Source organism: candidate division WOR-3 bacterium (assembly GCA_013177935.1).
Taxonomy (GTDB): Bacteria; Hydrothermota; Tepidihabitantia; order Tepidihabitantales; family Tepidihabitantaceae; genus Tepidihabitans.
The window spans coordinates 173,014-230,684 of sequence record JABLXZ010000004.1 but is presented as its reverse complement, the minus strand read 5'-3'; the positions used below and the strand labels follow the sequence as shown (position 1 = coordinate 230,684).

51 protein-coding genes and 5 tRNA genes (2 of these 56 only partly in view) are annotated in these 57,671 nt (G+C 53.1%); 48 read left to right on the top strand and 8 right to left on the bottom strand.

Annotation, left to right across the window (positions count from 1 at the left end):
• The 4 genes in view from HPY86_07715 to HPY86_07700 are tightly spaced (at most 13 nt apart) and all read left to right on the top strand, a layout consistent with a single transcriptional unit that may run on beyond the window.
• Positions 1 to 319, top strand: the 3' end of a protein-coding gene (locus HPY86_07715) for a hypothetical protein (GenBank protein NPV14798.1). Its footprint begins 998 nt before the window's first position; only the last 319 of its 1,317 coding nucleotides appear in the window; its start codon lies beyond the left edge, outside the window; the stop codon is at positions 317 to 319.
• Between the two features lie 2 nt (positions 320 to 321).
• A complete protein-coding gene (locus HPY86_07710) occupies positions 322 to 1,521 on the top strand; it encodes a butyryl-CoA dehydrogenase (GenBank protein NPV14797.1) in 1,200 nt (399 codons plus the stop codon).
• 13 nt (positions 1,522 to 1,534) lie between these two features.
• Positions 1,535 to 1,717, top strand: coding sequence for a hypothetical protein (locus HPY86_07705; protein NPV14796.1), 183 nt, complete (start codon positions 1,535 to 1,537; stop codon positions 1,715 to 1,717).
• Positions 1,718 to 1,729: 12 nt separating this feature from the next.
• Positions 1,730 to 2,827 (top strand): DUF362 domain-containing protein, encoded by a 1,098-nt coding sequence (locus HPY86_07700; protein ID NPV14795.1) that lies wholly within the window; start codon positions 1,730 to 1,732, stop codon positions 2,825 to 2,827.
• Between the two features lie 53 nt (positions 2,828 to 2,880).
• On the opposite strand, the gene uvrB is transcribed toward HPY86_07700, so the two are convergent.
• Positions 2,881 to 4,911, bottom strand: coding sequence for an excinuclease ABC subunit UvrB (gene uvrB, locus HPY86_07695; protein NPV14794.1), 2,031 nt, complete (start codon positions 4,909 to 4,911; stop codon positions 2,881 to 2,883).
• 152 nt (positions 4,912 to 5,063) lie between these two features.
• Between uvrB and HPY86_07690 the strand changes: the two genes are divergently transcribed.
• The 17 genes from HPY86_07690 (at position 5,064) to HPY86_07610 (ending at position 19,392) form a co-directional block, all read left to right on the top strand.
• The gene (locus HPY86_07690) at positions 5,064 to 5,759 is read left to right on the top strand and encodes a hypothetical protein (GenBank protein NPV14793.1); all 696 of its coding nucleotides are present in this window, start codon (positions 5,064 to 5,066) and stop codon (positions 5,757 to 5,759) included.
• A gap of 9 nt (positions 5,760 to 5,768) precedes the next feature.
• On the top strand, positions 5,769 to 6,254 hold the full coding sequence (locus tag HPY86_07685; protein ID NPV14792.1) for a Crp/Fnr family transcriptional regulator: 486 nt from the start codon (positions 5,769 to 5,771) through the stop codon (positions 6,252 to 6,254).
• The gene (locus HPY86_07680) at positions 6,251 to 6,940 is read left to right on the top strand and encodes a (d)CMP kinase (protein ID NPV14791.1); all 690 of its coding nucleotides are present in this window, start codon (positions 6,251 to 6,253) and stop codon (positions 6,938 to 6,940) included. Before HPY86_07685 ends, HPY86_07680 begins: the two co-directional genes overlap by 4 nt.
• A complete protein-coding gene (locus HPY86_07675) occupies positions 6,937 to 7,596 on the top strand; it encodes a 1-acyl-sn-glycerol-3-phosphate acyltransferase (protein ID NPV14790.1) in 660 nt (219 codons plus the stop codon). The genes HPY86_07680 and HPY86_07675 overlap by 4 nt, the downstream gene beginning before the upstream one ends.
• Positions 7,597 to 7,598: 2 nt before the next feature.
• A complete protein-coding gene (ispH, locus tag HPY86_07670) occupies positions 7,599 to 8,465 on the top strand; it encodes a 4-hydroxy-3-methylbut-2-enyl diphosphate reductase (protein NPV14789.1) in 867 nt (288 codons plus the stop codon).
• On the top strand, positions 8,458 to 10,146 hold the full coding sequence (gene rpsA / locus HPY86_07665; GenBank protein ID NPV14788.1) for a 30S ribosomal protein S1: 1,689 nt from the start codon (positions 8,458 to 8,460) through the stop codon (positions 10,144 to 10,146). The genes ispH and rpsA overlap by 8 nt, the downstream gene beginning before the upstream one ends.
• A gap of 3 nt (positions 10,147 to 10,149) precedes the next feature.
• Positions 10,150 to 11,370 carry a radical SAM protein gene (locus HPY86_07660; protein NPV14787.1) on the top strand — a complete coding sequence of 407 codons (1,221 nt, stop codon included), beginning with the start codon at positions 10,150 to 10,152 and terminating at the stop codon, positions 11,368 to 11,370.
• Positions 11,367 to 12,374, top strand: a complete 1,008-nt coding sequence (locus HPY86_07655; protein ID NPV14786.1) for a hypothetical protein — start codon at positions 11,367 to 11,369, stop codon at positions 12,372 to 12,374. The genes HPY86_07660 and HPY86_07655 overlap by 4 nt, the downstream gene beginning before the upstream one ends.
• 11 nt (positions 12,375 to 12,385) lie before the next feature.
• Positions 12,386 to 13,078: a UDP-3-O-(3-hydroxymyristoyl)glucosamine N-acyltransferase gene (locus tag HPY86_07650; GenBank protein ID NPV14785.1), complete on the top strand. Its 693-nt coding sequence runs from the start codon at positions 12,386 to 12,388 to the stop codon at positions 13,076 to 13,078.
• A complete protein-coding gene (locus HPY86_07645) occupies positions 13,075 to 13,908 on the top strand; it encodes a hypothetical protein (GenBank protein ID NPV14784.1) in 834 nt (277 codons plus the stop codon). Before HPY86_07650 ends, HPY86_07645 begins: the two co-directional genes overlap by 4 nt.
• The gene (fabZ, locus tag HPY86_07640) at positions 13,908 to 14,330 is read left to right on the top strand and encodes a 3-hydroxyacyl-ACP dehydratase FabZ (GenBank protein ID NPV14783.1); all 423 of its coding nucleotides are present in this window, start codon (positions 13,908 to 13,910) and stop codon (positions 14,328 to 14,330) included. The genes HPY86_07645 and fabZ overlap by 1 nt, the downstream gene beginning before the upstream one ends.
• A complete protein-coding gene (lpxA, locus tag HPY86_07635) occupies positions 14,297 to 15,082 on the top strand; it encodes an acyl-ACP--UDP-N-acetylglucosamine O-acyltransferase (protein NPV14782.1) in 786 nt (261 codons plus the stop codon). The genes fabZ and lpxA overlap by 34 nt, the downstream gene beginning before the upstream one ends.
• Positions 15,072 to 16,382 (top strand): bifunctional folylpolyglutamate synthase/dihydrofolate synthase, encoded by a 1,311-nt coding sequence (locus HPY86_07630; protein ID NPV14781.1) that lies wholly within the window; start codon positions 15,072 to 15,074, stop codon positions 16,380 to 16,382. Before lpxA ends, HPY86_07630 begins: the two co-directional genes overlap by 11 nt.
• A gap of 30 nt (positions 16,383 to 16,412) precedes the next feature.
• Complete coding sequence (locus tag HPY86_07625) at positions 16,413 to 16,634, top strand: hypothetical protein (protein ID NPV14780.1); 222 nt, start codon at positions 16,413 to 16,415, stop codon at positions 16,632 to 16,634.
• 12 nt (positions 16,635 to 16,646) lie between these two features.
• A complete protein-coding gene (locus HPY86_07620; GenBank protein NPV14779.1) occupies positions 16,647 to 16,946 on the top strand; it encodes an integration host factor subunit beta in 300 nt (99 codons plus the stop codon).
• Between the two features lie 172 nt (positions 16,947 to 17,118).
• A complete protein-coding gene (locus HPY86_07615) occupies positions 17,119 to 18,414 on the top strand; it encodes a hypothetical protein (GenBank protein NPV14778.1) in 1,296 nt (431 codons plus the stop codon).
• Positions 18,415 to 18,474: 60 nt separating this feature from the next.
• A complete protein-coding gene (locus tag HPY86_07610) occupies positions 18,475 to 19,392 on the top strand; it encodes a hypothetical protein (protein NPV14777.1) in 918 nt (305 codons plus the stop codon).
• Here HPY86_07610 and HPY86_07605 read toward each other — a convergent pair.
• The 3 genes from HPY86_07605 to HPY86_07595 are packed head-to-tail and all read right to left on the bottom strand — an operon-like array spanning position 19,385 to position 23,150.
• Positions 19,385 to 21,667 (bottom strand): S8 family serine peptidase, encoded by a 2,283-nt coding sequence (locus tag HPY86_07605; protein NPV14776.1) that lies wholly within the window; start codon positions 21,665 to 21,667, stop codon positions 19,385 to 19,387. The genes HPY86_07610 and HPY86_07605 overlap by 8 nt on opposite strands.
• Positions 21,664 to 22,737, bottom strand: a complete 1,074-nt coding sequence (locus HPY86_07600) for an alanine--glyoxylate aminotransferase family protein (protein NPV14775.1) — start codon at positions 22,735 to 22,737, stop codon at positions 21,664 to 21,666. The genes HPY86_07605 and HPY86_07600 overlap by 4 nt, the downstream gene beginning before the upstream one ends.
• A complete protein-coding gene (locus HPY86_07595; protein ID NPV14774.1) occupies positions 22,734 to 23,150 on the bottom strand; it encodes a YjbQ family protein in 417 nt (138 codons plus the stop codon). Before HPY86_07595 ends, HPY86_07600 begins: the two co-directional genes overlap by 4 nt.
• A gap of 518 nt (positions 23,151 to 23,668) precedes the next feature.
• On the opposite strand from HPY86_07595, the gene HPY86_07590 reads away from it, so the two are divergent.
• The 9 genes from HPY86_07590 (at position 23,669) to ftsY (ending at position 34,400) form a co-directional block, all read left to right on the top strand.
• Positions 23,669 to 24,211, top strand: coding sequence for a macro domain-containing protein (locus HPY86_07590; protein NPV14773.1), 543 nt, complete (start codon positions 23,669 to 23,671; stop codon positions 24,209 to 24,211).
• Entirely contained in the window at positions 24,208 to 27,135 is a 2,928-nt protein-coding gene (locus HPY86_07585) for a T9SS type A sorting domain-containing protein (protein NPV14772.1), read from the top strand. The genes HPY86_07590 and HPY86_07585 overlap by 4 nt, the downstream gene beginning before the upstream one ends.
• Positions 27,136 to 27,170: 35 nt before the next feature.
• Positions 27,171 to 27,824, top strand: a complete 654-nt coding sequence (locus tag HPY86_07580) for a glutaredoxin (protein ID NPV14771.1) — start codon at positions 27,171 to 27,173, stop codon at positions 27,822 to 27,824.
• Positions 27,825 to 27,856: 32 nt separating this feature from the next.
• On the top strand, positions 27,857 to 28,408 hold the full coding sequence (locus HPY86_07575; GenBank protein ID NPV14770.1) for a sigma-70 family RNA polymerase sigma factor: 552 nt from the start codon (positions 27,857 to 27,859) through the stop codon (positions 28,406 to 28,408).
• 38 nt (positions 28,409 to 28,446) lie between these two features.
• The gene (locus tag HPY86_07570; protein NPV14769.1) at positions 28,447 to 28,857 is read left to right on the top strand and encodes a hypothetical protein; all 411 of its coding nucleotides are present in this window, start codon (positions 28,447 to 28,449) and stop codon (positions 28,855 to 28,857) included.
• Complete coding sequence (locus HPY86_07565) at positions 28,857 to 29,333, top strand: periplasmic heavy metal sensor (GenBank protein ID NPV14768.1); 477 nt, start codon at positions 28,857 to 28,859, stop codon at positions 29,331 to 29,333. Before HPY86_07570 ends, HPY86_07565 begins: the two co-directional genes overlap by 1 nt.
• 17 nt (positions 29,334 to 29,350) lie before the next feature.
• Entirely contained in the window at positions 29,351 to 29,911 is a 561-nt protein-coding gene (locus HPY86_07560; protein ID NPV14767.1) for a Spy/CpxP family protein refolding chaperone, read from the top strand.
• A gap of 97 nt (positions 29,912 to 30,008) precedes the next feature.
• Entirely contained in the window at positions 30,009 to 33,551 is a 3,543-nt protein-coding gene (smc, locus tag HPY86_07555; GenBank protein ID NPV14766.1) for a chromosome segregation protein SMC, read from the top strand.
• On the top strand, positions 33,552 to 34,400 hold the full coding sequence (ftsY, locus tag HPY86_07550; GenBank protein ID NPV14765.1) for a signal recognition particle-docking protein FtsY: 849 nt from the start codon (positions 33,552 to 33,554) through the stop codon (positions 34,398 to 34,400).
• A 33-nt stretch (positions 34,401 to 34,433) separates the two neighbouring features.
• Here ftsY and HPY86_07545 read toward each other — a convergent pair whose 3' ends face one another.
• Positions 34,434 to 36,035 (bottom strand): hypothetical protein, encoded by a 1,602-nt coding sequence (locus tag HPY86_07545; GenBank protein ID NPV14764.1) that lies wholly within the window; start codon positions 36,033 to 36,035, stop codon positions 34,434 to 34,436.
• 1 nt (position 36,036) lies between these two features.
• Entirely contained in the window at positions 36,037 to 36,636 is a 600-nt protein-coding gene (locus HPY86_07540) for a divalent-cation tolerance protein CutA (GenBank protein ID NPV14763.1), read from the bottom strand.
• Positions 36,637 to 36,999: 363 nt separating this feature from the next.
• Between HPY86_07540 and HPY86_07535 the strand changes: the two genes are divergently transcribed.
• The 18 genes from HPY86_07535 (at position 37,000) to rpsG (ending at position 54,015) form a co-directional block, all read left to right on the top strand.
• On the top strand, positions 37,000 to 39,897 hold the full coding sequence (locus HPY86_07535; GenBank protein ID NPV14762.1) for a S8 family serine peptidase: 2,898 nt from the start codon (positions 37,000 to 37,002) through the stop codon (positions 39,895 to 39,897).
• A gap of 187 nt (positions 39,898 to 40,084) precedes the next feature.
• Positions 40,085 to 40,157: transfer RNA gene (locus tag HPY86_07530), tRNA-Thr, on the top strand.
• 10 nt (positions 40,158 to 40,167) lie between these two features.
• Positions 40,168 to 40,250: transfer RNA gene (locus tag HPY86_07525), tRNA-Tyr, on the top strand.
• A 22-nt stretch (positions 40,251 to 40,272) separates the two neighbouring features.
• Positions 40,273 to 40,343, top strand: a tRNA-Gly gene (locus HPY86_07520).
• A gap of 90 nt (positions 40,344 to 40,433) precedes the next feature.
• A tRNA-Thr gene (locus HPY86_07515) sits at positions 40,434 to 40,506 on the top strand.
• A 99-nt stretch (positions 40,507 to 40,605) separates the two neighbouring features.
• Positions 40,606 to 41,808: an elongation factor Tu gene (tuf, locus tag HPY86_07510; protein ID NPV14761.1), complete on the top strand. Its 1,203-nt coding sequence runs from the start codon at positions 40,606 to 40,608 to the stop codon at positions 41,806 to 41,808.
• A gap of 4 nt (positions 41,809 to 41,812) precedes the next feature.
• Positions 41,813 to 41,959 carry a 50S ribosomal protein L33 gene (rpmG, locus tag HPY86_07505; protein ID NPV14760.1) on the top strand — a complete coding sequence of 49 codons (147 nt, stop codon included), beginning with the start codon at positions 41,813 to 41,815 and terminating at the stop codon, positions 41,957 to 41,959.
• Positions 41,958 to 42,030, top strand: a tRNA-Trp gene (locus tag HPY86_07500). Before rpmG ends, HPY86_07500 begins: the two co-directional genes overlap by 2 nt.
• Before the next feature lie 10 nt (positions 42,031 to 42,040).
• Positions 42,041 to 42,232, top strand: coding sequence for a preprotein translocase subunit SecE (gene secE / locus HPY86_07495; protein NPV14759.1), 192 nt, complete (start codon positions 42,041 to 42,043; stop codon positions 42,230 to 42,232).
• A 17-nt stretch (positions 42,233 to 42,249) separates the two neighbouring features.
• A complete protein-coding gene (gene nusG, locus HPY86_07490; protein ID NPV14758.1) occupies positions 42,250 to 42,774 on the top strand; it encodes a transcription termination/antitermination factor NusG in 525 nt (174 codons plus the stop codon).
• A gap of 11 nt (positions 42,775 to 42,785) precedes the next feature.
• The gene (gene rplK, locus HPY86_07485) at positions 42,786 to 43,217 is read left to right on the top strand and encodes a 50S ribosomal protein L11 (protein NPV14757.1); all 432 of its coding nucleotides are present in this window, start codon (positions 42,786 to 42,788) and stop codon (positions 43,215 to 43,217) included.
• Positions 43,218 to 43,928 (top strand): 50S ribosomal protein L1, encoded by a 711-nt coding sequence (locus HPY86_07480; GenBank protein ID NPV14756.1) that lies wholly within the window; start codon positions 43,218 to 43,220, stop codon positions 43,926 to 43,928. It begins immediately after the preceding gene.
• A gap of 1 nt (position 43,929) precedes the next feature.
• On the top strand, positions 43,930 to 44,481 hold the full coding sequence (locus HPY86_07475; GenBank protein ID NPV14755.1) for a 50S ribosomal protein L10: 552 nt from the start codon (positions 43,930 to 43,932) through the stop codon (positions 44,479 to 44,481).
• Between the two features lie 126 nt (positions 44,482 to 44,607).
• Positions 44,608 to 45,003: a 50S ribosomal protein L7/L12 gene (rplL, locus tag HPY86_07470; GenBank protein ID NPV14754.1), complete on the top strand. Its 396-nt coding sequence runs from the start codon at positions 44,608 to 44,610 to the stop codon at positions 45,001 to 45,003.
• A 100-nt stretch (positions 45,004 to 45,103) separates the two neighbouring features.
• Positions 45,104 to 49,081, top strand: a complete 3,978-nt coding sequence (gene rpoB, locus HPY86_07465) for a DNA-directed RNA polymerase subunit beta (GenBank protein NPV14753.1) — start codon at positions 45,104 to 45,106, stop codon at positions 49,079 to 49,081.
• 3 nt (positions 49,082 to 49,084) lie between these two features.
• Complete coding sequence (gene rpoC / locus HPY86_07460; GenBank protein ID NPV14752.1) at positions 49,085 to 53,101, top strand: DNA-directed RNA polymerase subunit beta'; 4,017 nt, start codon at positions 49,085 to 49,087, stop codon at positions 53,099 to 53,101.
• A 24-nt stretch (positions 53,102 to 53,125) separates the two neighbouring features.
• Complete coding sequence (locus HPY86_07455) at positions 53,126 to 53,509, top strand: 30S ribosomal protein S12 (GenBank protein NPV14751.1); 384 nt, start codon at positions 53,126 to 53,128, stop codon at positions 53,507 to 53,509.
• 35 nt (positions 53,510 to 53,544) lie between these two features.
• Positions 53,545 to 54,015: a 30S ribosomal protein S7 gene (rpsG, locus tag HPY86_07450; GenBank protein NPV14750.1), complete on the top strand. Its 471-nt coding sequence runs from the start codon at positions 53,545 to 53,547 to the stop codon at positions 54,013 to 54,015.
• A gap of 38 nt (positions 54,016 to 54,053) precedes the next feature.
• Here the strand turns inward: rpsG and recJ are convergent, their stop codons facing one another.
• On the bottom strand, positions 54,054 to 55,772 hold the full coding sequence (gene recJ / locus HPY86_07445) for a single-stranded-DNA-specific exonuclease RecJ (protein NPV14749.1): 1,719 nt from the start codon (positions 55,770 to 55,772) through the stop codon (positions 54,054 to 54,056).
• A 57-nt stretch (positions 55,773 to 55,829) separates the two neighbouring features.
• Positions 55,830 to 57,671 carry the 3' portion of a tetratricopeptide repeat protein gene (locus tag HPY86_07440; GenBank protein ID NPV14748.1) on the bottom strand. It continues 21 nt past the right edge of the window, so the window shows 1,842 of its 1,863 coding nt (coding positions 22–1,863); the start codon falls outside the window, past its right edge; it ends in the stop codon at positions 55,830 to 55,832.

The window sequence follows — 57,671 nt, the reverse complement described above, 5'->3', positions numbered from 1 at the left end:
ACTTTCCTATACAGAAAAGTTGTTGAGCAAAATGAGCCAGGGGTTGTTGATAATCGATGAGTCGTTGACCTTGCCGCCGAGCGGAGCAAAGGTGATAACTCAGCCCTTTGTTAAGATGGCTGGGGCAAAAAATGCAACACTGCTCGCGCTGCTTTACTTTTTAAAAAGCACGGGTACCTTTCCGGTTGAGGCGCTTTTGAACCAAATTAAAAATGCGAGCCGGGGCGGAGCAGAAGTTGCATCCCGGCTGGAAGTTCAATTAAGTGAACTTACCAAGGAAGAAGAGCACAGAAGCGCAGAAGAGCATAAGGAGGTATAATGATAGATTTCACAATTACGGAAGAACAGCAGGCGGTTGCTACACTCGCCCGCAACTGGGCGCAAAAGGAGGTAAAGCCCAATATAAAGGAATGGGATGCCCGACATGAGTTTAACCGGGACATCCGCCGCCAGATGGCGGAACTGGGGCTCTTAGGTCTGACAATACCATCTCGTTACGGTGGTACCGGACAGGACTATATTGCGCTGGGGCTTGCCTGTGAAGAACTGGAGTATGTTGACACATCTTTACGGGTAATTCTTTCGGTGCACATCGGTCTTACCTCGCTGACACTTCTTACCTGGGGTAGTGAGGAACAGAAGCAGCGGTTCCTTGTTCCGCTGGCAAAGGGGGAGCGATTAGGGGCGTTCGGTCTCACCGAGCCGGGTGCGGGTTCGGATGTGGTCGGGTTGAAGACCTGGGCGCGTAAAGACGGGAACCGCTACATCATCAATGGCGAGAAAACCTGGATTTCGCTCGCCGATGTTGCTGATACATTTCTCATTTTTGCCTGGACCGACCTCGAAAAGCAGAAACGCCGGGACCACTCGGGAATATCGTGCTTTATTCTCGAACGGGGGATGCCAGGGCTAACAACCTCGACAATTAAAGGAAAACTGGGCGTCCGCGCCGGCAATACCGGTTCAATTGCAATGATGGATGTTGCGGTGCCTGAGGAAAATATGCTCGGCCTGCCAAATGAAGGGTTCAAAATTGCAATGTTTTCCTTGGACCAGGGACGCTACACCGTTGGTGCTGGTGCAACCGGTTTAATCCGTGCCTGTCTTGATGCTTCGGTTGAGTATGCCAAGACCCGGTACACATTTGGCAAACCGATTGCCGAGCACCAGCTGGTGAAGGAGATGATTGCTGAGATGGCAATGGATTACGAAATTGCCCGGCTTCTTTACCTCAAAGCGGGCTGGGTGAAGAATCAGGGAAGGCCCGGAACCCGGGAAACCTCAGCGGCAAAGTTTTATGCCTGCGCCGCCTCAGAAAAGGCGGCAAGTAATGCCGTACAGATTTTCGGTGCCTATGGATTTTCGGACGAGTATCCAGTGGAGCGGTTCTATCGTAACGCCAAAGGTGCCCAGATTTACGAAGGGACGCGCGAGATTCACAAACTGCTTCAAGCAGACTATGTGCTGGGATTGCGGGTTGACAAACCCTTGCGCTGTCCGTTGCCGAAGCCCGAGGTGTAAAACGGAGGTGTAAATGCCGGTCGTGTTTCTTAAATCGGGGGGAAGTGCGGTCTGTGGCGGATACACGATTAAAGAAGGTGTCGTGAAGATGGTCGATGTGACCTTTAAAGATGCGGGTGTACCTGAGGGCAAAGAGAAACAGCCTGAGGCGATTGTGTCGCTCGCCAATGTGCTTTACATAATCCCCGGGCAATAACCGCAGCACCGCTTGGACCGTGTCCTTGTCCGAAAGGTTGATGATTTAGAATCGGCGGTTGAGGAGGTATTTGACTTTCTTGGGTTTGACTTTACCGGGAAAAGGGTCTGGGTTAAACCCAATCTCCTTGCACCGCACCCGCCCGAGCGGAGCGTAACCACTAATCCAGAACTTGTTCGGCTCGCGGTACAGGAGCTGAAACGGCGCGGGGCAAGCCGGATCTGGGTGGGTGACAATCCGGCGGGTGTGCGCAAAATTCCGCTTGAAGAGTACCTAAAACCAACCGGCGTGGTGGAGGCAGCAGGGGAGTATTTTGTTAATCCCGGGCTGGAGGTCTTTAATCTGCCCCTTAAGTCGCGCTTCGTTGCCACGGTACCGGTCTCGGGTCTGCTTCGGGAAGCGGATGTGATTCTCAACCTGCCGGTGTTCAAAACGCACGGGTTAACGATAATTACCGGCGCGGTCAAAAACATCTTTGGTATCATCCCTGGGGGACACAAAACCTATCTTCATGCCGTAGCGAAGAGCGGTCTGGAGTTTGCTGAACTACTGGTTGACATCTATCAGGCGGTGCCGATTCCGATTGTCAATATTATGGATGGGATTCGGGGAATGGATGGTCCGAACGGGCCAAGTGGCGGTCGGGTCCTGAATCTTAAACTGCTGATTGCGAGTACTAACGCGGTTGCCCTTGATGCGGTGATGGTACTTCTTGCCGGCGGCAAGCCGGAGAAGATTCCAATCTGCCGGACTGCTGCGGCGCGTAACCTGGGTCCGATACTGCGGGAGAAAATAGAGATTCACGGTGATTTTCAGCCGATAAAAGGGTTTCGCTTACCACCCGTAGGGCTTGCAGCGGCTGTTAGTAAGGTGTCAACCCTTATTTATCCTCTTTTGCGCCGCACCCCGCAACTAAACCGTCGTTTTTGTACTCAATGCGGTGAATGTGTCCAAAACTGTCCGGTTCAGGCGATTAACCTCAACCCTTATCCGGTGATAAATTGTAAGAGATGTATCGCCTGTTTTTGCTGTGCGGAAATCTGTCCGGCACGGGCAATGACCATCGCCTCTTTGGCCAAAAGTCTGTTTTTACGAATGGTGAAAAGTTAACTTATAAACGCTTTCTTTGTCCCGTTCTGGGAACACAGCGTTTGCGGCGAGTATCAGCGCTTTTTTACTCTTTTTTGCCGCGCCTTTTTCCACTCTTCGTCTTCAATCCCCTGTCTAATCTGCCGAATTCGGTCGCGCAGTTGTGCTGCCTTCTCAAACTCAAGGGCAAGGGCAGCGGCTTTCATTTCCTTTTCCAAGCGCTCAAGCAGTTCCAGCGGGTTTGTTCCTTCGGCGACCAGCCACTTTTCTTCATCCAGTTTCCTTTCCTGGTTAGCATCGGCAACCGCCGTAGTCTCAAGGACCTCTTGCGCGGTCTTTTCAATTGAGCGCGGGACAATGCCGTGCCGTTTATTGAACTCAAGTTGCTTCTGACGACGCCTTTCGGTCTCAGCAAGGGCATTACGGATTGAGCGGGTGAGATTGTCGGCGTAGAGAATCACCTCACCCTGAACATTTCTTGCGGCGCGGCCCGCGGTCTGAATCAGCGAACGGGCGTCGCGGAGAAAACCCTCTTTGTCGGCATCAAGCACCGCGACAAGAGACACTTCCGGCAAATCCAGCCCTTCGCGTAACAGATTAATGCCCACCAGGACATCAAACTCACCGAGGCGCAGCCCGCGCAGAATCTGCACCCGCTCCAGGGGTTCAATTTCGGAGTGGAGATAACGGACCCGGATACCCATTTCGGTTAGATACTCTGCCAGGTCTTCAGCCATCCGTTTGGTCAGGGTTGTGACCAGCACCCGTTCCTGCTGTGCAACCCGCGTGCGGATTTCATTGATTAGGTCATCAACCTGATTTTTAGTCGGCTTGACCGTCATCTTCGGGTCTACCAGTCCGGTTGGACGGACGATAAGTTCTGCGACCCGGCCCTGGCTTACAGTGAGTTCGTAGTCGCCCGGAGTTGCTGAGGTGAAAATTGCCTGATTGATTAAGCGTTCAAACTCGTCAAATCTTAGGGGCCGGTTGTCAAGGCAGGAAGGAAGACGGAAGCCGTAATCGACCAAAACCTGTTTACGGGCTCGGTCGCCATTGTACATACCCTGAATCTGGGGAACAGTCACATGGGATTCGTCGATAAACATTAGATAGTCTGCCGGGAAGTAGTCAAGGAGACAGTAGGGTCTTTCGCCCGGTGCTTTGCCCAGAAAGTGGCGGGAGTAGTTTTCAATTCCCGGGCAGTAGCCAAATTCTCTTATCATTTCCAGGTCGAACTTGGTACGCGTCTTCAACCGCTGCGCTTCGAGTAGTTTACCCTGTGCCTCCAGTTCTGCCACCCGCTGCCGCAGCTCGTGTTCAATGGATTTTAGTGCCCGTTCAACCCGTTCTTCTCCGGTGACAAAGTGCCTTGCCGGGTAGATTACAGCCCGTTCCCGGCGTTCAATTAAATCACCGGTAAGGATGTCGAAGATGCTCAATCGTACGACGCGGTCGCCGTCGAATTCGCACCGGACACCGTAGTCACGATGGGAGGGGTGGATTTCGACGACATCACCCCGGACCCGGAAAGTTGACCTTTTCAACTCAAAGTCGTTTCGGGTGTACTGGAGTTTCACCAGTTGGTCGAGGAGCTGGTCGCGGTTTAACTCCTTGTTCAGTTCAATGGGGAAGAGTGATTCTTTAAACTCCCAGGGTTCACCGAGGTTGTAGATGCAGGAGACTGAGGCGACAACAATCACATCGCGGCGCTCGATCAAGCTGGAAGTGGCACGCAACCGCAATCTTTCAATCTCTTCGTTGATCGACGCATCCTTTTCGATGTAAAGGTCGCGCTCCGGGACATAAGCCTCAGGTTGATAGTAGTCGTAATAGGAGATGAAGTATTCAACGGCATTCTCGGGGAAGAACTGCTTGAACTCGCCGTAGAGTTGTGCCGCAAGGGTTTTGTTATGGGAAAGAACGATTGTGGGCCGGTTAAGGCGGGCGATGACATTTGCCATAACAAAGGTTTTGCCGGAGCCGGTGACCCCTAACAGGGTGGAAAAGCGGGCGCCGGACTCGATGAACTCAACGAGTCGGGCAATCGCCTCAGGCTGGTCACCGGCAGGCTTAAATGGGGCACGGAGTTTGAACCTCCCGCTCATAGCTAAATTCTATTTGCCGGCAGTGGTAGGTCAAGCCGATTTGGTTAATACCTCAGGGTCTATACAGTTTAGCCGAAGCCGCGATAACAGATAGGGCCTGACGGGATTTACTACTCTTGACTTAAGCGGGTTTTACTTTATGCTGAACCAATATGAGGACTTTTGCTGTGTTCTTATGGGCGGTTTTCGCTTTACCTGCGGCTGGGGTGATTTACCATATCGACCAGCCGGTGCCGATTTCGTTAGCCCACGGCGAGTACTATGGCGGGATACGGATGTGGGGCGAAGGTGGAGTCCTGGCGCGGTTCAGCGTTGGGCTCTTTGACCGGCTAACGATGGGGATGTCTTACAGCGTGAATCGATTGATCGGCAGCGGTGTCCCGGAAATGTCAAGACCAAGGCCGGAACTAATGGCAAGGGTTGCAATTCTGAAGGAAATGGGCTATGTGCCTGACTTGGCACTCGGATTTGAGAGTCAGGGTTATGACTATTGTGATGGCGAGCGGTTTACGGTAAAAGAAAAAGGGGTGTATCTGGCGTTAGGGAAGACGATTGAGGTAAGCCGGACCTATTGCGAATTGGGCGTGAACTGGTGGCAGGGGTTTAACGGCTTTTTGGTTGTCAATCAGTTGCTACCCGGAGATGTGGAACTTGTGGTAGAATACGACCCGGCGTTGAATGACCTGCCCGCCGAGAATCGTTGGCGGGGTGGTTGGCTAAACACCGGTATTGCCTGGACTTTTCAGGAACGGGTCCGGCTTGGTTTTGCCTTGCGGGATATTTTCGGGAATAACGAGCAAACCCGAATGAACCGGGTTTTCTGGGTTTCGATTCAGGAGCATTTTTAAGGAGGAACTATGGACCTCAATGGCTTGAAAAATTTTCTTAGGGGCATCGAGGGTTTTGAACGGCTGGATGAAGAGGAACTGGAGCGAATTGCCCGTATTGCCCGGTTAAATTCGGTAAAGGCAGGAGAGTTAATTGATGTGCAGGGTGAGCCGGCGACTAAGTTTTACATTCTGGTTTCAGGCCGGCTGGCGGTTATCCTGACACTGGATTTCGGTGTGGCGCATCAGACCTATCAAGTGCTGACTCTTGGTCCTGGGCAGATGTTTGCCTGGTCAGGATTGGTCGGTAACCCTCACTACACCGCGGGCAGTCGGGCGATTACCGATTGTAGTTATCTGGAGTTTGATGTTAAAGAATTGGAGCGATTGTTTGACGAAGACCCTCGACTGGGCTATGTGATGATGCGGCTTGTTGCCCGAACGATTGCGTCAAGGTTACGGCAGATGCAGTTGCAACTGGCGCAGCAGTACGCCCTGCGGGAGTCAGCGGAGTGAAGAAAACGGGATTCGTCATCGCGATTGATGGACCTGCTGGGTCCGGTAAATCCACGACCGCACGGTTGTGTGCCCAAAAGTTAGGTTTTTGTTATCTTGATACCGGCGCGATGTACCGGGCGATAACTTTGAAGGTGCTGAGGAGTGGGATTGATATCGGAGATGAAGATGCCCTAAAACGGTTACTTGATTCAACCAAGGTCGATGTTGTCTGGCATCGAGGTAAATTGCAGGTATTGTTAGACGGCAAGGATGTGACCGCGGCAATAAGAAGTCCAGAGGTTAGCGGGTTAGTTTCGGAAGTTAGTGCTATTGCTGCGGTACGAGCAAAAATGGTCCGGGAACAGCGTCGCCTGGCAAGAGGTAAAAATGTGGTATGCGAAGGTCGGGATATCGGCAGCGTTGTTTTTCCTAAGGCACAGTTGAAGGTTTTTCTTGATTGCGCACTTTGGGAAAGGGTGAAGCGCCGAGAACAGGAATTGAATAGTAGCGGGCGGACCAAAGTAGGAAAAGAAGCGGTAAGGAGAAATCTTTTGAAGCGGGACCGAATTGATTCCCAGCGGAGGATTTCACCCTTGCGCCGGGTACCCGATGCGGTTTTGATTGATACAACCGATTTGACAATTGAGGAACAGGTGGCGGTGGTTTGTGCTCTGGCACGGCAACGCCTTGCAGGAAGACGATGAGGTTACGGTGGCGGATTGCCTGGATCGGGACCTATCCGCTGGCAAAGTTGTTATTGGGACTACGGGTTGTGGGACGGGAGCATCTTGTTGCCGGTGGACAGATAATCGCAGCGAATCATACTTCCAATTTTGACCCTTTAATTGTGGGATGGGCAGCGGCAAGAGAGGTTTACTTCCTTGCGAAAGAGGAGCTTTTTCGGTATCGTCCTTTTGCCTGGTTAATCAAGAGATGGAATGCGCTGCCCGTGGGGAGAAAAGGAATTGACCTGGGCGCAATAAAGCGCTGTGGAGCGGTTTTGCGGCGGAATCAGACGCTGGTGTTGTTTCCTGAAGGAACAAGGAGCAGAAACGGTGAAATCCATGAGTTTAAACCCGGTGTCGGGATGCTGGCGGTTCTTAATCGGGTGCCGGTTGTTCCCACGTATATATCTGGTGTGGCGCAGTCGATTATTTCTTACTGGGTTGACCGGGATTTCGTGAGGCTGGGGTTGCGCCATAAACCCAAGTGGCGAGGAGCAATCGAGGTGCGGTTTGGTTTGCCGGTGTACCCAGATGATTATGAGGCGAGTCGGGCCGGTTACGAACGGTTAACCGCCGAGGTTTTTAAGCGGGTTCAGGCAGAGGCGCAGAAGAGCAGAGGCACGGAAGTAAAGTAGATATGTCGAGGGTGATTGTTGCTAAACCTAATGGATTTTGTTTCGGGGTGGAAAGGGCAATCAAACTGGCAAAAGGGGGATTAAAACGATTTGGGAGGGTTTATACATTCGGGCAACTGGTGCATAATCCGCAAGTGCTCGACGAACTCGCAAGCGCGGGAATAAGGGCAATACGAAGCCTGGATGAAGTGCAGGGTGGGGCGTTGGTGATAAGGGCTCATGGATGCCCACCCGAGGTTTTTGTTGAATGTGAACGAAAAGGGATTGAGGTGATTGATGCGACCTGCCCTTATGTGCGGCGGGTTCAGCAGGTTGCCCGGCGGCTGGCAGCAGAAGGTTATCAGGTTGTTGTTGTTGGGGAAAAGAACCATCCCGAGGTTAAAGCGATTCTTGCTGCTGCCGGCAATGGGGCAAGGGTGTTCGTACCGAGAATGAAAATCTCAGGCCGGGTTGGGATTGTGGCGCAGACGACAATCGGGCGGGAGCGGCTTAAGGAAGCAGTTGCCAATCTGCTTAATTTTCGCTATACTGAAATCCGGGTTTTCGACACCGTCTGTGCCGAGGTAGTGGCGCGACAGGAAGCGGCGCTGCGGCTGGCAAAGCGTGTTGATGCGATTGTGGTGGTAGGAGGTAAGAACAGCGCCAATACCCGACGGCTGGCAGAGATTGTCCGGTCCAGCGGTAAACCGGTGGTTCATCTGACTGGGGCGGCTGGATTTAATTTGAGACGCTGGGCGCGCTTTAAAAAAATCGGGATTGTTGCTGGTGCTTCAACTCCGGCCAAGGCGGTGGAAGAAATTGCCCGAATACTTAGAGATTCTGGTTGTGATAAACAACCAAGTTTAAGGAGGTCTGTCAGTAATGAGTGAAGGTATTAATAACAACAGTCAAATCCGGGTAGAGTCCTCAGATATCTACACCGAATCCTTCCCATCATATCGGGAGGGTGAGATCGTTACCGGTACGATTATTAAGAAGTTGCCCAATGCGGTACTGGTCGATATTGGGTTGAAAGCAGAAGGTATTCTGCCACTGGATGAGTTCCGCAATCCCGAAGAGGCGGTTGAGGGACAGCAGGTCCAGGTGTATATCGATGCGCTCGAAGACAAAGAGGGCTTTCCGGTCATCTCCAAGAAGAAGGCTGATTTTCAGCTGGCGTGGGAGACGATTAAGCAGAAGTCCGAACAGGGTGAGCCGGTAAATGCGGTAGTGTTGCGCCGGGTTAAAGGGGGACTGGCAGTTGATGTTTTGGGGCTGGATGCTTTTTTGCCCGGTTCACAGGTTGATATGAGGCCAGTAGCAAATCTCGATGCTCTGGTAGGTAAGGTGTTTGAGGTGAAAATTCTGTCGGTGAACTGGCATAAGAAAAACATCGTCGTATCCCGGCGGGCGTTGCTTGAGGAACGACAGGAGGCGTTGCGCCAGGAGTTGTTGTCGAAGTTGCAGGTCGGCGATGTCATCGAAGGAACGGTCAAAACGATAACCGAGTTTGGTGCGTTTATTGATATTGGCGGTGTTGATGCCTTGCTGCACATTTCAGATTTGGCATGGGTAAAAGTGGTTCATCCCAGCGAAGTGGTTCAGGTGGGCGAGAAGTTGAAAGTGAAGGTACTTTCCGCCGATATGAGTACGGGTCGGATTACGGTGGGGTTGAAGCAGTTGACGCCGCATCCCTGGGAGAAGGTGGAGGAGAAGTATCAGATTGGTTCGCGGGTAAGAGGCCGGGTGACAACGCTCGCAGAGTATGGGGCTTTTGTAGAATTAGAAAAAGGTATCGAGGGGCTAATCCACATTTCCGAAATGTCCTGGACGAAGACGATTCACCATCCCGCCCAGATACTTTCAGTTGACCAGGAGGTGGAGGCGGTTGTGTTGAACATCGACAAAGAGAACCGCCGGATTTCCCTTGGTTTGAAACAGACGATGCCCGACCCCTGGTCGCTAATTGATGAACGCTACAAGGTGGGGCAGCGGGTTACCGGTAAGGTGAAGGCGCTCAAGGATTTTGGAGCATTTGTGGAACTGGAGGAGGGTATTGAAGGTTTAATCCATAATGGCGACCTGTCCTGGACGAAAAAGGTTAAGCATCCGCGCGAGGTGGTGAAGAAGGGGCAGACGGTGGAAACGATAATCCTGGAGATCGACAAGGAGAACCGCCGCATATCCCTCGGTTTGAAGCAGACGCAGGAGGACCCGTTTTACCGACTGACCCAGGAGATGAAAGAGGGTGATATCGTCAAGGCACGGATTCTTGACATTCCCAAACCCGGAATCGTGGTTGGGTTGAACTACGGAATTGAGGGGTTTGTGCCGTTGAGCCAGTTGGCGCAAGGTGCGGGTAAGAAGGTTAAGGAAAGTTATCAGATTGGTCAGGAACTGGAGTTGAAGGTGCTGCGGGTCGATGTGAATAATCGGCGGGTGATTTTAAGTGAGAAGGCGCTGCAGCCCCGCTTTAAACAGGAAGAGGAAACCGAAGAGATTATCGAAGAAGAGTTGCCACCGGACAAATTTACCCTTGAAGACCATCTGCGCGATATCGAGGGTCTTTAATTAATGACCGCAGCGGTTATAACCGTTGGCTGTCGGCTGAATCAAGCCGAGAGTGACTGCTTGCGGGCGCGGCTTCAGCAGCAGGGTGTAAAACTGGTAACCAATCCCCGGGAGGCGGATGCGGTGTATGTCAATACCTGCACCGTTACCGGCAATGCCGACCGGAATTCGCTGGCGCTAATTCGGCGACTAAGCCGATTACAGCCCAAGCCACGGATTGTGGTCCTTGGTTGTTACGCTGAACGGGTCGGCGCTCAGTTGACCTCAATTCCCGGTGTGGACGAAGTATGGAACAACCAGCGGAAGCAAAAGGAGATTGCGGGTGTTGTGCCGATGGCGTTGCGCAGTCGAGCGCTACTTAAGGTCCAGGATGGCTGCGACAATGGGTGTAGTTACTGTGTGGTGGCACAGGTAAGAGGCAAGCCGGTTTCTTTACCGGCGGCGATGGTTCGGGAGCAGTTCCTCGAGCTTCTGAAACAGGGTTTTCAAGAGGTGGTGCTTACGGGCTTGAACCTCGGGAAGTATCAGAGTGAGGGTTATAAACTGGCAGGTTTGCTTGCTATGCTGCTGAAAATTCCGGGGCGGTTCCGAATCAGGCTGGCATCGGTTGAACCGGACTGTTTTGACGAAGAGTTCCTGGAAGTTATCCAGGATTCAAGGGTGTGTGCTCATTTTCACATTCCGTTGCAGAGTGGCGATGACCGAATTTTGGCGGCGATGGGTCGGCGCTATACCGGTGCATATTATCGACAGGTAATCGAACGACTGGAGGCGGTGAAGCCGGGAGCGAACATCGGCGCCGATGTGATAGTAGGCTTTCCCGGTGAAGACGAAGCGTCGTTTGTCCGCACGGAAGATTTCCTGCGTACGGTACCGGTCAAATATCTCCATGTCTTTCCTTATGCGCTGCGTCCTGGAACGCGGGCGGCGATCTGGGGTGATGTTGTGGACAGGTCGATAAAGCAGGAGCGGGTGCAGCGATTGCGGGACTTTTCGGAAAAAAATCGCATGGTTTATTACCGGCAATTTGACGAAACAGTACGCGAGGCGGTGCTGGAACCGGGTGGCAAGGCATTAACCGATAACTATATGAGGGTGGCTATCGTGCCAACCGGGAAAAATTACCGATGCGGGCAACTTGCCCAGATTAAATTGCGGGTCGAAGCAGATGGCCGGCTGATATCGGGCCAGTTGCTTGATACTGCAGAAAAGGAGGCGCAATGAAAGCGCAGAAGCAGAGAAGAACAGAAGTGGGGCTGCCGCGCTTTTTAGCGGCGGCGTTATTCGGCTCAATTGGATGGCTGCTGATTTTAGTTCTCGGTGCGCGGGCTGATGGTAAAGAGTTCAAGGTTGGTTATGTGAATTCGGAGCGGATTATCGCTCAGTACGAGGGTGCAAGGGCGGCAAAAAAGGAGCTGGATAAAGAGATTGCGGCTTACGAGGCAAAGGCAGAGTCGCTGCGACAGGAGTATGAACAGGCAAAAGAGGAGTATGAGTCACAGCAGCTTTCCCTTTCTGAGGAGGGAAAACGGGCAAAAATGGCAGAGGTGGAAAGCCGGAAGCGCCGCTACGACAGTTATCTCGTCCAGGTTTACGGCAAAAATGGGAAGATTGAGCAAAAGAATCAGGAGCTCCTGGCACCAATTGTTGAGCAGATTGACTCGGCGGTGCGCACGGTAGCACAACAGGAGGGGTTTGCCTTAGTGGTTGATGCGGAAAAAGCGGGGATTATTTTCGGTGAGGTGGGGCTGGATTTGACCGAACTGGTGCTTGAAGAGTTGAACCGGCGCTATGCCCCGGTACCGACAACCGGTCCGATTAAGAAGATATATGCAATTATGCCGATTTACGATGCCAACGATGAAGCACAGCGGGAGCGAATTGGAGCGCAGATTAGAGGGTTTGTCAATGCCCTGCTTGGTTCCAAGGCAAATGTCGAGGTGGTGCCGGACCGAAAGGTGGATGAGGTGGTGCAGGCGCGCGGCTATGGCAGCCAGCAGATTCAAATGGAGCAGGCGCTTGATGTCGCACGCGCCCTTGATGCCGACTACTGCATTTTCGGCGAATGTTCCAAGCGGGAGCGCCAGATAACATTTCAGCTGTCGGTGGTTGATGTACGAACCGGAGTGCTGATCAAATCGCAGGATGGCACGGCGGAGCGCAAAGAGGTGCTGCGTGAGCGGGTGAGCAGCGTTGTCCAGACGCTTTATTCAAGCATTAATCCTTAAACAGGTTAATAGTGAACGAACCGGAAAAACCGGATTCGCAAAGAGCCGAGAGTCAGATAAAGTTCGGGTCCGGTTCTTTTGTATGGATTGAACCCGGAGCAAAGGTCGCGGATAAGGTGCAACTGGCACCGTTTGTTTATATTGGTCCAGAGGTGGAGATTGGTGCTGAGACGGTGCTGGGTGCCGGGGTAATTATCTGGCGAAGGGTTAAAATTGGCTGCCGGGTCAGGATTGGTCCTGGCACGGTGATTGGCTGGGATGGTTTTGGCTATGAGAAGGATGGGGCAGTTTTCCGGAGGCTGGAGCACGACGGCTGGGTGATTGTCGAGGACGATGTTGAAATTGGTCCTAATGTTACGGTGGCACAGGCAAAGACCGGAAGAAAGACGATAATCGGACAGGGAACAAAAATTGATGCCCAGGTACACATCGCTCACAATGTGAAAATTGGGAAGAACTGTATTATTGTTGCCCAGAGCGGTATCGCAGGGAGCACAACAGTTGGCGATGGGGTGATGATTGCAGGTCAGAGCGGGATAAAGGACCATATTGCAATCGGTGCCAACAGTGTGATTTATGCGAAGTCGGCGGTGTTCCGGTCGGTTCCTGCCGGAGCAAAATACTGGGGAATACCGGCTCGTCCTTACGAGGAGATGGTCAGGTTCTGGGCAAAGTTGTGGCAAGCATTTGGCAGGGATAAGTGAGCCGATTTATCATCAGGCGAGAGGTAGAGATTGCAGGTTGGGGGGTGAAAACCAATAAAAGGGTAAAAATGAAAGTTCGACCCGGAGTTCCGGGTTCGGGAATAGTTTTTAATCGGGTCATTAAAGCCGATTGGACAAACGCCGGTGCCGGTAATGGTTACACCTATCTTACCGAAGGAAAGTGCCGGCTCTTGATGGTGGAGCATTTTCTCGCCACCTGTTACTGCCTTGGGGTTACTGACATTGAGGTTGAGGTTGAAGGTGAGGAGTTACCATTTGGCGATGGCAGCGCCCGGCAATTTGTCCGGCTTTTACAGCGGGCGGGTTTGCGCCGTCAGAATAACAGTATCAAAGTTTTAAGAGTTAACCAGCCAGTAGGTGTAAATTCGGGAGAGCGGTTTATCATTGCCCTGCCTGGTGCCGGTTTAAAAGTTCACATTTTTTTTGAGATTAAGGGTGTTGTCCCGATGCAATTTTTTTCCTGCCGGATTACACCCGGTTTTTTTATCCGGGAGATTGCGCCGGCGCGGACATTTGGAAAGACAACTGCTGGCAGACGAGTGGAAAAGTTGGTCGGTTTCAAGTTACGGCAGGTAAACGGCTGGCTTTTTCCAGCACGCTGGCGGTTTGTGAACGAGCCCTGCCGGCACAAGGTGCTCGATTTGGTCGGTGACCTGGCGCTTCTGGGGTGTCAACTTGAGGCGGAGCTTATCGCATTTAACCCCGGGCACAGATTAAACCTGGGTCTGGTCCAGAAGTTAGGAGAGTTGTTAAAGTTTGGCGAGTCAAGGATAGGTATGGGATATTTTGTCCATACAAAGGAGGGTTGATGGCAGTTGACATCAATGTCAAGGAGTATCTGCCCCATCGTGAGCCGTTTTTGTTTATCGATGGTGTGGCACGGCTTGAGGGTGATGAGATTGAGGCGTGGCGCGATGTCCGCGCCGATGAGTTTTACTTTGCCGGACACTTTCCGGGAAACCCGATTCTACCCGGTGTTTTGATGGTTGAGGCGATTGCTCAGGCGGGCATTGTGCTGGCGCTGGTAAAAGAGCCGGAAAAGAAAGGCGGGACGACCCTTTTTGCCGGGATAGAACGGGTCCGGTTTCGACGCGTGGTTCGGCCCGGAGAACGGTTGCGCATTTTGGTAAGGCTGGTTACGGCGAAAGCCGGTGTGTACAAGTTTGAAGGCAGCGTTTTCGTGGGAGGAGAGCTGGCGTGCGAGGCGGTGGTGATGGGCGCAGTCCGTTAGTGCACCCGAGTGCCCTTGTTGGTGCCGAAGTGGTGCTGGGCCCGGGGTGCGAAATTGGACCATTCTGCCGTTTCGAAGGCAAGGTGACGGTCGGTGATGGTTGCCGGTTTGGCACCGGCGTAGTTGTGGGCACCGAGCCGATGGACCGTTCTTATCAGGGCGAAGAGAGTGGAGTGGTGATTGGTAGTAACAATGTTTTTTTTGAATATGTTACGGTGCACCGTGCCTGTGGAGCAGGAAAGGCAACCTTGATTGGCGACGGCAATTACATAATGAACTATGTCCACATCGCCCATAACTGCCGGCTCGGCAACAACTGCGTTTTGACCAATGGGGTACAGTTAGGCGGTTACAGCGAGGTAAACGACGGTGCCAATCTTGGCGGATTGACCGGGGTTCATCAGTTTTGCCGGATTGGCAAACTGGCAATGGTCGGTGCCCACTCTTATGTCAATCGTGATATCCCGCCGTTTGTGCTTGCCGCAGGCAAACCCTGTCGGGTGCGCGGGTTAAATATGGTTGGTTTGCGCCGTGCCGGAATGGCACAGGAAAAGATTGAAATCCTAAGCGAGTTATTTCGGATTGTGTACCGGTCCGGGCTTAATTTGAGTCAGGCACTGAAAAGGATTGAGCAGGAGCTGCAGAGGAGTTGTGCGGGTGACGAGGTCAAAGAGTTTATTGAGTTCTGTGCCAGTTCGAAACGGGGTATTGAGTTACGCACCGGTCCTGAGGAAGTGACCTGTGACCTATAAGACAGCGCGAGCGTTTCTTGACTCACTGGTAAATTACGAAAAGAAGGCGGTGGTTCGGAACGAGTTTAAACTTGATAACATCAGGCGTCTGCTGGAACTTGCCGGTAACCCGCAGAAACAGCTCAACAATGTGGTTCTGATTGCCGGGACCAAGGGTAAAGGTTCGGTGGCTTATATGGTTGAAGCCGGTTTGCGAGGGTGCGGACTTCGGACCGGACTTTTTGTTTCACCCCATGTGATTTCGGTTCGGGAGCGGATTCAACTTGCCGGAAACATGATAACAAAAAGGGATTTTGCCCGTTTGGTAGAAAGGTTCGTGCCCCTGGTCAAGCGTCAGAGGGTAAGTTACTTTGAGCTACTCACCGCAATGGCGTTTGACTTTTTTGCCCGTGCCCGGGTTGATTATGCGGTTATTGAGGTCGGGATGGGTGGCAGGCTGGATGCGACCAATCTGTCCGAGCCAATGGTGTCGGTGATTACGAGAATCGGTTATGACCATATAAAGGTACTTGGTGGCACGCTGCGAAAAATCGCAAGGGAAAAAGCGGGTATCATGCGTGCCGGAAAACCGGTTGTGATTGGGGCGCAATTTGCTGAGGCAAGACAGGAGCTGGAGGTTCAAGCCCGTAAAATTGGCGCGATTCCATTCTGGGTCGAAGAGCGGTCACGGGTCTGGGATGAGAGTGTGGGCGAGGGCGGGATTGGTTTTTCCTGCTGGACTGAGTTGGGCGGCGGCAGGGTAAATCTCAACCTTCTGGGCCGGCACCAGATTGAGAACTGCCGGACCGCATTAACGGTGCTTGGGGTTCTGGCAAAAAGCGATGTACGGATTAGGTTTGAACCGGCGGTTCAAGGGTTGTCTAAGGTTGTGATTCCGGCGCGCTGCCAGATTGTGCGCTCAAATCCGCTGTTGATAGTTGACTCCTGTCACAATCCCGAGTCCGGACAGGCGCTTGCCAATGTGATTCGGGAGTACTTAAAGGATAAGGTGGTTTTAATCTACGGTTCACTACGGGGTAAACTGGTTAAAAAAACGATAGCGCCGCTCGCACCTTATACCGATACCGCAATTGTTGTTGCACCCGATTCACCGCGGGCGATGAACCCATCGATACTTAAAGGGGTGTTCCGGCGGCTTGGGGTTCTTGCCGAAACGGCACCAGATCTGAAGGCGGCGCTGAAACGAGCCGAGGAGCTATCGGCGGGCCGGTTGCCGATTGTTGTTGCCGGGTCGTTTTACCTTGCCGGCGCGGTACTGGCGCTTTTAAGTTCGACCAGGGTACAAAAACGGAATGCTTGACATTTTGAAGTCTCATTTTTATAATTAGTTATGCCAATCAGAGAGTTTTGTTGCAGCTCCTGTGGCAAAGTGTTTGAGGAGCTGTTATGGAATGAGGAAGAGGAAAAGGGATTAGTCTGCCCCGATTGCGGGAGTAGACAGATTTCAAGGGTTTTTTCCGTATTCGGTGTTGCCGGAGCGGAAAAGAAGGTGCAGTCCAGCAGTAAGGGCTGCAGTAGTTGTAGTTCTCATAAGTGTAGTAGTTGCTCATAGGAGGGAGCGAATATGACCATCACTAAAGCCGATATTGTTGAGAACATCTCCCGTCAGATGGCACCGAATATTACCAAGCGCGATGTCGGTAGAATTGTCCAGTTGTTTATTGAGGAGTTGTGTCGCGCACTCCAGGAGGGTAACCGGGTTGAAATCAGAGGGTTTGGTGTTCTGTCAACCAAACTACGCAAGCCCAAGGTTGCCCGAAATCCGAGAACAAAGGCGACGGTAAACATTCCACCCCGAAGGGTGCCGGTATTCAAAGCGTCGCGTCTTTTGAAGGCAAATTTGATGAAGGGTGGCGTGTCGTAAAATGATAAAAAGGAGCGTTAATGCCCTGCGGTCGGAAGCGTAAATTACGGAAAATCAAAAGGCACAAATTCAAGAAGCGTCGTAAGGCACTGCGCCACAAAAAGAAAATTCGTTAAAAACGGCTGAAACCCTTCAGCCGGGCTTTACGCGGCAGCGCGCGGAATTAAATTGTATGAACCTTGCCAGCGGGCGAAGTAATGCGGTTTTAATCTTTCTTGAACTGCTTTTGCTTTTTATCGTCGTTTCCCTGCTGCGGCTTTTTTTTGTTCCCTTTTCCATCGGCGTAACTACGGTTGTAGTTGTCTGGTTTCTTTTGGCGCTTGCCAGTTATCTGGTTGGTGAGTTTGAGTCCACCGCGCGTGCCAATTACGGGCTAACAATCCGAACCCAGGCGGCATTTGCCCTAACTTATGTCTCTTACAGTGTTGTCCATTCGGTCTGGTCCTGGTGTGAACCGCTCACGGTAAAGTTCTGGTTGTTGTTGTGGTGTTATTTAACTTTTCTGGCGCCGTTAATCGGGGTTGTACTCCGGCGGCTTGCGCCCCAAAGGGTGCTTTATGTTACCGACTTTAACCGGGATAAGGTCAACCTTTTACGGTGGTGGGGTTTTCACTGTGTCGAGACGGTCCTGATTGAGGATTTAGAGCGGTGGATGAAGGCAAATAGTGATAAGATTGGTAGAATCGACCGGGTTGATTTGATTGTTGTTGACATTACCGACCCGAAAACCGAATACCTCGTTAGCCTGGTGGCACCGCGTTACTTTGTGGACTTTGTTGGTATCCCTTCGTTTCGGATGTCCGCCTATTTTCTCGGTCCTCATCCCCGGCCCATTGGCCCATTTGTACCCTACAGCATCGGTCGCCGTTTGAAGCGGATTGTTGACCTGGTAATCTCATTACTTGTTCTGTTGATTCTCGGGCTGCCGATGCTCCTGGTTGCCCTGCTCGTCAAACTGACCAGCCCGGGTCCGGTTTTCTATAAACATCGCCGGTTAGGCAGAAATATGCGAGAGTTTTACTTGCTGAAATTCCGGACGATGTATAAAGATGCCGAACAGCGGCTTGAGGAGATTTTAAAAAACGACCCGGTGAAGCGGGCGGAGTTTGAGCAGACATTCAAGTTGAAGGACGACCCGAGGGTAACACCGCTGGGCCGCTGGTTGCGTAAATTCAGCATCGATGAACTTCCCCAGTTGCTCAATGTCCTAATTGGTCAGATGAGTCTGGTGGGACCCAGGCCCATTGTCGAGAAAGAGGTCGGCTACTACAAAGACTATTCACTGCTGTTGTTTCGGGTTCCGCCCGGCTTAACCGGGCTCTGGCAGGTTTCGGGCAGAACCGACACCGCTTATGAGGAGCGGGTGAAACTGGACACCCGCTATGTGCGGGAGTGGACGCTTACCGGCGACCTGATGATAATTCTGAAAACGGTGCCGGCGGTTCTTTCCCGGCGTGGTGCCTACTGATTTGAGGGAAAGGGGTGTTGCCCGTTCCGAAAGGTTGGGAAAAGAAGAAAAGGAGGCAAGATGATTGTTCTTGAGCCGGCAGACCTTGCGGCGCTGAGAATTGCCGAGGTCAGGGGCTTGTTTCCGGATGAGGCTGATTTAAAGCCGGCAGGATTAAACGAAGATGAGTATCGGCGCCGGCTGGAGCGGCTGGTGAAAGATGGTCTTATCCGCTCATTCCATCTCACGCTCGTGGTGCCACCTTTGTTGGGCGGTAACTGGGTGATGGGTGCCCTGCAGATTAAGAGTGATGAGCCGCGGACGCTTGCTGAGAGTATCATCAGCCGGTTGCCATTTGTTACCGAGATTTTTATCAACGCCGCATTGCCTTCGGGTGTTGGACATAATCTGGCGCTCGTTTTCTACTCGCGTGATTTTGAGAATGAGACCCGATTTATCCAGACCTTTAGTGCCAGTTCCGAGGTCGAGGTTTTTCGGGTCCAGGAGTACACATTTCCGGTCTCGATGCCGCTGACCCGCGAGGAGCGGGCGTTTGTGCAGTTTCTCTATCAGAACCCGGCGCTGCCCCGAACAGAGATTGCCCGGGCGTTTGGTCAAAGTGAAAACTGGATAAAGGCGAAACTGTCCCGTCTGTTCTGGTCGGCAAACAACCCTGCAGGTATCTTACGAATTCAACCGAGTGTTGACTGGACCGGTTGTGCCAACTTTGGCCATTTTCATTTTCTGCTTGAGACCGGACATCGGCCTGAGGTGCTAAAAAAACTGATTGAGGACAACGGCTTTGAACTGGTGCTTGGTGGCAGGGTGGTCAATCGTCGTTATATTGAGGTTGAGTCTGATGTCTGGGGTGTTGCCGACCTGTTGGCACGGGTGTCGTTTCTTGACAAAATTAACGGCGTACGGGTCGCGGGAGTTGTTCACAATCAGGAGATAATCATTAACGACCGGTGGGTAAAAAATATCGTTTCCCTTACCTGATTAAGACAATCTTTCCCCATTGGGGCGTCGTGTTCAGCCTTTTAATTTGATACAGATAAACTCCACTGGGCAGTTTTTTCCCGGAGTTGTCGGTGTAGTACCAGTAGAACTGCCGGTTGTGAGATTCGATGCGGGTAACCTGTCTGCCATCTGGTGTCCAGATATCCATTACACTCTGGGGCGGTACCATCAAAAAGGAAAACCGGCTGTTGTGTAAACCGGGATAGGGGTTGCGCTTTTCCCTTGTCTTTATTTGTTCGTGCTCTTCGGCGATGCAGATGGGCAATCCCTGGATTCCCCCCCGAATTACCAGCGCGTAAGGCTGACGCGGGGTATAGACATTTCTGCCATAGATGCGGATTTTCCAGACGCCAGCAAGGGGCCGCGCGATGCGAATCACCTCTTCAACATTTCTTTCGTCCCAGGCGGTAGGGTTGGCAATAGACTGGCTGAGGTAAAGTTGATTTCCCCGATACCGGTTTCCATCCGGGCTTATCGCCTCTAAGTTCAGGTCGTTAACCAGAGCGATTTCAGCGTTAGGCAGTGCCGCGGTGTCGGTCCAGGCAAGGGTGATAGAGAGCGGCTCGCGCCGGTCCAGGACAATTTCGTACTCATCAAACTGCCCGGTTTCCAATCCGAACGAGTCGTCAACAAAGGTTAATGCCAGTGAGTCGTCAGGTAGATGCATAATCCGGGACAGGTTGAGTCTGCCCCAGCCGATGCGGTTGTCCGGAATCGTGCCACTGCCGACATTGGTGTCGGTGGCGCAGATGGCAAAGGCGCGCATCAGTGCCGCACTGGGCGCATCAATACCCCTTTCCGGGTTGGGTCTGCCATCTGGATACCAGCCCTCTTTGAGATACTGGCGGAGCAAAGTCAGGGCACCGCTGACCGCAGGTGCGGCAAAACTGGTGCCTTCGCGGGCGCGATAGGTGTTGATGCCGGCACCGTAAACGGTGAAGATGCTGTCGGCAGGTGCCACAATGTTGGGTTTGATTCTTAAGTCCCGGGTTGGACCGGCAGAGGAAAGGGAGTAGACCAGATTGCTCATTGTGCCGTTGCCGGTACCGCCAACGGTCAGGCAGTTTTTCGCACAGGCGGGATGGCCAATCCGATACTGGGTGCCGGCGCCATTACCTGCTGCCCAGACCACAAGAAACTTCTTATCCTGCCAGGTAACCGCATCAAGGGTGGCATCGGGCAGGGTGTAATATCCGGTCTGGTCCATTGAGCCAAACGAACCGGACACCTGGCGTACCGGTTCGGGCATCCCATAACTGAGCCGGATTGAGTCGAGCATTTCGGTCATATTGTCATCAAACAGGTACTGGCCACTGGCGGTGGCGATGTCAAGAAAGTAGATGCGGGCATCGGGTGCAACACCGTCCAGGTCGCTTAAATTGCCGCAGATGGAGTCGTTACCGGCAAGGGTTCCGGCAACTGCGGACCCGTGATAGACAACCGCGCTCGGGTCACCAAAATCGGCATTGCGGAACAGTTTGTAGGCAACAATTTTGCGGTGATTGAGATAGATGCCCGGGCTTTCCAGTGGCACCCAGGGGTCACGGAACATATCGTGCTCAATGATTATCCCCGAATCAAACAGCCCGACAACCATACCCTGCCCGCGCAGTCCGGCGTTCCAGAACCGGCGAAAGTTTTGACCTGGTTCTATCGGTCCGATTGAGTCCCAGCCGGTCTGTACCACCCATTGCACATCGCGGTTGAACGGTTCGAACCGGTGCCGGCGTTCAACATAATAGACCGCATCAAGTTCGGTTAACTGGCGCGCATTCCGGCGGGAAAGATGTAAGGGCTTTTTCTCTCCGGGCCAGAGGGCAAATGACAAATTGTCAACCCGGGTTGATGGTTCGACACCGCGGCTTAACTTGTATTCGGGCAGAAAAGGTCCAATCCAGTCAACGGAAATGTCCAAAAGTTGAGGCAGGAGTTCGTCAGGTGAACGGCTGCTCAAGTTCCGGACCACAACCGTTTGATATGCGATGTAACAGACCGGCTCCAGACCAATGCGGCGCAAATGGCAGAGAAACTCCTGCCGGACCGGTTGAGAAAAGTGGACAAGCCAGTAGCGTGTGGAAAGCGGCTTATTGTCAACCGGTTCCGCTGGCAGTGTTAAAACTATGCCATTGGCAAAACGAATCTCATTTGCGCCCGCATAAGGCTCCGGTGTAAAATGGGCGGCGCTCTGAGTTTTAGTTATTCCTGGCCCAGCATATAAAAAGAGCGCCCAGCCGAGCCAAAGAAAGAGACTCACAATTTAAGGATTTCGACAATCGCCGCGGTCACCGCCTCCATATCTTTCATTGTCAGGTCACCCATATGGGCGATGCGGAAGGTTTTCTCCTTCAGGTCGCCATAACCGTTGGAGATTTGCATTCCCCGCTCACCAAGCGCGCTGTTCAAATCCTTGACGCTGATGCCCCGGGTGTTGGTCACGGTGGTCAATGTCACCGACTCATAACCCGGTTCGGGAAATACAGCAAAGTACTTCTTTGCCCACTCCCGGGTGAACTGCGCCATCTTCTGGTGGCGCTGATACCGATTTTCCATCCCTTCGGCAAGGATGGCGTCTAACTGAACATCAAGCGCCCAGAAAAGCGAAATCGCCGGCGTGGTCGGGGTCTGCTTGTCCTTTTCGTACCGCTTGAGCATCGCCTCAAAATCAAAGTAGTAACCGCGGTCCGGATTGTTCCGGCACTTCTCCATCGCCCGGGCTGAGATGATGGCAACCGCCAGACCCGGCGGCAGGGCAACACACTTCTGGCTCGAGGCGACAACCACATCCAGGCCCAGTTCGTCGATGTCAAACCAGTCGCCCATCAAACTGGAAACCGCATCAACCAGAATCAGAACATCCGGATACTTGCTGCGTACCATCCGGGCGATATCCTCAAGCGGTGAACGAACCCCGGTTGAGGTTTCGTTCTGGGTAATCGTGACCGCCTCAAAACCGCCTTTGGCAAGCGCCTGGTCAACCATCTCCGGTTTTATCGCCTTGCCCCACTCCACACGCAGCGCCTCGGGCTCTTTACCGCAAGCCTGGGAGATTTTGAACCAGCGGTCCGAGAAGGCGCCATTGACGCAGTGCAGCACCTTGCGCCGCACCACATTCCGGATGGTGCCTTCCATCAAGCCGGTGCCGGATGCGGTCCACCAGAACACATAGTTCTTGGTCTTCAAGATTTTCTGGGTTTTTTCAATGCACCGGGCGTTCAGGTCACCAAACTCCTTAGAACGGTGACCAATCATCCATTTTGCCTGTGCTTTAAGCACCTCTTCCCGGACTTCGGTTGGACCGGGGACAAAAAGTTTCTTATGGCTCATTTATCCTCCTTAAAAGTTGAGTTGCTTACGACCTGAACAAAACAGCTCCGCTGACGCGGACCATCAAACTCACAAAAAAAAATCCCCTGCCACCGACCCAGACGCAGTTTGCCGTTTTCCACCGGAATCGCCTGACTGGTACCGACCAGAACCGATTTGATATGGGCATCGGCATTGCCTTCGGTGTGCTGGTAATGGGCATCAGCCGGCACAAGTTTGGACAGGGTGCGGGTAATGTCTTCGGCAACATCCGGGTCATAACTTTCATTTACGCAGACGCCGGCGGTGGTGTGGGGCACATAGATAAAGCAGACCCCGTTTGAAACTCCGGTTTGGGCAACCGCATCCTGGACCTGACCGGTAATGTCAACAAGTTCGGTGCGGCGCTGGGTCTTAACCGTAAAGGAAATCATACCCTTACTTATATTATCCGAGATTAAGTTTCAGTCAACTTAATTTTCCTTCCCTTGATGGGATGGAACAAAAGATAGGGTGCGTATAGGAGCGGTTGCCGGAGAACTTTTGCGGGCACGATTGCGAGTTTTTCCGGAACAACAGAACAGTCTAACATCGGCACCAAAACAGAGATAAAATCGGGCATCAGGTCAAAAATGGTGGAAAAACCCACGGCTAAACCGAAAATCCATCAAAATCCCATACCATCCCTGAAACTACCCCGGGGTTGGGTATGGAAAATGCGGTCAAAACAATTTAACACACTAAATTACAGAAACTTATCCCATCACACCCCAAATTTTGCTGTATACTTTAAAGTATAATTTTCCAGGTGTGTTTCAATTGGACACCAAGGAGTTTGCCGGTAAAGTGGTCAGAAGCCGGTATTGGGGAAATGCCGGTTTATTGACAGCGGGTACAGTTCCATTTTATAATAGAACTGTCTAATTTTTGCTTGGATTAAAAAAGGGTTGTTATGCAAATTAAGATTGGCAATGTGGAACTGGAGTGTGTGCGGGGGGATATTACAAAGCAGGAGGGGTTTGAAGCGGTGGTGAATGCGGCGAATGCTCGACTGGCACCGGGTGGCGGTGTTGCCGGCGCGATTCATCGGGCAGCAGGTCCGGGACTTTACGAGGAGTGTAAGCCGCTGGCGCCGATTAAACCTGGTGATGCGGTGATTACCGGTGGGCACAATTTGCCCAATAAATATGTGATTCACTGTCTCGGACCGGTTTACAGGGTTGATAAACCTGAAGAGGAGTTTCTTGCCCGCTGTTATGAGAACGCCCTGAAGATTGCCGAGGAGCGCCAGATTAAGTCAATCGCCTTTCCATCAATTTCTACTGGATACTTTGGTTATCCAGTTGAAGAGGCGGCAGAGGTGGCGCTCAGGACGGTTCTTAAGATGATGCCAGATTTGAAGTCTGTCCGGCGGATAAGGTTTGTTTTGTATAGTGAGGCAGACCTTGATGTTTACCAGACTGTTCTGACCCGGATGGCAAAGAGGTTGGAGTGAGTTTTTTCGCAGCGCTGATGTTCACGCTGGGCGCGGTTGGGACGCCATTTTTCGCGGATACGGTTGAGAATTTTGAGTCCGGAAATGTTAATCTGTTCTCATTTCCCGGAGAGGATGTTCAGCCCGACTCCTGGGTTCTGGATTCAGCGCTAACCCATAACAGTTCCCGCTACGCTTTGAAACTGTTCGGCAACACCTGGAAGGTTGAACCGATTCCACCAATGGCGCTGGACTCTGCAAAGGTGTGGGAGGTGTGGGCTTATGTGGAGAGTGTCGGTGCAATCCAGGGGTTTGGTCTGGTGTCGGAAACGGAGACGCTTTTGTACGCATTTGCTGGTCGGGAGCGAGTTGACCCGGCACGCTGGGTGACCGTTTATCAGGGCGCATTTCCGGTGCGAAACTGGAATCGGTATCTTTTGCCCGTGGGCGCAGATTGGCTGAGCCGGTTCGGGCATCTGACGACTTTGAACGGGATGGTGTTTATCAACGATGCGGACCAGGGTGCAAGGGGCAAGGTCTATTTTGACGACATTTCCGATGTCACCCTTGACCAGCCGCAGGCGCCCGAGGTTGAGGCGTGGTTTGTGCCCGCAGGGTTGATTGACAATCAGGATGGTACCTGGAGTCTGACTGTACACTTTTACAGCCGGGTGCAGGATCCGGACAGCCGAACCCATTTTTATCACTGGGAGTTTGGCGACGACTCAACAAGTAGTGACTCCTGCCCGATTCACACCTATATTGTGCGGGACAATCACACCTATACCGTTCTGGTTCAGGTGAGGGATGAAAGCGGCCGGGTGGGCAGGGACTCGTGCCGGGTGAACTTGGAGCCCGGACCGGGCTCTTATCCTTTGCGATTGAATTTTGTCGGTGATGTGATGCTGGCAAGACGGTACGAGCCGCTGATTGACAGTTTAGGGGTTGAGGCGATTTTTCGGGAGGTAAAACCCTATTTAGGTGATGTTGCGGATGTCACCGTGGCGAATCTTGAGTGTCCTTTGACCGACCGCGGTACGCCGCATCCGACCAAGCCGATTGTTTTCCGGGGCCGGCCGGCTAATGGGCAGGGGTTGAAGTTTGCCGGAATAGATGTGGTTTCGCTTGCCAACAACCACATAATTGATTACGGGCTGGAAGGGTTGCGGCAAACCCAGGTGGTGCTGGACACACTCGGGATAGTGTACTCAGGTGCGGGTGAAGATGCTTATGAGGCGTATCAACCGGTCTTTCTTGTGAAGCACGGAACCGCGCTCGGGTTTCTTGCTTATAGCGACCGAACCGGTCAGTACGACAATTATCAACCTTATCTCAATGCCGGGGAGAACAAACCGGGATTTGCCGACCTTGACACCTTTCGGGTGTTTCAGGCGCTGCAGCGGGCAAAAAGGGTTGCGGACTTTCTGGTGGTGGAACTGCATTCAGGCGAAGAGTACCAGCCAGAACCGGCTGATGAGGAGTGGTTTAGACCCGGTGCGCTCCAGCCCACCGCAAGTCAGATTGCGTTGCGCCGCCGAATTGTTGACCAGGGTGCGGAACTTGTGGTCTGTCACCATCCCCATATTCTGCAGGGGTTTGAGGTTTATCAGGGCAAGTTGATCGCCCATTCGCTGGGCAATTTTGCGTTTGACCAGGAGTATCCGGAAACCTATCCCTCAGTGATTCTCAATGGACTTTTGGATGAAAGGGGTTTTTACCGCTACTGGTTAGTGCCGGTTTACATTGACGACTACATCCCGCACCGGGCAAGAGGCGAATTGGGAACAAGAATCCTGCGCTATCTGGCGCGGCGTTCCCGCGAGTTAAACAGTTACCTTGTCGTGGACCGGGAAAGTGTGATCGCCGAGATAGTGCTGGACAGTACGAGGATGAACCGTCTGACGAGGCGGTATGGTGTGGTGTTGGCACTGCTGCCCGATTCTGGAGGTTATCGGTCGGCGCCGCACAGTTTGAATGATACCGGAGACCTGTCAACGGTTGTGAGTATTACTCCGGCTGGGGCGTGGCAAATCCGACTGGGCAGAGATTTGCTCTGGATGGGTAATATGGAAGATGAAGGGGCGAGTTTCTGGCTGTTGAATCAGGCGGATGAGTTTTACGACTCACTGGCACACCGTGGTGCAAGGTCGTTATGCCAGCGCCGGAGCGCTGGGACCGGGACGATTGTGACCAATCTTGAGGAGCGGATGGTGTGCTCGGCAGATTCGCACCGGCTGGGTGTTTACGGCTGGATGAAGACGGAGAATTGCGGCAGTGCGGTGGTGGTGTTAAATGTTTACAACAGCCGGATTGGCGGCATGCGGATTGCGGTTTGCAGTCTACCGGTAATTAACGGAACAAATGAGTGGCAGGAGTTTTATGCTGAAGTACCGGCACCGGTGTCAGGCGGATACTTTGATGTCCTGCTAATGAGCACAGGACCGGATTCGGGCATAGGTCAGGTTTGGTTTGATGACATCCGGGTAATTGAGTGGGAAGAATGGGAGGAGTGTTCTGGACCATTGACGGTTGCGACACCAAACGACTACACCTGGCTTCAGGTGCAAACTGGTGATTCAGTGCCCGAGGCGATTGTTACCTATGAAAATACGGTATTTCAAACAATGACCGGCGTAGCGACACCGCGCCCGGTTGGTTACCCTCCAGACGGCTTGACGGTCAAGCCCAGTCCGACCCGCGGCAGGGTTCTGGTCAATTACCATCTGAGGGATGGTGAGCACGCGCTTTTAAGGGTTTACAACAGCCTTGGTCAAATGGTGCGTCAATGGAACGATGAAGGTAGGGCAAGGGGTTTACGAGTTGTCAACTGGGATTTGAAAGATGAGCAGGGCAGGCGGGTTCCGAGCGGAACCTACTTCTTCCGATTGGAGACGGAGGGCACAAAAAGCCGGGCGCGGGTGGTGGTGTTGAGCACCGATTTCTGATTGCCCGGGGTCTAATTGATAAAAAAGGAGGATTAATGAGTTTGGTTCAGGAATCGGTAAAAAGGCAGCTTGAGCCGGTTCTCAAAAATTTGCCCAATCCGGTGCGGCTGGTGGTTTTCACGCAGGAGATGGAGTGTCAGTTCTGTCGGGAAAACCGGCAACTGGCAGAGGAGATTGCGGCGCTTTCGGATAAGGTCAAACTGGAGGTTTACAACTTTTTGCTTGACAAAGAGAAGGTGGAGGAGTTCAAGGTGGAAAGGGTGCCGGCACTGGTGGTGGCGGGCGAGAAGGATTACGGGATAAGGTTTTATGGCGTTCCCGCGGGTTATGAGTTTACCTCACTGGTCAATGCGATTCAGCTGGTCGGAAAAAGAGAGTCCGGGTTAAAACCCGAAACCAGAGAGAGGTTGAGCCAGATTACCCAGCCGGTTAAGATTGATGTGTTTGTTACTCTGACCTGCCCATACTGTCCAATGATGGTCTCTTTAGCCCATCGTTTTGCAATGGAGAGTGATAATATTACCGCAAGCGCCATTGATGCCCAGGAGTTTCCGGTTCTGGCAAACTACTATGAGGTGATGGCGGTGCCCAAGACCGTGCTCAATCAGCGTCATCAGTTTGAGGGTGCATTACCAGAGGAGCGGTTCCTGCAGGAGGTTATGAAGGCGGTTGATGCGGGCGCAGGATAGGGCTGAGCAATTTGTCTATTATAATTAAATAATTGGACAAGTACAACGACCAGGAACTGGTTCTTTCGGCCCAGAACGGTGATTTAGCCGCATTTGAGACGCTGGTCCGGCAGCACGGTCCAGCACTATACGCATTTATCTACCGTCTTGTTGGCGACCCAACCGATGCTGATGAGTTAACCCAGGAAACCTGGGTCAAGGCGTGGCGGTCGCTTAGTGGTTTCAAGGGCAAAAGCGAGTTCAAAACCTGGCTTTTCAGGATTGGAATGAATCTAACATTTAATTGGAAAAAGAGAAGGAAGCCGGTTGAGGAGTTGACTGAACTTTTGCCCGGTTCAAGCAATAATGAGCCGGTTACGGTTTTTGAACAGAAGCGCCGGGAAGAGGTGGTAAAAGCGGCTCTGGCACAGTTGCCACCTGACCAGCGGACCGCGCTGGTTCTGAACATCTATGAGGGGATGAGTTATCGGGAGGTTGCTGAGGTTATGGGGCGCTCGGTGCGCGCAGTCGATGCCCTTTTGTTTCGGGCAAAGGCAAATCTGCGCCAGATTCTCATTCCGGCGCGAAGGAAAGGTATTGTATGAACACCGCAGGAAAAGCACAGGGAAAGGGGTCTAATAGTATGAAGATGAATTGTGCCAAGGTGAAAAGGATGCTATCTCTGGTGCTGGATGGGGAAGCACCGGCAGAGTTGCGCGCCGCGGTTGAAGACCATCTTGAACGGTGTGCAGGATGCCGCAAAGAGTTTCAGGAGCTAAAGGAGATAAAGGCGCTATTGCAATCAATGCCGAGCCCGGAGATGCCTTCTTATCTGACGGCGCGGGTACTCGCACGGTTGCAGGAAAAAAAGGTTTTTCATCCCCGATTCATCCCGGTACTGTGGCGCATTGCCGCGGCGCTCTTGATTGCGATTGGTCTTGGGCTCGGGGTTGTTATTGGTCAGGGTCTGGCGGGTAACGGTGGTACCGGTGACGAGATAGCAACGCTCAACGCCGAGCCGACGCTTGAGGAATTCTGGGGCGGAGGTAGGTGATGAAAGGACGCTGGGTTTATCTTATACTTGCGGTTTCGCTGGCGCTGAATCTTGCCGCGGTTGGGACCTTCACTTATTACCGTTACCGAAGGTGGCAGCGGCAAAAAGGAGATTTTCGTTATCTTGTCCGAAGGTTAAGGCCACAATTGCAGCCCGTACTTGATGAGCATCGTTTCAAGATGGATTCGCTGCGCCTTGAGTACTGGAAGGCACGGCAGGAGCTGGCACGATTGGGGTTTGCGGAGAACCCGGACCCGGCAAGGGTTGAACAGACGCTAACACGAATCGGGGTGCTGCATCAGGAGATGCACCGCCAGGTGTTTGAAATGGGAAGACAGAGTGAAACACTCTTGCCACCACCTTATCGGGAGATGATGCGGCGACGGTGTTGCGAGGTGATTGAAGGTCCGCCTCCACCGTTCGGACCACGAAGGTTTCCCCCTCCCGATGATAAACGGGGCAGGCGAAGATTTTAACTAAACAGGAGGATAATATGAAGAGAGTAACTAAAATAACCACGATCGCGGTACTGGCACTTTTGGTTGTCACCGGATGGGCAATTGCCCAGTCGCCGAAACCAGAGCAGACACCGGCACCAGTTGAGCAACCGATGGCGCCACCGTGCCATGAGATGGGAATGCCCGGAATGGGTAAGATGAATATGCCCGAACTGACCGATGCCCAGCGTGAGCAAATTCAGAACCTGCGGATAAAACATCTAAAAGAGGTTATGCCCATGGAGACAGAATTGAAGATTAAGGACCTGGAACTGGCGATGCTCTGGCAGGCGGAGAAGTTTGATGCGAAGCAGATTATCGCAAAGGTCAAGGAGATTAACGAACTGAGGAATAAACTGGAACTGGCGCGGGTGAATCATCAGATTGAGATTTACAACCTGTTGACACCAGAACAACGTAAGGCATTTCGGCCTGGTATGGGTATGGGGCGTGGTATGATGCGCGGTAGGGGTGGAATGGGCCGCCGCGCTCGACAGTGCCATTTTGGCGAAGGGCTGGATGGACCGGGCGCGATGCCCTGCTGTCCGCAGCGCTAAACGCCTCCTTTCGGCTCGGTCTAACCGGGAGTTCCTTTTGGGCTCCCGGTTTTTTTATGTTGACTAATTGGTGAGGGAGCATATATTTTACAGTTAAGTGTACATAAAAGAGTTACAGATATTTGGTTTCAAGTCTTTTCAGGAGAAGACAACGGTCCGGTTTTCGCCTGGGCTGAACTGTATTGTGGGACCCAACGGATGCGGCAAGTCCAATATCCTTGATGCCCTGCGTTGGGTCCTGGGCGAACAGTCGTTCTCGGTATTACGCTGTGCCAAAACCGAGGATTTGATTTTTGCCGGAACCGCAACCGCACCGCCCGTGAATTACGCAGAGGTTAAACTTTTACTTTCAACCGAAGACCGTCCGGAATTGAGCAGTGCCTGGTTCCAGGGTGAGGGCGTTTCAGAAGTGGAAATCCGGAGGCGGTTTTTCCGTTCCGGGGAAAGCGAGTACTATCTGAATCGCCAGCCCTGCCGGTTGCGTGATATTCAGGACCTGTTTCTTTCCCAGGGGATTGGTACCAAGGCGTACTCGATATTTGACCTGCGCCAGATGAGGGAGATAATCGCCGGGAACATCCGAAAGATGTTTGAGGAGGCGGCATCACTGGCAAAGTTCCGGGATGCCAAGGAGGAGTGTCAGCGCAAACTGGAGTTGACCCAGGCTGATTTAACCCGGCTTGAGGACATTATTGCCGAAAGGGAACGGATTGTGCGCAGTCTGCAGCGTCAGGCAGGAAAATTGCGGGCGTTTCAACGGCTGAAAGAAGAGGAAAAGGGGCTTAGGTTAATTGAACTGAAACGGATTTATGAGGGGCTTGTTGCGGAACAGGAACAGGTGAAGGCTGAGGTCGAGGCATTAGAGCGGTCTGAGGCGGAACGGCTTACCGAGATAAAGCGGCTCGAGGCGGAGTTGCGACAGCTTCACTCCCGGTTGCTTGATGTTGAAGGCGAACGGGAAAAGGTGCTGGCTGAGGTGGAACGGCGCCGGAAGCTTATTGCCGAAATTGAGAAGCAGGCGGCAATGGAAGGGCAGGAGTTGCTGTTTCTCAAACAGCGTGCCGAAGAGGCAAAATCAATCCAGTCAAGGTTGAAAGAGGAGGTGGCGCGGCTCGAGCAGCTTTTTGACCAGACAGTTCAGCAGTTAGCCCAAAGGAATCACCGACTCGAGGCGGTACTGAGGCAACTGGAAAAGACCCGAGAGCAGACAAAAGCGCACGAGGAGGAGTTGTATCGACGACAACAGGAGGTGAAGGAGGTCCGGGAGCGGTTGCAGAATCTCCTTGAAGAGGAGCAACAGCTACTCAATGCGCGGTCAAAAACTGAAGCCGAGCTGGAGAACACGATTGGTGCCCAGGAGCGGGTGAGACAGGAATGGACAGTTATAACGGAACGGATTAAGCAGGTTGAGATGGAGTTGAAGGAGTTGAGCAGCGGGGTGGAGAAGGCGCAGACGGTAAAGAGGACATTGCAGGACCGGGTGGCAGCGCTCCAATCCGAGATAAAATCAATTGAGGAGAGGATGGAGGAAAGGAGGCGAAAACGGCGGGCGCTGCAGGAAGAGAAGGGGTTGCTGGAGCAGGCGCTTGCCGGACTTGCGGCGCGGTTTGCCCGGGAGGAGACAAGGGTGGCGAAAGGTGTTTTGGGGGCACAGGGTGCGGTTGAAGCCGGGAAATTTCTTGAGCCGATGCCGGGCTGGGAACGAGCGTGTGAAGCGGCGTTTTTCCCTTTACTTGATTTTATCACCTGTTCCGATTTTAGCACTGAAAGTTTGACACAACTGGAGCAGGACGGAGGAAAGTTGCGTATTGGATTTCTTGTTGACACAGCGCGGTCCAGGATAACCAGCGGTGCGGATAATTTAATACAGGATGAACGGGTGCTTGGGACACTTGCCGATTTTGTAAAGGTCAAATTAGAGGCGCCGGTGCTACTTTCTCAAATCGCGCAGAATTTTCTTGTGGTCCGGGACCGGCAAGCCCTTGCCGAGTTGAAGGAGAGGTTTCCGGAACGTTTTTTCGTCAGCGCGGATGGGGTTGCCTGGTTTGGTGATGGCAGGCTGGTGTTTGTGGGCTCAGGGGCAAGCCGTTTGGCACTGGGTCGGGAAATTGCGGAGAAGGAGCAGCGGCTTAGAGAGATAAGAGGGGAAATTGAACGGCTCAACGATGAGGAGGCCGAAGACGAGCAAAGAAAAGAGGCACTCATCAAAGAACTGGAGGGAGTAGAAAGTGAATCGGTCGTTTCGGAAAAGGAGCAGGTACGAGCCGAGTCAAGGTCAGCGATGGCGCAAACGCTGCGGGCGGAACTGCAACGGGAAATGGAGCGATTAAGGGGAGAGGCGGTGCGACTGGAAGGGGTCCAAAAACGGCTTGAGGCGAAGATGGAGGAAATCAACGAGCAGCGGGCAAATGTTTCCCAATTGATAAGTGCGGCAAAAGGCGAACTGGCGCGGGTGGAAAGTGCGGCAAACGAGGAGGCGGCAGTTGTGAAGAAGGGGCTGGAGGAGGCGACCCAACTGCTTGCGGCGGTGAGCGAAGAACGGCGCCATATTGAGCGGCTCGAGGTGGAGAGTGAGCACATCCGTCAGGAGATTGAGGAGAAGCGGCGCGAGATTAACGCCGCGCAACAGGTAATTGCCCGTGCCGAGGAAAAGCAGAGCGGTGCGGTGGTGAAGGCACAGGAGCGGCAGGGCGCGCTGGCGAGTTTACAGGCGGAACTGAAGGCGCTGGAGCGTGAACTGGAGCGTTTCAGTACTCAGGAGATTGCCCGGGCACAGGAGGTACTGGAGAAGAACATTGCCGAGCGGCGCCAGAGTCAGGAACAGGGACAGAAGGTGCTGTTCGAAAGGCGGCTGCGAATTGCGGAACTGGAGACGAAGATAAAAGCGGTGGTGGAGGAGGCGCAGTCCAGTTATCAGACCGATATTGCGACCTTTGTGCCGGAAACGGTTGAGGGTTTTGAAGAGCGATTACAGAAGGTCCGGCACCGGATTGAGGCGCTGGGACAGGTCAATCCGCTTGCCGCGACCGAGTATGAGGAGGAGCGCAAGGACCTGGAGCGGCTTCTGTTTCAACGGGACGATGTGCGGCAGGCGCAGGAGAATCTGCAGCAGTCGCTGCTTGAGATTGACCGCCACGCCCGCGAGCAGTTCCTTGCCACCTACCAGGGGGTCCGTGCCGAGTTTCAGAAGATTTTTAAGGAGTTGTTTCTGGAAGGTGAAGCGGACCTGGTGCTGGTCAACGACGCCAATCCGTTAGAGTCGGAAGTGGCGATAATCGCCAAGCCGCGAGGCAAGAATCCGAAACGGCTCGAGCAACTTTCCGATGGCGAAAAGGCACTGCTCGCGGTCTCGTTGCTTTTCGCCTTTTATCAGGTGAAGCCGGCGCCGTTCTGTTTTCTTGACGAGGTTGATGCGCCGCTGGACGATGTCAATGTTGGTAGGTTTGCCGATTACCTGAAACGGCTTTCCGAGCGAACTCAGGTTATTATCATTACCCACAACCGTTCTACCGTAGAACGAGCCGATGTCCTGCTCGGCGTGACCGCGGAGGAGCCGGGCGTTTCCAAGGTGGTTTCGGTGAGTCTTGCCGAGTATCGGGCAAAGGAGCAAGGTACAGCAGAAGAAAGGGCGTCAAACTGAATGGGCATCTGGCAGGGGCTGGCAAAGACCAGAGAGTTTTTCCGCCGGTTAGTCAAGTCGGTTAATACCGAGGAGCTGGAGGAGTTGTTGCTGGCGGCGGATGTCGGGGTTAAGGCGACAACGCAACTGGTTGAGGCGGTGCGGCGCAGTCACGGTGAGCCCGCGGAAGTACTGAAAAAGGAGATTGTCAAGATTTTTGCGGCGGCGAACCGGGCGCCTTTGAAGGATGTTGAGCCGCCGCTGGTTATTATGGTTGTCGGCGTGAATGGCTCGGGTAAGACGACCACCATCGGTAAGTTGTGTTACCGATTTGCCCGTGAGAATAAGCGGGTTTTGGTCGCAGCAGCGGATACCTATCGCGATGCGGCGGCAGAACAGGTGCGCATCTGGGCAAACCGTTCTGATGTGGAACTGGTGTTTTCGCAGAAGGGACAGGATGCGGCGGCGGTGGCGTTTGACACCCTGCAAAAGGCGGTGCGAGAGAAACGGGATGTGGTGCTGATTGACACCGCGGGTCGGCTGCACACCCGTAAAGATTTGATGGCCGAGGCGGTAAAGATAAAACGGGTCTGCGGCAAGGTTAAGCCCGGTGCCCCGGAAGAAATCTGGCTGGTGCTTGACGCCACGGTGGGCCAGAATGGCATCAAGCAGGCGCTGGCTTTTCATCAGGAACTGGGGCTTACCGGGATAATAATGGCGAAACTGGACGGCACCGCAAAGGGCGGGGTTTTGATTCCGGTGGTACTGGAACTGGGGTTACCGGTGCGGTTTGTCGGTGTCGGGGAAGGGGTTGAGGACCTGGTGCCTTTTGTGCCGGAGGAGTATGTTAAGGCGCTGTTTGAAGGGTAAACAGTTTGCCGCCGGCATGGCGCTGAGCCGGCACTAATCCTTTGGTTTTATTCGGGAAAGGGTCTCAATTGCCCAGCGTGCCATATCCTTTACCGCTCCTAATTCGCGGCTGAGGGGCCAGGGACGGGCAATCCGCTGCAGTCTTCCAATGATATCGGTCACCCGCAGGTCGGTGAGTGCTTCAATCGCCGCGATGCGGACCTCCGGTTCAGGGTCGTCAAGGGCTTTGATGAGTAACGGGACCGCGGCCGGGTTGCCAATTTTTCCCAGGGCGCGGAAGGTGTTACTGCGTACCAGGTCACTGGGGTCGTTTGCCATCTCCATAAGTTTGATACTCGAGCGGTAATCACGCAGTTTGCCCAGTGCCTGCGCCGCCATCGCCCGGACGATATGATTGGTGTCGTCCAGGGCGGCAAGCAGCGCCGGTGCAACTGACGGTTCACCGATTTCGCCCAGTGCCTGGGCTGAGACGATTCGCACCCAGACATTGTTGTCGGTCAAGCCGAGGCAGAGCCGTTCGCAGGCGCCCTGATAGCGCAACCTGCCCAGGACATCAATCGCCCGGGCACGCACTTCAGCCGAAGGATGGGTTAAGAGGGCAAAGGTTGGTTCAACCGCCAGTTCGCCCAGCAGTTCCAGCTGGTTTGCCGCGAGTCCGGCGACCTTGGGGTCGGCATCTTCCAGGGCATGGCTCAATTTTTCTGCAGCGCGGAGATGGCGGATTTTACCGAGGGCGCGGACCGCGACGATGCGCACATTGACATCAGAGTCAAGTAGTAAGCGGGCAAGGAGGTCAATTGTCACCGGTTTGCCCAGAGTTCCCAGTGCTTCGGCGGCGATGACCCGGATAAACTGGTTGTCGTGGTTGAGCAGTTCGGTAAGGGGCGGAATTGCGGCATCACCCAGTTCAACCAGCCGATTTAACACCTGATTTACGGCGCCGGGGTCGTCGGGTGAAAGGGAGTGAAGGATATTTTTAACCGAGCGGTCGGAAAGTTCCTGAAGCGCCCGCACCGCGGTGTTGCGTACTTCGGGTGACGGGTCTTCAGCCGCAAGCCGTGCCAGTGCGGTCGCAGCGGCACGGTCGCCAATCTTACCCAACGCCTGAGCCGCTGCCTGGCGGACCTCGGGATGGCTATCCGCCAGTTCATCGATGAGCGGGTTGACCGCTTCTTGGGTGCCGATTTCGCCCAGTGCCTGGGCAGCGGTGATTTGAACTTCCGGGTTGAGGTCGCGGAGCAGTTCAAGTAAGCCGAAGACCGCCGGTTCGGTGTTGATTTTTTTCAGCGCCCGGGCAATCGCTTTACGCAGTGCCGGGTCTGGTTCATTCAGATGGTTGAGCAGGATGTCAACTGCGCCCGGATGGTTCAGGTTGCCAAGCAGTTCAACAATCTCAACTGCCAGAGGTCCCCGACTGCCAGCGAGATAGCGAATCACCGGTTCGGCGGCTGCCTTTCCCATGGATGTTAACACGGCGATTGTTTTGGTCCGGATGGCTGGTTCCGGGTCGTCAAGCAGAAATACAAGAGCGCCTGCCGCGGTTTCCGGTTCAATGGTGCGTAACTGGTCAATCGCATGACTGCGCACCGCCGGGTCCGGGTGCTGGAGTTGTGCGAGCAGGGCTTGTAAGGGCATTTTACTTGCGGCGCGGGTCTGGTCGGTTCAACGCGACTTTGAGCCAGTCAAGGTACTTGTGGTAACCGGTGGCAATCGGCAGGGCGATAATTTCCGGAACTTCGTAGGGGTGAAGGGCTTTAACCGTTTTTTCCAGTAGCGAGTAAGAAGACCGGTCCGTTTTCGCAATACATAGGTACTCGCGGGAGGAGGCAATTTTCCCCTGCCACCAGTAACGGCTCGTAATCGGTCCAATTGTTTGGACACAGGCGGCGAGTTTTTTCTCAAGTAAAGTGCGGGTAATTTTTCGGGCGGTTGCCCGGTCTGGAACGGTGATAAACACCTGGAGATAGGAAAAGTGACTTTTCACCCTAAAAGTGTGCCGGCAGTTTTCCTCGTAGTCAAGAGGTAATGGCAGTGTTTGCTGTATCAATTTCACCGTTCGCGAATGGGTGGTGTTCAGCGGTTTCACCCTTGAGACTGTTAGATAAAGCCGGTCGCAATTCCCTTGGATGGCCGGTACGGGGTGGTTTGGGATGGGCACAAGATGGTTCGGTTTTAGTTTCGCGAGATGAGCAAAGGGTGCGAGAAGAATCCTGAAGTTAGGAATTTCCCATACCATCCCTGAAACTACCCCGGGGTTGGGTATGGAAAATGGGGTGCAGTTTGTTAACGCTTTGAATAATAAAAACTTACACATAAAACACCATTTTGCCTGATTATACTTTAAAGTATACAGTCATAATGATGGGTAAACGGGTTTTCAGTCAACTGCGCCTTAACTGGACAATGGCTTGCTATTGCAGTTTGTCTGCCACTGTTTACAGTTTTTTGCTGATGCCGCGAGTTGGTGAATAAAGCGAAGCGGGGTAAGCGTCTCTTAATATCTTTCATATATTGACCGGAATGGGATTCTACTTATAATTGAACAAGCAGCAGGTGTTATGCCGCTGGTTGGTTAATTTAAAACTCAAAAGGAGGCGTTATGAGAAGAGTTGTCCTGGTGCTGCTTGCGCTTTTGCTTGGCGCAAGTTTCGGGCTAATCAGTCCGGACTTAGAGCGGCGTTTGGCAGAGGCGGATGGTGGTCGTCTGCCGGTGCAGATTGTGTTGAAGCGGCAGTTTGACCGTGATTTGCTGTACTCTTTGGTTGATGGTATGCCGCGGCGCGAGCGGCGGGTGGAGGTGGCGCGGATATTGAGTGATTTTGCGGCGCGGGAGCAGGCGGATTTGCTGAAGGAACTCAACGCTTATGTGGAGTCGGGAGCGGTGGCGGACATCAGGCCGATGTGGATAGTGAATGCGGTGTACTGTGAGGCGACGCCGGAGGTGATTCGGCGGATTGCGGCGCGTGCGGATGTGCACTATGTGAACTACGACCTGGTGCAGTGTCCAGATTTGCTTGACCCGCAGATTGAGGTTGATGGAGGTGATGAGATTGCCTGGGGTGTGCGTAAGATACGGGCGCCTGAGGTGTGGGCGCAGGGATTTACCGGTGCTGGTGTGGTGTGTGGTCACATAGACACCGGTTGTGATTACACCCATCCGGACCTTGCCGACCACATGTGGGAAGACCCCAACTATCCTCGATATGGCTGGAACTTTGAGAACAACACCAACGACCCGATGGATGTGCAGGGTCATGGTACGCATACGGCGGGCACGGTGGCGAGTGATGGGACGAGTGGCAGTCAGTGTGGAGTGGCGCCGGATGCGCGGATAATGGTTTGTCGGGTGCGCACGGTGGCGGATTCGGTGGCAGAGAGTCAGTGCTGGCAGGCGATGCAGTTTGTGGTAGCGCCGCCCTTGTCGCCGGGCAATGGTGCGGATTTGTACACGATGTCACTGGGCTGGATGATTGCGTGGGCGCCGCATCAGGCGACCTGGCGTCAGGTGGCGGACAATGTGAATGCGGCGGGAGTGATTCAGATTGTTGCGGCGGGCAATGAGCGGCAGAGTGCCACGCCGCCCAATGCGTTGCGTTGTCCGGGCAATGTGCCGCCGCCCTGGTGGAATCCGCAGAACACGGGCAGTGGTAGTTTATCCGGGATAATATCGATTGGTGCGACCGACTCGCTGGATGCGATTGCCTACTTTTCCAGTCCGGGACCTGTGACCTGGCAGACGGTAGCGCCCTACAACGACTATGTGTATCCGCCGGGATTGACCAAGCCGGATGTGAGTGCGCCCGGTGTAGCGGTGAAGTCCTGTCTGCGGGGTGGTGGTTATACTTTGATGGATGGGACATCGATGGCGACGCCCCATGTGGCGGGTACGGTTTGCCTGATGTTGTCGAAGAATCCGAATTTGATGCCGGCGGTGGTGGATTCGATACTTGAGGTGACCGCGGTTGACCTTGGTCCTTCGGGCAAGGACAACGACTTTGGTGCCGGCAGAATCGACGCCCTCGCGGCGGTGAACTATGTCACTGGCTCGGGTGGTCCGATGATTGTGTTGCGCGGTGTAGCGGTTCACGATTCGCCCCCGGGTGGTAACAACAACGGCAGAGTTGACCCGGGCGAATCGGCGCGCTTGCGCATAACACTGCGCAACTCCGGTGGTGCTGGCTGTAACAACACCGCAGGAACTTTTAGGGCGTTTGATGCCCGCTTGACTGTGACCGATTCGCTTGGCACCTGGGGCAACATCCCTTCAGGCAGCGAGGCGACGAACACCGCCGACCCGATTGCGGTTACCGCGGCAGGAACGATTCCACCCGGGACAAATGTCGCCTGCACTCTGTATGTAACCGGTGACAGTGCCGACTATGCAACCAGAATCCCGATTACCCTGCGTATTGGTGAACCACCACCTCAGCCTGGAACCATCATCTGGGGACCGAGAGTGTGTCCGGGTATGCCGACCGATTGGGGTCTTTACGGTGTTGCCTACAACAGCCGGGATAGCCTGATTTACTGCATCTACTTTATGAGCGCTACACTCTACAAGTACACATCGGACTCTTTGCTTCAGGCACGGGGCACAATTACTCTGCCTGAAGACTCCTGCACCGATATCGCCTACAACGCCTACGACAACACCTTCTGGGTTGTTGCCAATCCGTCAAAGCGGGTGTACAAGATTACACCAACCGGTTCGGTAATTAGGTACTTCACCGTTCCTCAGGCAGAATACCCGTGCGGTGTGGTTGAGTATGAGGCAACCCATCAGGTTTATGTGAGCGACCGGCGTACCACTACCCAGCAGATGATTTTCGTTTACGATACGCTGGGCAACATACAGGACACGATTGTTCATCCGGTTGCCTGGTATTATGGCACACGCTGTCTGGCACTTGACTACCGGGCGCCGAGCAACGCCCCTTCACTTTTGAATATGTACTCCTTCTTCGACGCTTCCGGTACGACCCTTGACTCCTGTGCGATGATGGAGATTGACCGGGTAACGGGCACACTGCGCAATCGGTTCCGGTTCGCCAACACCGAATGGAATATGCGGGGGATTGAGTACGACCCGCGCGACGGCTCCTACTGGGTGACGATTATGCAGTACAGTTCCGGTAACAACAACCAGATTCTCAAGGTGGTTGGCTTCAATATGGGTGCGACCGGCACCGAGGAGGAAAAGGTTGAACTGCCTGGTGAGAACCGAGCGCTCTCGGTTGCTGCCCGTCCCAATCCGTTTACCGGTAGAACGGTGCTCTCGGTTACACTCAATCAGCCTTCCAATGTTGACCTGCTGGTGTACGACAACACCGGACGGCTGGTAAAGAGTGTGGCGCGGGCGAAGTCGGTAACGACCGGGGCGGACTTTGTCTGGGATGGCAGAGACGATGAAGGTCGCGAAGTGGCGCGCGGTGTTTACTTCTACCGGGTTAAGAGCGCAACCGACGAAGCCTGGGGTAAACTGGTTCTGACAAAATAGAGCACAAGATAACAACCGGGGCTGGGCAAATAAGTCTCAGCCCCGGTTTTCTTTATAAATTAGAGATATATATTGCCAGTGGTAGGGGCAGATTAAGATGTTTGGGTCACCCGAAGAATAAACTTGACCGTTGGTACATTTTGGGTTATAGTTAAAAACAGGGCGGGTTGGACCGCCCGACAGTTTTGCCGACATAGCTCAGCCGGTAGAGCAGAGGTTTTGTAAACCTCAGGTCGGGGGTTCGACTCCCTCTGTCGGCTGGAAAATTTTGGACGGGTTCCCGAGTGGTTAAAGGGGGCAGACTGTAAATCTGCTGGCGAACGCCTACGGAGGTTCGAATCCTTCCCCGTCCATCATCGGTTTTGCCCGTACGGTGCGGGCGTGGTGTAATGGTAGCACAACAGCCTTCCAAGCTGTTTGCGTGGGTTCGACTCCCATCGCCCGCTGGATGGGTTGTTTTTTACCTATTATTTTTTAATCAGTTAGTTGTTGACAGATAAAAATTTAATCGTATAATTTCAGAACTGTGAAAAATTGCCCATGTAGCTCAGTCGGCAGAGCACTTCCTTGGTAAGGAAGAGGTCGCCGGTTCAATTCCGGCCGTGGGCTGAAGAGTTAGAGTTGCGTCGCTCAGGCAGAAGCGCCAAGGAGTGGACGTTTTGTTTAAAGTTGTGGGAGTGAACATAGCCAAGTAAGGAGGATAAGAAAATGGCTAAGGCAAAGTTTGAACGTAAGAAGCCACATGTCAATGTCGGGACGATAGGTCACGTGGACCACGGCAAGACGACACTGACTTCTGCCATCACCAAGGTGCTGGCAACAAAAGGTCTCGCCACCTACACAACCTACGACCAGGTGGCAAAGGCAAGTGAAGCCCATGGCCGCCGGGACGAGACCAAAATTTTGACCATTGCCGTTTCTCATGTGGAGTATGAGAGTGAAAAACGGCACTATGCGCATATCGACTGTCCGGGTCACGCCGACTATATCAAGAATATGATTACCGGCGCGGCGCAGATGGACGGCGCGATTCTTGTGGTGTCGGCGGCAGATGGTCCGATGCCTCAGACAACAGAACATGTCCTTCTGGCACGGCAGGTCAATGTGCCGGCAATCGTTGTCTATCTGAATAAGGTTGATTTAGTGGATGACCCGGATTTGGTGGAACTTGTTTCTGAGGAGATTCGGGACATTCTCAATAAGTACGAATTTCCCGGGGATAAGACACCGATTATTAAAGGTAGTGCGTTGAAGGCGTTGCAGGAGGATTCAGGACCCAATGTTGATTCAATCTGGGAGTTGATAAAGGCGCTGGACGACTTCATTCCGGAGCCGGTACGCGATATTGACAAGCCATTCTTGATGCCGATTGAAGACATCTTTTCGATTACTGGACGAGGGACCGTAGTTACGGGCCGGGTAGAGCGAGGCGTTCTTAAACCGGGTAGTGAGGTCGAGATTGTTGGATTCGGTAAGCACGACAAGGTTGTAGTGACCAGTATCGAGATGTTCCGCAAGATTCTGGATGATGCCCGGGCTGGAGACAATGTTGGTCTTTTGTTACGGGGCGTCGGGAAAGATGAGGTGGAGCGTGGGATGGTGATTGCCGCTCCGGGCTCGATTAAGCCCTACAAGAAGTTTAAGGCGGAAGTTTATGTTCTTACGAAGGAAGAGGGCGGCAGACACACGCCGTTTTTCCCGGGATATCGGCCGCAGTTTTACATCCGGACGACCGATGTTACCGGAACAGTGCAGCTGCCACCCGGGGTGGAGATGGTTATGCCCGGAGACCATGTGACAATGGAAATTGAGTTGATTACACCCGTGGCTCTGGAGCAGAATTCTAAGTTCGCCATCCGTGAGGGTGGTCGGACCGTTGGTGCTGGCACGGTAGTGGAGATTATCGAGTAGTGCGATGCGGATATTTGTTACTCTTTCCTGTACCGAGTGTAAAAATCGGAATTATCATACCAACAAGAATAAGAAGAAGACCGAGCGGCTGGAGATTAAAAAGTTTTGTCCGGTCTGCCGGAAACACACTGTGCACAAGGAGGTTAAATAGGCCAGTAGCTCTAACGGTAGAGCAGCGGACTCCAAATCCGAAGGATGGGGGTTCAAATCCCTCCTGGCCTGTAGAAGAAAGATGAACTTAATAAAGCGACTTAAAGAGTATATCAAAGATGTGGTTGCCGAGATGAAAAAGGTTTCCTGGGCGAAACCACGCGAGTTATGGACAACCACATTGGTTGTCATTGTGTTTTCGGCGGTACTGGCGGCGTTTATCGGGTTGTGTGATTTCATCTTTTCCCATCTTCTGGCTTTGATACTCCGTTGACGTAGTAAAGCATGGCGATGAAGTTTTTTGTTGTACACACCTACACCGGTCGGGAGAAAAAGGTGAAGGAGCTGTTAGAGAAGGCGATTGAGGCGAAAGGTTTAAAGGAGTTTTTTGGTCGAGTAATGGTTCCTTCGGAACGGGTGGCGCGAGTGCGCAAGTCGAAGATTGTTGCAGAGGAAAGGCGGCTTTATCCCGGTTACATCGTTGTTGAAATGGAACCCAACGAGGAAGCACTGAAACTGGTTACCTCGATTCCGGGCGTGACCCATATGCTGGGCACGAAGAAGGAGCCACTGGCACTCACCGAGGGTGAAGTAATGGCAATGCTGGAGCAGGTGGAGCGAGGGGCGGACAAGGTGCAGCCCGAGGCGCCATTTGAGAAGGGTGAGACGGTGAAGGTGACCAAGGGTCCGTTTGCCGGTTTTACCGGTACAGTGGAAGAAATTATGAGTGAGCGGCGGCGGGTCAAAGTTATTGTGACGATATTTGGCAGACCGACGCCAATCGACCTCGATTTTCTTGAGGTCCAGCCGATTTAGGAGGCAAGTTTATGGCGAAGAAAGTTCAGGCGGTGGTAAAACTTCAGATACCGGCGGGACAGGCAACAGCGGCACCGCCGGTGGGCCCGGCATTGGGTCAGCACGGTGTTAATATTGCAGAGTTTATTAAGGCGGTTAACGAGGCGACGCGTAAGGAGCCACCAGGAATGATTATTCCGGTTGTGGTGACAATATACTCGGACCGCAAGTTTACCTTTGAAATAAAGAGCCCACCAGCATCGGTGCTGTTAAAACAGGCGGTTGGTCTGGCAAAGGGTTCGGGCGAACCTAATCGCGCAAAGGTTGGTGTGGTTAAGCGGTCGGTTTTGCGAAATATCGCCCAGCGGAAGATGAAGGATTTGAACGCTGCCAGTATTGAGGCGGCGATGCGGATTATCGAGGGTACGGCAAAGTCGATGGGTCTGACCGTGGAGGAGGATTAAATGAGGCACAGCAAACGATATGAACAGTTGCGCCAGAAGGTGGACCGGAATCGACTTTATTCCCTGAATGAAGCGGTGCGTTTGGTAAAGGAAAATGCCAATGCGAAGTTCGATGAGTCGGTTGAGGTGGCGGTGAAATTAGGAATTGACCCGAAGAAGCAGGACCAGATGGTTTCCGGCACAGTAAGTTTACCGCATGGGACGGGGAAAAAGGTGCGAGTTTTGGCATTTGTGAAGGGTGATAAGGTGGATGAAGCCCAGGCGGCTGGTGCTGACTATGTGGGCTTTGAGGATTTGATTGAAAAGATTAGTTCGGGATGGACCGATTTTGATGTGGCGGTTGCAACTCCGGATACGATGGCGGGTGTCGGACGGCTAGGTAAAATTTTAGGACCCAAAGGGTTGATGCCGTCCCCGAAAACCCAGACGGTTACTTTTGACATCGGGCTGGCAATTAAGGCACTTAAAGCGGGACGGATTAGTTATCGAACGGATAAAACGGGCAATGTTCATGCGGCGGTGGGAAAGGTCTCTTTTGATGAAAAGCAGCTAATAGAAAATATTCGTTCGTTTATGGCGGAGTTGATAAGGAGTAAACCCGCGAGTGCCAAGGGGCAGTTTATTCGAAAAGTAGTGCTTTCTTCGACGATGGGTGTTGGGGTACGGGTTGACCCAAAAGAGTTTACCGATTCGGTAAGACGCGAGGTGTAATATGGCAAAAGAAGAAAAGACTAAGGTTATTGAGGAGTTACGAGAACAGATTGGACGGGCGCAGTCGATTTTTTTTGTGGACTTTACCGGTGTGGCGGCGAACGATTTTAATGAGTTGCGGCGCCGCGCCCGGGAGAAGAATTTAACGGTTAAGGTTGTGAAAAATACCTTAGCGCTGCGGGCGCTCGAGGAGTGCGGTGTGCCCAGAGCAATTGCCGACATACTGCGCGGTCCGACTTCGCTGATATTTGCACCCGAAGACCCGGTGGCACCAGCCCGGCTTTTGAAAGAGGCGAAGGAACTGGTGTCCGGGATCAAATTCAAGGGTGCTTATCTCGAAAAGACGATTTATCCAGCATCGCAGTTTGAGTTGCTGGCAACATTGCCCACAAAAGAGGATGTCCGGGCGCAGCTGGTGGGATTGCTCAGCTCCCCGCTGTCCGGACTGGTCGGTGTGTTAGAGGGATTGTTAGGAGAGCTGGTATGGGCATTGGAAGAGATTTCTCGTCGCCCTCGAGCAGAGGCGAAATCGGAAGTTCCAGCAGGAGAGTAAAATTGCTGCTTCTAAGTAATGTAGTTAAAAAACATCGGGTTTTATCGGTTGACCTGAAAACAGGTCATAACCGATACTCAGTTCTGGACCCTATTTTTGGCAAAGGAAAGGAGAACAGGAGGATTTATGGCAGAGGATAAAATCCAGCAGTTGGTCTCAACAATTGAGAGCCTGACCGTGACGGAACTTGCCGCACTGGTCAAAGAACTTAAAGATAAGTTTGGGGTAACGGCGCCAGCGTTTGTTGCGGCCGGAGCGGTGCCGCAAGCCGCTGGTGCGCCAGCCGCGGGTGAAGCGAAGGCTGAGGATAAGACTGAGTTCACCGTGACCCTGGTTTCGGTTGGGGACAAAAAGATTCAGGTGTTGAAGGAGCTCAGGGCTTTGACACAGCTGGGGCTTAAAGAGGCAAAGGATATCATTGACAAAACGCCAAGTGTGATAAAAGAGAACGCCACAAAAGAGGAGGCGGAAAAGCTGAAGGCAAAACTTGAAGAGGTGGGCGCAAAGGTGGAAATAAAGTGAAGTGTCGGAACCACCGTAGAGCAGGGGCAACAGACCGGGTTGCCAGGGTCGAATTTAGAGGCAAGAATTTTTTGCCTTGGTAATTTAAGGGGGTAGCGTGGTGAAAATGATGCAGAAAAACTTTGCCCACCGGGAGACGCCGCTGGAGATTCCCAGCTTGCTCTCTTTGCAGATTGAATCTTTTGCGCACTTTACCCAGGCTGATGTAGCGCCCGCCGAACGCCGGGTAGAGGGGCTGGAGGCGGTGTTTCGAGAGATGTTTCCCATTGAGGACGAACACAAGAACTTCCGTCTCGAGTATGTCCGGTATGAATTTGGCACCCCTCGTTATTCACCGGAAGAGGCTACGGCGCGAGGTGTAACTTATTCCCGGCCCCTAAAGGTGTTTTTCCGGTTGGTGAAAAAGGGGTTTGGGAAAGGTTCTGATGAGGTGCGCGATATTATTGAGCAGGAAGTTTATTTCTGCGAGTTCCCCTGGATGACCCGCGGTGGCTCGTTTATCATCAACGGTGTGGAACGGGTTGTGGTCAGTCAGTTGCATCGTTCCCCTGGTGTTTACTTCACCCGAGAAGGTGAAGAGGTCTCGGCTTTACTTGTACCCCTGCGCGGTGCATGGTTTGAGATGGTCGTTGATAAGGGCGGTGAGCTCGTTGTTTTGCTCGACCGCAAACGGCGCATTCCGGCAGCAACTTTCTTTCGCGCCATTGGCTTAACCCATGTTGATGTACTGAAGAGCCTCTTTTATACCGAAGAGCGTGTCCTGCAACCGGGCGATGTTCTGGTTCAGGATGTTGTTGATTCAGCGACGGGAGAGGTTTATGCTCGTGCCGGCGAACGGCTGACCGAGGGATTAATTGAACTGCTCCATAACCGCGGTGTCACCAAGGCGCTGATTGCACCGCAAGGACAGCCTGGTTTGGGTATCATTGTCAACACGCTCAAAGAGGACCGTTCAACATCAGCCGAAGACGCAATTAAGCGGATTTACTACCGGTTACGGTCGATTGCGCCCCATTCGCTTGATATCGCCCAGCAGATGATATTGGGAATGCTGTTTGACAATCGGCGTTTTGACCTGGGTGCGGTGGGTAGATACAAACTAAATCGACGGTTATTTTTGAGTGCGCCCGATGGCGTTACGACTCTGACTCCAGCAGATATTGTTGCCATCACAAGGTATCTTATCAGGCTCGCAGATGAGAGCCAGTATTTCACGATTCTTCTGGCTTGCGATAGTGCCGAGGAGCGGGACCGGGTTTTAAGAATTTTGAAGGATGGTGATTGTCAACCGGATGGATATATCTATGACCAGTATCGGCACTCGTTACTTTTGACTTACTGGGATAGCAAAGTTGGCGAGCAGGCGCAGAGTCGATTGCGTGCCAATGGTTTCAAACCCAATGGCGATGTAGTTCGTTACGGCACAGATGATGTTGACCATTTAGGAAGTCGCCGGGTGCGACGGGTAGGCGAGCTTTTAGAGAATCAAGTTCGGCAGGCACTCTTACAACTCGCCCAGAACATAAGGGAACGGGCGGCGTTTATCGAGGACAGTGCGCTTGTTCCCCAGGAGTTGGTAAATACCCGGGTGGTCGCCAATGCTATAATGCAGTTTTTTACCCAGAATCAGCTTTGCCAGTTTATGGAGCAGACCAATCCGCTGGCAGAGTTGACCCATAAGCGACGGGTTTCCACTCTTGGTCCTGGTGGTTTAACAAAGGAAACAGCAGGGTTCGAGGTGCGTGATGTCCATTACTCGCATTACGGTAGAATTTGTCCAATTGAAACGCCCGAAGGTCCTAATATTGGATTGATTGCGACGGTATCCACTTATGCTGATATTGACCATTATGGGTTTATCAGCACGCCTTACTGGCGGGTGAAAGATGGTAGGGTGATTATGGGTAAGGGGAAGGAGATTTATCTCACTCCGGAAGAGGAGGACCGCTATACGATCGCTCAGTACACGAGCGAACTCTTGCCCGATGGACGGTTTGCGGAAAAAGAGGTCATCTGCCGGCGGCGTGGTGATGTGATAAGTGTGCCACCAGAGCAGGTCGATTTTATGGATGTTTCACCCAAGCAGCTGTTTGCCCCTTCGACGGTGATGATTCCGTTTCTCGAGCATGACGATGCCGACCGCGCATTGATGGGAGCGAATATGCAGCGGCAAGCGGTCCCGCTGCTGGTGCCGGAAAAGCCAGTAGTAGCAACCGGTGTTGAAGGTAAGTTTGCCAGTGAGTCAGGAGCGGTGTTGCTTGCGGAAGAGGATGGTATTGTGACGCAAGTTGATGCCCGGACGATTACGATGCGGACGGAGAGCGGATTGAAGGAGTACCGCTTGACAAAGTTCCGAAAGTCAAATCAGTACACCTGTCTCACGCAGCGGCCGGTAGTCCAACCGGGCGACGAGGTGAAAAAGGGTGGTATTCTTGCTGATGGTCCGGCGACCGATGGTGGCCAACTGGCGCTCGGGCGAAATGTTCTGGTCGCATTTGTACCCTGGCGCGGCTACAATTATGAAGATGCGATTATCGTCTCGGAAAATCTGCTGAAAGAGGATGCCTTTACATCAATTCAAATTCTTGAGTTTGAAATTCAGGCCCGGGAGACAAGGCTGGGACCCGAAATAATTACCCGTGATATTCCTGGTGCCAGTGAGGATGAGCTTCGCAATCTCGATGAGTTTGGCATTGTCCGGGTTGGCGCTGAGGTGGGTCCGGGCGATATTTTAGTGGGCAGAATTACGCCCAAAGGCGAGACCGAGTACACCCCGGAGGAACGGTTGTTACGGGCGATTTTTGGAGAGAAGGCGGCTAATGTGCGCGATAGTTCGCTGCGGGTAGAGCCGGGAGTTTTTGGTACGGTCGTCGAACGCCGAATTCTTTCCCGCAAACTGAATGATGCGCTTTCCCGAAGGCTGGAACGGGAGCGCATTGAGGAGGCGAATCGTAAATTTGAGGTTAAGAAGGAGTTTTTTGCCGAGCGCCGGGATGAAAAGTTGCGTTCTATCCTCCGGGGCCACAAGGCGGCAGCAAACGCTAAGACGCGGAGCGGGAAAGTTGTACATAAAGCCGGATTGGTGATGGATGATGAGTTTCTGAATAGTGAAGATTTCCCGAGCGTGGTAAACATTGCTCAACTGGTTTCAAATCCGCGGCTTCAGGAGCAGATAAACAAAGCGCTCGAAGAGTACGAGGAAGCGGTGGCGCAAGCAAAGCGGGAGCGGGATGATGAGGTGGAGCGGGTTACGCGCGGTGACGAGTTGCCGCACGGGGTGCTGCGCTGGGTTACTGTTTTTATTGCCCAGAAGCGGCGACTATCGGTTGGTGACAAAATGGCAGGGCGCCACGGTAATAAAGGTGTCGTGGCGAAGGTCTTGCCGGTTGAGGATATGCCATTTCTTGCGGTAGACCCGGGAGAGGAGAAGGTTTCTGCCACTTTGAAGGAGATGCGGGGGGTTACGGTCGATATGGTGTTGAATCCTCTGGGGGTGCCATCGCGAATGAATATCGGGCAGGTGCTTGAGGCACATCTGGGCTGGGCGGCGAAGATTTTAGGATACCAGGCGGTGTGTCCGGTGTTTGAAAGCGCAACGCCCGAAGAAATTAAGGAGGAGTTGCGTAAAGCGGGACTGCCCGAAGACGGTAAGGTGGTGCTTTACGATGGCCGCACCGGTGAGCGATTTGAGGGCAAGGTCACGGTGGGTGTGATGTATATGATGAAACTTATTCATATGGTCGATGATAAGATTCATGCCCGCTCGACCGGTCGTTATTCATTGATTACCCAGCAGCCTTTAGGTGGTAAGGCACAGTTCGGGGGCCAGAGGTTTGGCGAGATGGAAGTATGGGCGCTCGAGGCATATGGAGCGGCTCATGCCCTTCAGGAGGTACTGACAATTAAGTCCGATGATGTCGAAGGGCGAAGCGCACTTTACGAGGCGCTAGCACGCGGCAAGAATCCACCCAAGCCCAAAGCACCGGCGTCGTTTATGGTGCTGGTAAAGGAGTTGCAGGGGCTGGGATTGGAACTGGTGCCAGAGCAGGAAAAGAAGGGCGAGAAAGGGGAGGCGTAAGGTATGAGCACAATGCGTGAGTTTGCGTTTGATTTTGATGCGCTGCGTTTAAGGATTGCATCGCCCGAGACGATTCGTAAATGGTCCAGTGGTGAGGTTATTAAGCCGGAAACGATTAATTATCGAACCCAGAAGCCAGAACGGGATGGTTTGTTCTGTGAGCGGATATTCGGTCCGGTAAAGGATTACGAGTGTAACTGCGGTAAGTATAAAAAGGTGCGCTATAAAGGCATTGTTTGCGACCGTTGCGGTGTTGAAGTAACCAGTTCCGCGGTGCGGCGCTACCGGATGGGACATATTGAGCTGGTGGTACCAGTGGCGCACACTTTGTTTTATCAAGTTCCACCATCTAAGATCGGTTTAATGCTGGATTTGTCGATCAATGAGGTGGAGACGATTTTGAACTACGAGGTTTATGTCGTGGTTGAACCGGGTAGTTCACCTTACAAGCGGATGGAGTTGATTTCCGAAGAGGATTATCGCCAGGCGGTAGGGAAATATGAAGGTTTTGACGCCGATACCGGAGCAGGGGCGTTAAAACGGTTGTTGAGTGCAATTGAACTGGAAGACCTGGCAGCGGAGTTGCGGACGCGCATTAAGCATGAAAGTTCAAGACGCTTTAATCTTTTGCGGCGGTTGCGGGTGGTTGAAGCCTTCAGAACTTCCGGCGCAAAACCGGAATGGATGATTCTTGATGTCCTCCCCGTAATCCCGCCCGACCTGCGTCCATTGGTGCCGCTTGAGGGGGGACGGTATGCCACCTCAGATTTAAATGACCTCTATAAACGGGTGATTGTCCGAAATAATCGGTTGCGACATTTGATGTCAATCCGGACGCCGGAGATAATTTTGAAGAATGAAAAACGGATGCTTCAGGATGCGGTTGATGCGCTGTTTTCCAATGAAACAAGGCCCAGACCGGTTCGGGGAAGAGGCAATCGACCGCTCAAGTCGCTGTGTGAGGCGTTGCGGGGGAAACAGGGGCGGTTTCGCCGGAATCTGTTGGGTAAGCGGGTTGATTATTCGGGCCGTTCGGTGATTGTCGTTGACCCGACGCTGAAGTTGCATCAGTGTAGTTTGCCCAAAGAGATGGCTCTGGAGCTGTTCAAGCCGATGATTCTGCGCCGGCTCGAGGAACGAAAACTGGCTGAGAGTGAACGCGGGGCAAAGAGTATGTATCGGAAAGAAACTCCGGAGGTATGGGAGGTGCTGGAAGAGGTGACCCGGGAACATCCGGTACTGTTAAACCGGGCGCCTACCTTACACCGGGTTTCAATCGAAGCGTTCTATCCGGTTCTCTCTGAGCACCGTGCAATCGGGATTCATCCCTTGGTATGTCCACCGTTTAATGCCGATTTTGATGGTGACACGATGTCGGTCCATGTACCGGTTACACCAGAAGGGGTTCTGGAGGCGGCGGTTTTAATGCTCTCGTCGCACAACATCCTGTCGCCGGCACACGGTCGTCCTCTGATGGTTCCGTCGCAAGACATCGTCGCCGGCATTTATTATCTAACGAAAGCCCGGGGCAAGGCGCCGGCAAGAGAAGGGTTGCGGTTCTTTGATGACTTTGCCACAGTTCGTTCGGCGCAGGAACTGGGTGAGGTCGATTTGCATGAGTGGATATTATTCCGGTATCAGGGCAAGGATTTTGTAACAACCGCCGGCCGGGTTTTATTAAACGAGGTACTGCCCGAGAAGTTGAGGTTTGTCAATGAAGTGTGTCCCAAAGACAAGATTATCGGTTTGATTGATAAGTGTGTCCGGATATTAGGGCTGGATGCGACGGTTCGGCTCCTGGACGATTTAAAAGATTTGGGGTTTGAGATGGCAACACGGTCAGGGTTGTCAATCGGTATGGATGATATCGTGGTGCCGGAAGAAAAAGAGGCAATTCTGCGCGAGAGCGAAAATGATGTACGGCGCGTGCAACGGGCATACGAACAGGGGCTGATGACCGATTCGGAGAAGTATAACAAAGTTGTCAACACCTGGACACTGGCAACGGCGGAGGTGGAAGAGGCGTTGATGATGCGGTTGCAGAAGGACCAGGATGGCTTCAACCCGGTTTTCATTTTGATTGACTCCGGCGCGCGTGGTTCTCGTACCCAGGCAGCGCAGCTGGGCGGTATGCGGGGTTTGATGGCAAAACCCCAGCGGCGCACGGTGGGCGAAGAGGTGATTGAAACCCCGATTAAGAGTTCCTTTAAGGAAGGCCTGTCGGTGTGGGAATACTTTATTTCAACACACGGTGCCCGTAAGGGATTAACCGACACCGCATTGAAAACGGCAGAGGCTGGGTATTTGACCCGACGACTGGTGGATGTGGCGCAGGATGTAGTGATTACAATGGAGGACTGTGGTACAATTGTTGGGCAAGAGGTTACGGCGCTGCGGGAAGGGGGCGATGTCATTGAGCCGTTGAGCGAACGAATTGCGGGCCGGTTTGCGCTCGATGATATCGTGAATCCGGTTTCCGGTGAGGTGATTGTTCGGGCGGGTGAAGAGATAACAGATAAGGCGGCCGAGGAAATCGAGACGAGCGGTATCGAAATGGTGCGGGTGCGTTCGGTATTGACCTGTGAGGCTCCTTATGGTTTGTGTGTTAAGTGTTACGGCAGGAATATGGCGACCGGACGGGTTGTAGAGATTGGCGAAGCGGTGGGCATTGTTGCTGCACAGTCAATCGGCGAGCCTGGAACCCAGCTGACTTTAAAGACCTTCCATGTGGGCGGAGTGGCAGCACGGGTGGCGGAACAAACCAAGGCGACCGCCCGGTTTGCCGGTAAAGTGAAATTTGAGGGTATGGTTGTCGTGCGGCGCAGTGATGGCGAAGCAACGGCACTGGAGCAGGGTCGGTTGATTTTAACCGCGGGCGATCGGGTTGTGCCGTTTACCGTACCACAGGGGGCGCTGGTCCGCGTGACGGATGGCGAAGAGGTAAAAGAAGATGATGTCCTGTTTGAGTGGGAACCTTACTCCATTCCGCTGCTTTCACGAGCTCAGGGTAAAGTGCGCTACCGTGATATCGAAGTCGGCCGGACATTGCGCGAGGATATTGACGAGCGCACAGAGCAAAAACAGCGCATCATTGTTGACGACCGGGAGCGGAAATTACATCCCGCCCTTGAGGTTGTAAACGAGAAGGGGAAGGTTGTGGATTCGCATGCGTTACCGGCGGGGGCGTACCTCGTGGTGGATGATGGACAGGAGGTTGTCGCTGGCGACATCCTGGCACGATTACTCAAAGAGATGGCACGAACTCGGGACATTACCGGCGGTCTTCCTAAGGTGGCAGAGTTGTTCGAAGCAAAACATGTTAAATCACCTGCGGTAATTTCCGAGATTGACGGGGTTGTTGAGGTCGGTGAACCCAAGGAAGGCAAACGGACAGTGCGAGTTATGTCCGAGGGCGGTGCGGTGAAGGAGTATGAAATCCCTTACGGTAAATTTTTGCTGGTGAAGTCGGGTGATACGGTGAAGGCGGGAGATAAGTTGTGTGAAGGGTCGGTAGATCCTCATGATGTGCTGCGGGTGAAGGGTTGGCTGGCGGTTCAGGAGTTTTTGACAAACCAGATCCAGGCAGTTTATCGGTTGCAGAAGGTGAAAATCAACGATAAGCACATTTCGGTAATCGTCCGCCAGATGTTGCGCAAGGTGCGAATTGAAGATGCTGGAGATAGTAATTTCGTAGAGGGTGAAATTGTTGAGCGCCGCAGGGTGCTGGAAGAAAACGACCGGTTGCTTGCCGATGGTCTCCGACCGGCGAGTTACCAACCAATTCTTTTGGGTATTACCCGGGCGGCGCTTTTGACCGATAGTTTCCTGTCTGCGGCTTCCTTCCAGGAGACAACGCGGGTTCTCTCCGAGGCGGCAATTCAAGGAAGAGTTGACAAGCTGCGTGGTTTAAAAGAAAATGTTATAGTCGGTAGATTGATCCCGGCGGGTACTGGATTCCGGGAGTTCAGCCGAATAAAACTGATAACGGAAGAAGAAAAGAAAGAACAGGAAGCGGCATGAAACTGTTAAACATTAAGGAGGCTTATGCCGACGATTAATCAATTAGTGCGGAAGCCCCGCAAGCAGGTACACGCCCGTTCCAAAAGCCCGGCTTTGAAGGGATGTCCCCAGCGGCGTGGTGTCTGCGTGCGGGTATACACTACGACACCCAAGAAGCCCAATTCGGCGTTACGCAAGGTTTGTAAAGTGAGGTTGACATCAGGATACGAGGTCACCGCTTATATTCCCGGAGAAGGGCACAATCTGCAGGAGCATTCGATTGTGCTGGTACGGGGTGGCAGGGTAAAAGACCTGCCCGGTGTGCGTTATCATGTGGTACGCGGGGTTTACGACTGTGGTGGTGTTGAGGGCAGACGGCAGGCACGAAGTCAGTACGGGGTGAAGAAGCCGAAGGGGCAGGCTGGATAGTATGAGAATAAACGGTTATACCCAGAAGGAGGCTTATGGCGCGACGCGGTAAATTCAAGGTGCGAACACCATCACCGGACCCGCGGTTCAATTCGGTGCTGGTGGCACGATTTATCAATAAACTAATGTGGGATGGCAAGAAGACGGTGGCGCAGCGGATTTTCTACAAGGCGCTGGAACTGGCACAGGAGCGAACCGGGGAAGATGGGTATGCGGTATTTCAGAAGGCGATTAACAATGTCAAACCGGTGCTTGAGGTCAGGCCCAGACGGGTGGGCGGTGCGACCTACCAGATTCCAATGGAGGTACCGCCGCAGCGTCGGGATGCACTGGCGATTAAATGGATTGTGGAATCAGCGCGCGCCCGGAGTGAACATACGATGATTGAGCGGCTTGCCGGCGAGTTGATTGATGCCAGCCGAAAACAGGGTGGAGCGGTTAAAAAACGGGAAGATACCCACAAGATGGCAGAAGCCAACCGCGCCTTTGCCCATTACCGCTGGTAAACACAACCGGGGTCCTGGTAAAAATCCTGACCGTTTGCTTATTTTGTCCTCAAGTCAATAATATTTAACTGGACCTTATCGCGGCCGGCGTAACTGTCCCGGGTCACGGTATAGCAGATATCAAGGTGGTCGGGTTTGCCGATTTCCAGATTCAGAAGTTCATCGCTTCGTTGCCAGGCAATGGCGTCGAGAACCTTATTACCAGAACGAACCCGAAACTTCAGGTGGGCTTTGTCTCGTCCGACACGGCGGGGATAGCCAACCACTTCTAAACCGAGTGATGCAAAAACCGGTTCGGGGTTCTCGGGTCCGAACGGCTCGAATCGTGTGAGCAAAGCGAGCAAATTATCGTTGACATCGTTCAGATTGGCAACCGCTTCGATATGTAAAGTAGGCTGAAAAATATCTTCCGGGAGTTCATCGGCGATGCGGTTAATTGCCTTCCGCAGGTCAGGAACTCTTTCAGGCAATATCTTTAACCCGGCAGCATAACGGTGGCCACCGTAGGCAATAAGGTGTTCGGAGCAACGGTGGAGCGCCTCATAAAGGTTGAAGCCGGTTACCGAGCGGCCTGAACCCTTGCCGATTTCCTTTTTCAAGGCAATCATAATACAGGGACGCCAGAACCGTTCCACCAACCGCGCAGCAACGATGCCAATTACCCCTTCGTTCCAGCCGGGCTGGGCAAGGACAAGCACGCGGTTTTCCGTCATTCTTTCCGCTTCGATACAGGCGCTGGCTTCATTGATGATTCGGTCTTCGAGCGTCTGACGGGTCCGGTTCAATGTTTCCAGTTCTGTGGCAATTGTCCGGGCACGGGTTTCATCATCGGTAAGGAACAGCTCTAATGCGGTCCGGGCATGACCAACCCGACCGGCAGCGTTTATGCGCGGAGCAAGGACAAAACTGATGTCGCGTGCGGTTAAAAGTTTTGACCGCAGACGGCTGGCTTCAACGAGCATTTTGATTCCGGGACGGGTCGTCTGGTTCAGGGCGATAAGACCGAGTCGGGCAATCAGCCGGTTTTCACCCATTAAAGGTACAACATCGGCGATTGTTCCCAGACCGGCGAGGTCGAGCAGGGCGATGAGCTCTTCCTTGGAGCGACCCAGTGTTGCCAGTAGATGCCAGGCGAGTTTGAAGGCAACACCGCTACCGGCAAGTTCCCGGAATGGATAGCAGGAGTCCGGGCGCTTCGGATTTACGAACGCCAGCGCCGGTGGTGGTTCGGGTCCGGTTTCATGATGGTCGGTGATGATGACATCGATTTTTGCCTGCCGCGCCAACCTGACCGCTTCAATGTCGGTTGAGCCACAGTCGTTGGTGATAATCAAACGGATGTCATTGGCACGGGCAAATTCGATGCCGGCGGTTGATATGCCGTAGCCTTCGCTTTCCCGATGCGGGAGATAGGCGAGGACTTTACCACCTAAATTCTTCAGGGTGGTAACGAGCAGGGCGGTGCCACAGACGCCATCAACATCATAATCACCATAAACGAGTATCGGTTCCCTTTTCTCTAATGCGGTGATGATGCGTTCTGTTGCTTTAGTGATGTCGGGCAGCGTATCGGGCCGGTGCAAACGAGATGCCGAAGGGTTTAAGAACTCATCAATCGCCTCCGGGGTGCGACAGCCCCGCTGATAGAGCAGATGGGCGACAAGCGGCGGAATTCGGGCAGCGGCAGCAAGTGCCGCCACAGCCTCTGGGGGCGGCGAGGATATTTTCCAGTGGTGATTGGGAACTATGGCTGCCACATTAACATTTAGCACCGAGTTTGAACGATGTCAATTTTTGATAGGCGGTGGCGGTTTTCATCGTTTTGCCCGGACCATTGCCAGTGCGTTTCGGGCGGCGTCATGGGACGGGTCAAGAAGAGTTGCCTGACCAAGGTAAAGTTCGGCGCTGTCCAGCTGGTTGATACTGATGAACACCATTCCCAGAAGATAAAATGTCTCCGGATTGTTTGGGTCGAATTGGAGCGCGGCACGATAATTTTCCCGGGCGGTGTTGAAATCGCGGGTAGCGATTGCGATGCGCGCGGCGGCAAGGTGGTACAGTTCCCGGGCATCGGGGTTGTTCTGAATGAGGGCGGAAAGTTCCTTTTCTGCTTCGGGGACGCGGCGCTGGCTGGAATAGGCGAGAATCAGACTGTAGCGGGCAGCACCATTTTTCGGGTCAAACTGGAGGGCATGGTTGAGTGCCTCAATTGCCGACGATGCGTAATGGCGCTCAAGGTAGATGTTACCCAGTTGGGTCCAGGCTTGCGTTGAATAGGAGTTGCGGTTGATCGGGATAAGGTTTGTGGCGAGATAGAGGGGGATGGCGACAGCAAGACTGACAATGCTGAACTTTCTTTTCTGGGGGTGGCGCAGAAGTTGATATATTTCTGTGACAGCATAGCCGGCAAAAATCAACAGGAACGGAATAACCGGGGCACGTAACCGGGACAGGACATAAAAAATTAGTGACGAACCAAGATAACCAAGAACGAAGAGATAAACCGGCAGAGCGCGGCGGTTGCGTCTTGCGAAAAACATTCCGATGATGCCCAGCGCCGCAACTGCGCCGAAGTTGATAAAGGCGACTTTCAAAGTCCGGGAAAAAGGGCGTACCGTTTCCGGGTAGTAATTATTGGGGATTTCGTAATTGCTCCAGAAGAGCAGAAACTTCCGGAAAAGCAGTTTTAGCCAGTCCCAGGGATGGGTAAGGATGTAGTTTATACCTTTCCTGGTCCAGTAGGATGAAGCCTGAGACCATCTCAACTCTTTGCCGTTGACCGTTTTTGCGACCTTCTTTAGTCGTTCATGGGAGAAGCCCAATCCGGTGGCAAGTTCGGGTGGCGACTGCCAGGTGCCGTCTGCCGCAGGGTTGTTGCCATAGTAAAAGTTGATACCGGAGTGGGCGGTAAAGAGCACCGGGTCCCGGGCAATAAGGAAGTTCCGTATGGGTACAACGCCGACTGTTAAAAGACAGATTAGACTAAAGAGTACAACTCTTTTCAGCGGAGTTTTATCGCGCAAGAGATAAACAAGTAAGAAAGGGGCAAGTAGTAAAAGTTCAGGCCGGCACAGGACAAGTAAACCAAAGGTTAATCCGGCAAACACCAGACGGCGCGTGGTTAATGGGGCAGGATTCGGAGTGAGGAGATAAAGGGTGAGCAGACTGAAGAAGATGGTGATTTCGACATAGAGTAGAGCCCCGGTATAAAAAGTTAACACACCGCACATTGCGAACCCGATGCCGGCAACAAAGGCGGTAAAGCGGTTAAAGATTTTTTCGGCACAGCGATACAGCAGAAAACAGGATGCGGTGGCGAGTAGGGTCTGAAATAGCTGAACCGCAATTACCTTTTGCCCGAAAACTTTATAGAGCAGAGCCAGCAGGTAAGGATAAACGGGCCTAAGGAAGAAGACATCCGAACCCCAGAAGTTGCCACCGATAATTTCCCGTGCCCAGCGATGATAAGCCCAGGAGTCCACGACATAAGACGATACCCAGGAAAAAGGTAGATGGCGTACCTCAAGGATGAAGAGGAGACGGATAATTAGGGTAAGAAGCACCGGGACCAAAGGCAGAAGGGAGAGAAGATTGACGGGCTGATGAGCTACCGGAGGGACAGCAGTATGGGTAGTAGCCCGGGGCTTGCCCCCTTT

What these genes read in the sequence shown, in the direction of transcription:
- HPY86_07705 (NPV14796.1), top strand. Translation starts at nt 1,535, where the DNA reads ATGCCGGTCGTGTTTCTTAAATCGGGGGGAAGTGCGGTCTGTGGCGGA.
- uvrB (NPV14794.1), bottom strand. Translation starts at nt 4,911, where the DNA reads ATGAGCGGGAGGTTCAAACTCCGTGCCCCATTTAAGCCTGCCGGTGAC.
- HPY86_07690 (NPV14793.1), top strand. Translation starts at nt 5,064, where the DNA reads ATGAGGACTTTTGCTGTGTTCTTATGGGCGGTTTTCGCTTTACCTGCG.
- HPY86_07685 (NPV14792.1), top strand. Translation starts at nt 5,769, where the DNA reads ATGGACCTCAATGGCTTGAAAAATTTTCTTAGGGGCATCGAGGGTTTT.
- HPY86_07675 (NPV14790.1), top strand. Translation starts at nt 6,937, where the DNA reads ATGAGGTTACGGTGGCGGATTGCCTGGATCGGGACCTATCCGCTGGCA.
- ispH (NPV14789.1), top strand. Translation starts at nt 7,599, where the DNA reads ATGTCGAGGGTGATTGTTGCTAAACCTAATGGATTTTGTTTCGGGGTG.
- rpsA (NPV14788.1), top strand. Translation starts at nt 8,458, where the DNA reads ATGAGTGAAGGTATTAATAACAACAGTCAAATCCGGGTAGAGTCCTCA.
- HPY86_07660 (NPV14787.1), top strand. Translation starts at nt 10,150, where the DNA reads ATGACCGCAGCGGTTATAACCGTTGGCTGTCGGCTGAATCAAGCCGAG.
- HPY86_07655 (NPV14786.1), top strand. Translation starts at nt 11,367, where the DNA reads ATGAAAGCGCAGAAGCAGAGAAGAACAGAAGTGGGGCTGCCGCGCTTT.
- fabZ (NPV14783.1), top strand. Translation starts at nt 13,908, where the DNA reads ATGGCAGTTGACATCAATGTCAAGGAGTATCTGCCCCATCGTGAGCCG.
- HPY86_07625 (NPV14780.1), top strand. Translation starts at nt 16,413, where the DNA reads ATGCCAATCAGAGAGTTTTGTTGCAGCTCCTGTGGCAAAGTGTTTGAG.
- HPY86_07620 (NPV14779.1), top strand. Translation starts at nt 16,647, where the DNA reads ATGACCATCACTAAAGCCGATATTGTTGAGAACATCTCCCGTCAGATG.
- HPY86_07615 (NPV14778.1), top strand. Translation starts at nt 17,119, where the DNA reads ATGAACCTTGCCAGCGGGCGAAGTAATGCGGTTTTAATCTTTCTTGAA.
- HPY86_07610 (NPV14777.1), top strand. Translation starts at nt 18,475, where the DNA reads ATGATTGTTCTTGAGCCGGCAGACCTTGCGGCGCTGAGAATTGCCGAG.
- HPY86_07600 (NPV14775.1), bottom strand. Translation starts at nt 22,737, where the DNA reads ATGAGCCATAAGAAACTTTTTGTCCCCGGTCCAACCGAAGTCCGGGAA.
- HPY86_07595 (NPV14774.1), bottom strand. Translation starts at nt 23,150, where the DNA reads ATGATTTCCTTTACGGTTAAGACCCAGCGCCGCACCGAACTTGTTGAC.
- HPY86_07590 (NPV14773.1), top strand. Translation starts at nt 23,669, where the DNA reads ATGCAAATTAAGATTGGCAATGTGGAACTGGAGTGTGTGCGGGGGGAT.
- HPY86_07580 (NPV14771.1), top strand. Translation starts at nt 27,171, where the DNA reads ATGAGTTTGGTTCAGGAATCGGTAAAAAGGCAGCTTGAGCCGGTTCTC.
- HPY86_07570 (NPV14769.1), top strand. Translation starts at nt 28,447, where the DNA reads ATGAAGATGAATTGTGCCAAGGTGAAAAGGATGCTATCTCTGGTGCTG.
- HPY86_07565 (NPV14768.1), top strand. Translation starts at nt 28,857, where the DNA reads ATGAAAGGACGCTGGGTTTATCTTATACTTGCGGTTTCGCTGGCGCTG.
- HPY86_07560 (NPV14767.1), top strand. Translation starts at nt 29,351, where the DNA reads ATGAAGAGAGTAACTAAAATAACCACGATCGCGGTACTGGCACTTTTG.
- ftsY (NPV14765.1), top strand. Translation starts at nt 33,552, where the DNA reads ATGGGCATCTGGCAGGGGCTGGCAAAGACCAGAGAGTTTTTCCGCCGG.
- HPY86_07545 (NPV14764.1), bottom strand. Translation starts at nt 36,035, where the DNA reads ATGCCCTTACAAGCCCTGCTCGCACAACTCCAGCACCCGGACCCGGCG.
- HPY86_07540 (NPV14763.1), bottom strand. Translation starts at nt 36,636, where the DNA reads ATGGTATGGGAAATTCCTAACTTCAGGATTCTTCTCGCACCCTTTGCT.
- HPY86_07535 (NPV14762.1), top strand. Translation starts at nt 37,000, where the DNA reads ATGAGAAGAGTTGTCCTGGTGCTGCTTGCGCTTTTGCTTGGCGCAAGT.
- tuf (NPV14761.1), top strand. Translation starts at nt 40,606, where the DNA reads ATGGCTAAGGCAAAGTTTGAACGTAAGAAGCCACATGTCAATGTCGGG.
- rpmG (NPV14760.1), top strand. Translation starts at nt 41,813, where the DNA reads ATGCGGATATTTGTTACTCTTTCCTGTACCGAGTGTAAAAATCGGAAT.
- secE (NPV14759.1), top strand. Translation starts at nt 42,041, where the DNA reads ATGAACTTAATAAAGCGACTTAAAGAGTATATCAAAGATGTGGTTGCC.
- nusG (NPV14758.1), top strand. Translation starts at nt 42,250, where the DNA reads ATGAAGTTTTTTGTTGTACACACCTACACCGGTCGGGAGAAAAAGGTG.
- rplK (NPV14757.1), top strand. Translation starts at nt 42,786, where the DNA reads ATGGCGAAGAAAGTTCAGGCGGTGGTAAAACTTCAGATACCGGCGGGA.
- HPY86_07480 (NPV14756.1), top strand. Translation starts at nt 43,218, where the DNA reads ATGAGGCACAGCAAACGATATGAACAGTTGCGCCAGAAGGTGGACCGG.
- HPY86_07475 (NPV14755.1), top strand. Translation starts at nt 43,930, where the DNA reads ATGGCAAAAGAAGAAAAGACTAAGGTTATTGAGGAGTTACGAGAACAG.
- rplL (NPV14754.1), top strand. Translation starts at nt 44,608, where the DNA reads ATGGCAGAGGATAAAATCCAGCAGTTGGTCTCAACAATTGAGAGCCTG.
- rpoC (NPV14752.1), top strand. Translation starts at nt 49,085, where the DNA reads ATGAGCACAATGCGTGAGTTTGCGTTTGATTTTGATGCGCTGCGTTTA.
- HPY86_07455 (NPV14751.1), top strand. Translation starts at nt 53,126, where the DNA reads ATGCCGACGATTAATCAATTAGTGCGGAAGCCCCGCAAGCAGGTACAC.
- rpsG (NPV14750.1), top strand. Translation starts at nt 53,545, where the DNA reads ATGGCGCGACGCGGTAAATTCAAGGTGCGAACACCATCACCGGACCCG.